General features: G+C 43.7%; 51 protein-coding genes (1 of these 51 cut by a window edge). 27 read left to right on the plus strand and 24 right to left on the minus strand.

Annotated features, from left to right (window positions below):
- The 6 genes from essC to BSI_RS04070 all read left to right on the plus strand — a co-directional run.
- Positions 1-3,518, plus strand: partial view of a type VII secretion protein EssC gene (essC, locus tag BSI_RS04095; protein WP_003241014.1) — the 3' portion only. It extends 970 nt beyond the left edge of the window; only the last 3,518 of its 4,488 coding nucleotides appear in the window; its start codon lies beyond the left edge, outside the window; its stop codon occupies positions 3,516-3,518.
- Positions 3,515-6,685 (plus strand): type VII secretion protein EsaA, encoded by a 3,171-nt coding sequence (gene esaA / locus BSI_RS04090; protein ID WP_003241016.1) that lies wholly within the window; start codon positions 3,515-3,517, stop codon positions 6,683-6,685. The genes essC and esaA overlap by 4 nt, the downstream gene beginning before the upstream one ends.
- Positions 6,686-6,716: 31 nt before the next feature.
- Complete coding sequence (essA, locus tag BSI_RS04085) at positions 6,717-7,172, plus strand: type VII secretion protein EssA (RefSeq protein ID WP_080030893.1); 456 nt, start codon at positions 6,717-6,719, stop codon at positions 7,170-7,172.
- Between the two features lie 63 nt (positions 7,173-7,235).
- Positions 7,236-7,967, plus strand: coding sequence for a (S)-benzoin forming benzil reductase (locus BSI_RS04080; RefSeq protein ID WP_003241021.1), 732 nt, complete (start codon positions 7,236-7,238; stop codon positions 7,965-7,967).
- 195 nt (positions 7,968-8,162) lie between these two features.
- Complete coding sequence (locus BSI_RS04075) at positions 8,163-8,693, plus strand: HD domain-containing protein (protein ID WP_003241024.1); 531 nt, start codon at positions 8,163-8,165, stop codon at positions 8,691-8,693.
- 186 nt (positions 8,694-8,879) lie between these two features.
- On the plus strand, positions 8,880-9,116 hold the full coding sequence (locus BSI_RS04070) for a YuzF family protein (protein WP_003241026.1): 237 nt from the start codon (positions 8,880-8,882) through the stop codon (positions 9,114-9,116).
- A gap of 40 nt (positions 9,117-9,156) precedes the next feature.
- Here the strand turns inward: BSI_RS04070 and BSI_RS04065 are convergent, their stop codons facing one another.
- Positions 9,157-9,546: a DUF2283 domain-containing protein gene (locus tag BSI_RS04065; protein WP_003241031.1), complete on the minus strand. Its 390-nt coding sequence runs from the start codon at positions 9,544-9,546 to the stop codon at positions 9,157-9,159.
- A 114-nt stretch (positions 9,547-9,660) separates the two neighbouring features.
- Here BSI_RS04065 and BSI_RS04060 point away from each other — a divergent pair, with 114 nt between their 5' ends.
- The 7 genes from BSI_RS04060 (at position 9,661) to pdeH (ending at position 15,344) form a co-directional block, all read left to right on the plus strand.
- Entirely contained in the window at positions 9,661-10,770 is a 1,110-nt protein-coding gene (locus tag BSI_RS04060) for an AI-2E family transporter (RefSeq protein ID WP_003241032.1), read from the plus strand.
- Between the two features lie 59 nt (positions 10,771-10,829).
- On the plus strand, positions 10,830-11,051 hold the full coding sequence (locus BSI_RS04055; protein ID WP_003241034.1) for a spore germination protein: 222 nt from the start codon (positions 10,830-10,832) through the stop codon (positions 11,049-11,051).
- Positions 11,052-11,123: 72 nt separating this feature from the next.
- Complete coding sequence (locus BSI_RS04050; protein WP_003241036.1) at positions 11,124-11,372, plus strand: YueH family protein; 249 nt, start codon at positions 11,124-11,126, stop codon at positions 11,370-11,372.
- Between the two features lie 71 nt (positions 11,373-11,443).
- Positions 11,444-11,842, plus strand: coding sequence for a YueI family protein (locus tag BSI_RS04045; RefSeq protein ID WP_003241038.1), 399 nt, complete (start codon positions 11,444-11,446; stop codon positions 11,840-11,842).
- Positions 11,843-11,938: 96 nt separating this feature from the next.
- Positions 11,939-12,490, plus strand: coding sequence for a cysteine hydrolase family protein (locus BSI_RS04040; protein WP_003241039.1), 552 nt, complete (start codon positions 11,939-11,941; stop codon positions 12,488-12,490).
- Positions 12,491-12,505: 15 nt separating this feature from the next.
- Positions 12,506-13,978, plus strand: coding sequence for a nicotinate phosphoribosyltransferase (locus BSI_RS04035; protein ID WP_003241040.1), 1,473 nt, complete (start codon positions 12,506-12,508; stop codon positions 13,976-13,978).
- Between the two features lie 136 nt (positions 13,979-14,114).
- Positions 14,115-15,344, plus strand: coding sequence for a cyclic di-GMP phosphodiesterase (gene pdeH, locus BSI_RS04030; protein WP_003241041.1), 1,230 nt, complete (start codon positions 14,115-14,117; stop codon positions 15,342-15,344).
- Here the strand turns inward: pdeH and BSI_RS04025 are convergent.
- Together BSI_RS04025 and BSI_RS22815 are read right to left on the minus strand one after the other, a co-directional pair.
- Positions 15,320-15,688, minus strand: coding sequence for a YuzC family spore coat inner layer protein (locus BSI_RS04025; protein ID WP_003241042.1), 369 nt, complete (start codon positions 15,686-15,688; stop codon positions 15,320-15,322). The genes pdeH and BSI_RS04025 overlap by 25 nt on opposite strands.
- Positions 15,689-15,800: 112 nt before the next feature.
- Positions 15,801-15,968 (minus strand): hypothetical protein, encoded by a 168-nt coding sequence (locus BSI_RS22815; protein ID WP_119914210.1) that lies wholly within the window; start codon positions 15,966-15,968, stop codon positions 15,801-15,803.
- Between the two features lie 179 nt (positions 15,969-16,147).
- Here BSI_RS22815 and degQ point away from each other — a divergent pair, with 179 nt between their 5' ends.
- The 6 genes from degQ to BSI_RS03995 all read left to right on the plus strand — a co-directional run bounded on the left by degQ (position 16,148) and on the right by BSI_RS03995 (position 20,938).
- Positions 16,148-16,288, plus strand: coding sequence for a degradation enzyme regulation protein DegQ (degQ, locus tag BSI_RS04020; RefSeq protein ID WP_003220708.1), 141 nt, complete (start codon positions 16,148-16,150; stop codon positions 16,286-16,288).
- A gap of 184 nt (positions 16,289-16,472) precedes the next feature.
- Positions 16,473-17,333, plus strand: coding sequence for a polyprenyl synthetase family protein (locus BSI_RS04015; protein WP_032732270.1), 861 nt, complete (start codon positions 16,473-16,475; stop codon positions 17,331-17,333).
- Positions 17,334-17,347: 14 nt separating this feature from the next.
- The gene (gene comX / locus BSI_RS04010) at positions 17,348-17,509 is read left to right on the plus strand and encodes a competence pheromone ComX (protein ID WP_003241045.1); all 162 of its coding nucleotides are present in this window, start codon (positions 17,348-17,350) and stop codon (positions 17,507-17,509) included.
- A 7-nt stretch (positions 17,510-17,516) separates the two neighbouring features.
- Complete coding sequence (locus tag BSI_RS04005) at positions 17,517-19,814, plus strand: histidine kinase (protein ID WP_032732271.1); 2,298 nt, start codon at positions 17,517-17,519, stop codon at positions 19,812-19,814.
- 80 nt (positions 19,815-19,894) lie between these two features.
- On the plus strand, positions 19,895-20,539 hold the full coding sequence (gene comA, locus BSI_RS04000) for a two-component system response regulator ComA (protein ID WP_003220716.1): 645 nt from the start codon (positions 19,895-19,897) through the stop codon (positions 20,537-20,539).
- An 18-nt stretch (positions 20,540-20,557) separates the two neighbouring features.
- Positions 20,558-20,938 carry a hotdog fold thioesterase gene (locus BSI_RS03995; protein ID WP_019259331.1) on the plus strand — a complete coding sequence of 127 codons (381 nt, stop codon included), beginning with the start codon at positions 20,558-20,560 and terminating at the stop codon, positions 20,936-20,938.
- 38 nt (positions 20,939-20,976) lie between these two features.
- Here the strand turns inward: BSI_RS03995 and mnhG are convergent, their stop codons facing one another.
- The 7 genes from mnhG to BSI_RS03960 are packed head-to-tail and all read right to left on the minus strand — an operon-like array spanning position 20,977 to position 26,745.
- Entirely contained in the window at positions 20,977-21,351 is a 375-nt protein-coding gene (gene mnhG / locus BSI_RS03990; protein WP_003241048.1) for a monovalent cation/H(+) antiporter subunit G, read from the minus strand.
- Positions 21,335-21,619, minus strand: coding sequence for a Na(+)/H(+) antiporter subunit F1 (locus BSI_RS03985; RefSeq protein WP_003241049.1), 285 nt, complete (start codon positions 21,617-21,619; stop codon positions 21,335-21,337). The genes mnhG and BSI_RS03985 overlap by 17 nt, the downstream gene beginning before the upstream one ends.
- Entirely contained in the window at positions 21,619-22,095 is a 477-nt protein-coding gene (locus BSI_RS03980) for a Na+/H+ antiporter subunit E (RefSeq protein WP_003241050.1), read from the minus strand. The genes BSI_RS03985 and BSI_RS03980 overlap by 1 nt, the downstream gene beginning before the upstream one ends.
- Before the next feature lie 5 nt (positions 22,096-22,100).
- On the minus strand, positions 22,101-23,582 hold the full coding sequence (locus BSI_RS03975) for a Na+/H+ antiporter subunit D (protein ID WP_032732272.1): 1,482 nt from the start codon (positions 23,580-23,582) through the stop codon (positions 22,101-22,103).
- On the minus strand, positions 23,575-23,916 hold the full coding sequence (locus BSI_RS03970; protein WP_003220730.1) for a Na(+)/H(+) antiporter subunit C: 342 nt from the start codon (positions 23,914-23,916) through the stop codon (positions 23,575-23,577). Before BSI_RS03970 ends, BSI_RS03975 begins: the two co-directional genes overlap by 8 nt.
- Positions 23,916-24,347 carry a Na(+)/H(+) antiporter subunit B gene (locus BSI_RS03965; protein WP_003241054.1) on the minus strand — a complete coding sequence of 144 codons (432 nt, stop codon included), beginning with the start codon at positions 24,345-24,347 and terminating at the stop codon, positions 23,916-23,918. Before BSI_RS03965 ends, BSI_RS03970 begins: the two co-directional genes overlap by 1 nt.
- Positions 24,340-26,745 (minus strand): Na+/H+ antiporter subunit A, encoded by a 2,406-nt coding sequence (locus BSI_RS03960; RefSeq protein WP_003241056.1) that lies wholly within the window; start codon positions 26,743-26,745, stop codon positions 24,340-24,342. The genes BSI_RS03965 and BSI_RS03960 overlap by 8 nt, the downstream gene beginning before the upstream one ends.
- Before the next feature lie 231 nt (positions 26,746-26,976).
- Here BSI_RS03960 and BSI_RS03955 point away from each other — a divergent pair, with 231 nt between their 5' ends.
- Positions 26,977-27,189, plus strand: a complete 213-nt coding sequence (locus BSI_RS03955; protein WP_003241057.1) for a hypothetical protein — start codon at positions 26,977-26,979, stop codon at positions 27,187-27,189.
- Between the two features lie 37 nt (positions 27,190-27,226).
- Here BSI_RS03955 and maeN read toward each other — a convergent pair whose 3' ends face one another.
- From maeN to malK, 7 genes are all read right to left on the minus strand, one after another.
- Entirely contained in the window at positions 27,227-28,573 is a 1,347-nt protein-coding gene (maeN, locus tag BSI_RS03950) for a sodium/malate symporter MaeN (protein ID WP_003241058.1), read from the minus strand.
- 154 nt (positions 28,574-28,727) lie between these two features.
- Positions 28,728-29,687 (minus strand): guanosine ABC transporter permease NupQ, encoded by a 960-nt coding sequence (gene nupQ, locus BSI_RS03945; protein ID WP_003241060.1) that lies wholly within the window; start codon positions 29,685-29,687, stop codon positions 28,728-28,730.
- Positions 29,688-30,734 (minus strand): guanosine ABC transporter permease NupP, encoded by a 1,047-nt coding sequence (nupP, locus tag BSI_RS03940; RefSeq protein ID WP_003241062.1) that lies wholly within the window; start codon positions 30,732-30,734, stop codon positions 29,688-29,690.
- Positions 30,727-32,259, minus strand: a complete 1,533-nt coding sequence (gene nupO, locus BSI_RS03935; RefSeq protein WP_003241064.1) for a guanosine ABC transporter ATP-binding protein NupO — start codon at positions 32,257-32,259, stop codon at positions 30,727-30,729. The genes nupP and nupO overlap by 8 nt, the downstream gene beginning before the upstream one ends.
- Positions 32,260-32,334: 75 nt before the next feature.
- On the minus strand, positions 32,335-33,414 hold the full coding sequence (nupN, locus tag BSI_RS03930) for a guanosine ABC transporter substrate-binding protein NupN (RefSeq protein ID WP_003241066.1): 1,080 nt from the start codon (positions 33,412-33,414) through the stop codon (positions 32,335-32,337).
- 474 nt (positions 33,415-33,888) lie between these two features.
- Positions 33,889-34,596, minus strand: a complete 708-nt coding sequence (maeM, locus tag BSI_RS03925) for a two-component system response regulator MaeM (RefSeq protein WP_003241069.1) — start codon at positions 34,594-34,596, stop codon at positions 33,889-33,891.
- On the minus strand, positions 34,589-36,190 hold the full coding sequence (malK, locus tag BSI_RS03920; RefSeq protein ID WP_003241071.1) for a malate sensor histidine kinase MalK: 1,602 nt from the start codon (positions 36,188-36,190) through the stop codon (positions 34,589-34,591). Before malK ends, maeM begins: the two co-directional genes overlap by 8 nt.
- Positions 36,191-36,367: 177 nt before the next feature.
- On the opposite strand from malK, the gene BSI_RS03915 reads away from it, so the two are divergent.
- Entirely contained in the window at positions 36,368-36,925 is a 558-nt protein-coding gene (locus tag BSI_RS03915; protein WP_003220744.1) for a YufK family protein, read from the plus strand.
- 17 nt (positions 36,926-36,942) lie between these two features.
- Here the strand turns inward: BSI_RS03915 and BSI_RS03910 are convergent, their stop codons facing one another.
- From BSI_RS03910 to BSI_RS03900, 3 genes are all read right to left on the minus strand, one after another.
- Positions 36,943-37,356 (minus strand): thiol-disulfide oxidoreductase DCC family protein, encoded by a 414-nt coding sequence (locus tag BSI_RS03910; RefSeq protein WP_003241074.1) that lies wholly within the window; start codon positions 37,354-37,356, stop codon positions 36,943-36,945.
- A 20-nt stretch (positions 37,357-37,376) separates the two neighbouring features.
- Positions 37,377-39,251 (minus strand): transglycosylase domain-containing protein, encoded by a 1,875-nt coding sequence (locus BSI_RS03905; protein ID WP_003241076.1) that lies wholly within the window; start codon positions 39,249-39,251, stop codon positions 37,377-37,379.
- A gap of 92 nt (positions 39,252-39,343) precedes the next feature.
- On the minus strand, positions 39,344-40,552 hold the full coding sequence (locus tag BSI_RS03900) for a multidrug efflux MFS transporter (RefSeq protein WP_332880198.1): 1,209 nt from the start codon (positions 40,550-40,552) through the stop codon (positions 39,344-39,346).
- Between BSI_RS03900 and BSI_RS23155 the strand changes: the two genes are divergently transcribed.
- Positions 40,455-40,658, plus strand: a complete 204-nt coding sequence (locus BSI_RS23155) for a hypothetical protein (RefSeq protein ID WP_003241080.1) — start codon at positions 40,455-40,457, stop codon at positions 40,656-40,658. The genes BSI_RS03900 and BSI_RS23155 overlap by 98 nt on opposite strands.
- Positions 40,659-40,733: 75 nt before the next feature.
- Positions 40,734-41,351 carry a 3'-5' exonuclease KapD gene (gene kapD, locus BSI_RS03890; protein WP_003241081.1) on the plus strand — a complete coding sequence of 206 codons (618 nt, stop codon included), beginning with the start codon at positions 40,734-40,736 and terminating at the stop codon, positions 41,349-41,351.
- 27 nt (positions 41,352-41,378) lie between these two features.
- On the opposite strand, the gene kapB is transcribed toward kapD, so the two are convergent.
- The 3 genes from kapB to patB all read right to left on the minus strand — a co-directional run bounded on the left by kapB (position 41,379) and on the right by patB (position 44,387).
- Positions 41,379-41,765: a kinase-associated lipoprotein KapB gene (kapB, locus tag BSI_RS03885; RefSeq protein ID WP_003241083.1), complete on the minus strand. Its 387-nt coding sequence runs from the start codon at positions 41,763-41,765 to the stop codon at positions 41,379-41,381.
- A gap of 45 nt (positions 41,766-41,810) precedes the next feature.
- Positions 41,811-43,097 carry a sporulation sensor histidine kinase KinB gene (gene kinB / locus BSI_RS03880; protein WP_003241085.1) on the minus strand — a complete coding sequence of 429 codons (1,287 nt, stop codon included), beginning with the start codon at positions 43,095-43,097 and terminating at the stop codon, positions 41,811-41,813.
- Between the two features lie 126 nt (positions 43,098-43,223).
- A complete protein-coding gene (patB, locus tag BSI_RS03875; protein ID WP_003241088.1) occupies positions 43,224-44,387 on the minus strand; it encodes a cystathionine beta-lyase PatB in 1,164 nt (387 codons plus the stop codon).
- Between the two features lie 83 nt (positions 44,388-44,470).
- On the opposite strand from patB, the gene BSI_RS03870 reads away from it, so the two are divergent.
- The gene (locus BSI_RS03870; RefSeq protein WP_003241090.1) at positions 44,471-44,731 is read left to right on the plus strand and encodes a YugE family protein; all 261 of its coding nucleotides are present in this window, start codon (positions 44,471-44,473) and stop codon (positions 44,729-44,731) included.
- 27 nt (positions 44,732-44,758) lie between these two features.
- On the opposite strand, the gene BSI_RS03865 is transcribed toward BSI_RS03870, so the two are convergent.
- Positions 44,759-45,580, minus strand: coding sequence for an alpha/beta fold hydrolase (locus tag BSI_RS03865; RefSeq protein WP_003241092.1), 822 nt, complete (start codon positions 45,578-45,580; stop codon positions 44,759-44,761).
- A 150-nt stretch (positions 45,581-45,730) separates the two neighbouring features.
- Here BSI_RS03865 and BSI_RS03860 point away from each other — a divergent pair, with 150 nt between their 5' ends.
- The 3 genes from BSI_RS03860 to yugI all read left to right on the plus strand — a co-directional run bounded on the left by BSI_RS03860 (position 45,731) and on the right by yugI (position 47,987).
- Positions 45,731-46,231, plus strand: a complete 501-nt coding sequence (locus BSI_RS03860) for an Lrp/AsnC family transcriptional regulator (RefSeq protein ID WP_003241094.1) — start codon at positions 45,731-45,733, stop codon at positions 46,229-46,231.
- Entirely contained in the window at positions 46,232-47,392 is a 1,161-nt protein-coding gene (locus tag BSI_RS03855; RefSeq protein WP_003241096.1) for an aminotransferase, read from the plus strand.
- A gap of 202 nt (positions 47,393-47,594) precedes the next feature.
- Complete coding sequence (gene yugI / locus BSI_RS03850; protein WP_003228864.1) at positions 47,595-47,987, plus strand: S1 domain-containing post-transcriptional regulator GSP13; 393 nt, start codon at positions 47,595-47,597, stop codon at positions 47,985-47,987.
- The last annotated feature ends 81 nt before the right edge of the window (positions 47,988-48,068 follow it).

The raw sequence follows: 48,068 nt of genomic DNA on the forward strand, positions 1-48,068 counted from the left end.
CTGAAAAGCAAAAGCAGGTACTTGAATTTCACTTCCCTTCATTTGAACAAATGAAATACTTAACTAGTGAAATCAGTGACCGAATTTGGGAAAAATCACTTGAAAGCAAGGATTATCTCCAGCTGCGGCTGGGGACGGGAACAGTCCCTTCAAGCTATGAAATCAATATGAGCGGCGGAGACTTGGCCAATCGTGATATTGATGACCTCATGGAAAAATCGCAGCACATGCAGCGTGTCTATAAGGACATTCGCAATGCGCCGGTTACGGTTGATTTGGCGGAAGGTCCGATGGGGCTTGTCGGTAAATCACAAATTGTGAAAAATGAGATTCACCAGCTGATCGGACAGCTGTCGTTCTTCAACAGCTATCACGATTTGCGTTTCGTTTTTATTTTTCATGAAGAAGAGTATAAAGACTGGGAGTGGATGAAGTGGCTTCCGCAATTTCAAATGCCCCATATTTATGCGAAAGGTTTTATATATAATGAGCAAACCCGAGATCAGCTCCTGTCTTCACTTTATGAATTGATCAGAGAGCGCGATCTTGAAGATGACAAAGAAAAACTGCAGTTCAAACCGCATTTTGTATTTGTCATCACGAATCAGCAGCTGATCTCAGAGCACGTCATTCTCGAATATTTAGAAGGACAGCACGAGCATCTGGGCATCTCTACAATTGTTGCCGCAGAAACAAAGGAAAGCTTGTCGGAAAACATTACGACTCTTGTCCGCTACATCAATGAGCATGAAGGCGACATTTTAATACAGAAGAAAAAAGCGGTAAGAATTCCGTTCAGCCTGGATCATCATCAGCGCGGGGACAACGAACGGTTCTCACGCACGCTGCGGACGCTGAATCACCAGGTCGGCATTACGAATTCCATTCCGGAAACGGTATCGTTCCTGGAGCTTTTTCATGCGAAGGAAGTAAAGGAAATCGGCATTCAGCAAAGATGGCTGACGAGTGAATCGGCGAAGTCACTGTCAGTGCCGATCGGCTATAAAGGAAAAGATGACATTGTGTATCTGAACCTTCACGAAAAAGCCCACGGTCCGCACGGGTTGCTTGCAGGGACAACGGGGTCAGGGAAAAGTGAATTTCTCCAGACCTACATTTTGTCACTTGCGGTGCATTTTCACCCGCATGAAGCGGCTTTCTTATTAATTGACTATAAGGGCGGAGGGATGGCACAGCCGTTTCGCAACATTCCTCATCTGCTCGGCACGATCACAAATATTGAAGGCAGCAAAAACTTCAGTATGCGTGCGCTTGCTTCCATTAAAAGTGAGCTGAAAAAAAGGCAACGCCTGTTTGACCAGTATCAAGTCAATCACATCAATGACTATACAAAGCTGTACAAGCAGGGGAAAGCAGAAGTGGCGATGCCTCACTTGTTCTTAATTTCTGATGAATTCGCCGAGCTGAAAAGCGAGGAGCCGGATTTTATCAGAGAGCTTGTCAGTGCCGCGCGTATCGGGCGAAGCCTCGGCGTTCATTTGATTTTGGCGACACAGAAGCCGGGCGGCATCATTGACGACCAGATTTGGAGCAACTCGCGCTTTAAAGTAGCGCTGAAGGTTCAGGATGCCACCGACAGTAAAGAAATTTTGAAAAACAGCGATGCCGCAAACATTACCGTGACAGGACGCGGGTATTTGCAGGTCGGCAACAATGAAGTGTATGAGCTGTTTCAATCAGCCTGGAGCGGTGCGCCTTACCTAGAGGAAGTCTACGGAACAGAGGATGAAATCGCGATCGTCACGGATACGGGTCTGATCCCGCTTTCCGAAGTTGATACCGAAGATATCGCGAAAAAAGACGTTCAAACAGAAATCGAAGCAGTAGTTGACGAAATTGAACGCATCCAAGATGAAATGGGAATCGAGAAGCTGCCAAGCCCTTGGCTGCCGCCGCTTGCGGAACGTATCCCGCGCACTCTTTTTCCTTCAGAAGAAAAAGACCATTTCCACTTCGCGTATGTCGACGAACCTGATCTGCAAAGACAGGCACCGATTGCTTATAAGATGATGGAAGACGGAAATATCGGCATATTCGGCTCTTCCGGCTACGGAAAATCGATTGCAGCTGCAACGTTCCTGATGAGCTTTGCGGACGTATACACACCAGAAGAACTTCATGTCTATATCTTTGATTTCGGAAACGGAACGCTTCTGCCATTAGCGAAGCTGCCTCATACAGCGGACTACTTCCTGATGGACCAGTCAAGAAAAATTGAAAAGTTCATGATTCGAATCAAAGAAGAAATTGACCGCCGTAAACGTCTGTTCAGGGAAAAAGAAATCAGCCACATCAAAATGTACAATGCGCTGAGCGAGGAAGAGCTTCCGTTCATTTTCATCACCATTGACAACTTTGACATCGTCAAGGATGAGATGCATGAGCTTGAATCGGAATTTGTCCAGCTTTCCAGAGACGGACAGAGCTTGGGTATCTACTTCATGCTGACAGCAACGCGTGTGAATGCAGTCCGCCAGTCATTGTTAAATAACCTGAAAACAAAGGTTGTCCATTATCTCATGGATCAATCTGAGGGATATTCCATTTACGGACGGCCGAAGTTCAATCTTGAACCGATTCCGGGACGCGTCATCATTCAAAAGGAAGAGCTTTATTTCGCACAAATGTTCCTGCCTGTTGACGCGGACGATGATATCAGCATGTTTAACGGATTGAAATCAGACGTTCAGCATCTTCAGGAGCGCTTTGCTTCAATGGAGCAGCCGGCACCGATTCCGATGCTGCCTGAGAGTCTGTCGACAAGAGAATTTTCTCTCCGCTTCAAGCTGGAACGCAAGCCTTTATCTGTACCGATCGGGCTTCATGAAGAAACAGTCAGCCCAGTCTATTTTGATTTGGGCAAGCATAAGCACTGCCTGATTTTAGGCCAGACCCAGCGCGGGAAAACAAACGTCTTAAAAGTAATGCTTGAACATCTGATTGATGATGAAACCGAAATGATCGGCCTGTTTGACTCGATTGACCGCGGCTTGTCCCAATATGCGAAGGAATCAGACGTCTCATATTTGGAAACGAAAGAAGATATTGAGCAGTGGATCGAAACAGCAGAAGATATTTTTAAAACAAGAGAAGCCATGTATGTAGAAGCCGTCCGCCAGGGAGATGCGCAAAACCTGCGATTCTCACAAGTAGTGCTGATGATTGACGGGATTACGAGATTCCAGCAGACGATTGATACGAGAATACAAGACCGTCTGGCAAACTTCATGAAATCATACGCGCATCTTGGCTTCAGCTTTATCCCGGGCGGAAACCACAGCGAATTCTCAAAAGGCTATGACTCCTTGACGACAGAGATGAAGCAAATTCGCCACGCGATTCTGCTGATGAAAAAATCTGAGCAAAATGTCATTCCTCTCCCGTACCAAAGACAGGAGCCTGAGATTCAGCCGGGCTTCGGATATGTTGTGGAAAACGGGAAGGAGCAAAAAGTTCAAATTCCTTTATGTTCTGCTGAAAGGGAGAGTGCTAGATGACAGAACAACGAAAAAGTTTGATCAAGTTAATATCCGCCGTCATCATCATTTTGCTGCTGCCGGTTTTGTTTTTCCGCTTTATCGGAGACGATCCGACGAAAAAAGCAGTCAATTCCACGCGGCAAATCGCGGTGGTGAATGAAGACACAGGCGTATTGAGTGATGAGGTGAAGTCTGATGAAGAGGACAAATCCGCCCATTTCGGCAAGGAAGTAGCGGCCGTTCTGGGTGAACGTCCCGATTATTCGTGGACGGTCGTAAACCGAAGCGCGGCCGAGACTGGTCTCGCGTCAAAGAAATACGATGCGATCGTCTACATTCCCTCAGATTTCTCAAAAAACATTTTGAGCTATGACAAAGATCATCCTCGAAAAGCAACGCTCGAATTCAGCATTCAAGATAACCTGAATGCGGTCAACAAAGAAAAAGTTCAGCGTGAGCTTGAGGATGCCCAAAAGACAATGAACAAAAAAATGTCGGCCTTATACTGGAACTTTGTTTCGCAAAAAGTGGACAACATCAGAGGAGAATTTGACAAAATCGTCAATAAAGAATCTGAATTCCAGAATGTCATGTACAACTTTTACAAACCAAGCTCTAATGATTTAGCAGGTGAAATCAAACAGCAAAAAGACTTAATCGATGAGCTGAAGAAATCAATGAATGAAGCGCAGGGCACGACAAAAGAAAAAGCTTCAACAGCGGAGGAAGCCAAAAACACGCTGAAAGATTTCATTGATACTGTTGAAAGATACAAAGAATATCAAGAAAATCAGAAAAAACTGCTTTTGGCAGCCCAGGATTCAACACAGCAGCAAATCCACACAGGTCTGGATGCCATCCAAGCTCAGCAAAAGGCGAATCAGTTCAGCGAACGCATGAGCGGACTGGCAACAGGGATCAGCCAAGGGAAAACACAGCTTGGGCTTGCTAGTCTCGCGGTAGATAATGCTAAAAAGTCAAGGCAAGATCAAGTGCCATTGCAAGAAATGGGTATGGCGAGGATTCAGAGTGATTTAATTGATAAATTCCAAGCCCAAACAAGGCTAAATACGTTAAACAAAATTTATGAACAGCTTAAAGAGAAGCGTGCATGGTTAGCTGTTCCGGACAGTCAGGGTCCTAGCAATGGCTCTAACGATGACAACCAGAACAATGATAAAGAGCCGGAGAACGTAGATCCGGAAGACCTAAAAATTGATCTTGAAAATCAGCGAGAATTAATGAAAAACATTGCAGCTGACATTCAAGACATCTCAGACAGTCTTAAGGAGCCTGAAAAAGAGGATACGACGCCAGAGGAGCCTAAGACAGAGCCGGATACAAATTCCGGAAATAATGATGGAGACGGTACGACTCCAAATGATCAAAATGATAATTCTGGAGAAGACAATAACAGCAGTGGTACCGGGAATGACGGACAAACGGACGGCAATACTCAGGATCAAGACCAGCAGCAGAACGGCGATGCCTCTAATGGTGAGTCAGACAGCGGACAAACCGACACGGGCACATCTGCCGAACAGACTGCTTCATCTGACTCTGTCCTTCAATTGATCCAGCTGGCAAATGAAGACGGAACCGACGATGGCGCGACTCAGCCTGAGGACGAAAATCAAACAGGAAACGATGAGATTTCTGATATCGCAAAAGCAAAAGAACAACTCAGCAAAGCGTCTGAGCGAATCAAGCAAATTGAAGAAGAACTCAAAGAAAAAGAAACTGCTCATAATGAAGAGCTAGAAAAGAAATTAAAAGAATTGCAAGAGAAAATAGATGGTCTAAATGATGAAATTGTTAAATTGAAGAAACAAGTAAATGATTTAGAAGATCAGTTAAAAGATATGAAAGAACAAGTGTATGATAGTGGCATTTATAAAATGATCCTTGAACTAGAAAATAAAGACCAGCTCCAATTTCAAGGAGTCATTAACACAGTGAAAATTTCTGATTTAATGGATTATTATAAATATCTATCGGTATATGACTCTGTATTGTACGGTACTATTGATTATGATGCAAAGAATACTGTTCTTACCGACCAGCAAGGCAACGTCAAATCCATCCTGGCTCTCTCACCAGCAGAATCAGCTAGCTGGGAAGATCTCAAAAACAACATGATGCAAACCGATGAAGACATTAACAGCTTCATCGACGGCATGACTAAATTTGCGGACGATTACAGCGGCTTTATCCGTGACTCTCAAGCAGGTGTTCTGGACGAGCTGACGAAAATCTCTGAAAGTGCCGCAAAAGCGTCAGAACAGCTGGTAACTGGCGCAACACAGGAATCTGCGACGTTCAGTAACGATGGGCTGTCTGGCACAATGGCGCTGAGTGTCCAAGATACGGTCGGCCAGGAAGTGCTGCAAATGTCAGACATGATGGGTTCATTATCTGACCGCCAGTCAGGCATTATCGATTACACAACTAACATGCAGCAAAGCGTCAATGATGTACAGACGAAAGCTGACACCTTAAACAACAACTGGGGGAAAAATGTCGCCTCAACGAAACTCGTGCGCAATGACGTATACGGCATATTGGGAAATACATTAGTAGACGGGCAAAACAACGGCTATGTATATGATTACTTGGCGAATCCGCTTAAGATCAGCGGAGAGGTTCCGGAAGAAAAAACTCAAACGGTGCCGCCGGTTGTCATCCTTGTCATTGTGTTGATCAGCAGTCTGTTAATCGGCTATTTCAGTTCGTATTACCAAAACGCGCCGCTTCTCGTCAAAGGAGCGCTATTCGGAATTCTGAATATCCTTGTCGGATTGATGATCAGCTTGTTCGGTTTGAATATTTATTCACTGCCGGACGATCAGACGATTAAGTGGTCGGTGTTTACGATTCTATTGCTGGTCGCAAGCTCGGCCTTCATCCGGGCCGCATTCAGATTCGGGTCGATCCCTGGATGGGTGGCTTCAGCAGCAATGATTCTATTCTACGTCGCACCGCTTATTGATTTGATTATGCCGAACTTTACATTTGAAGATCCGGTTTCGAAAGTATATATCGACATCCAGTACGGCACTGGGCATTTGTTTGCAATGGGAATATCGGTTCTGCTGATCATTACGGTGATTGCCGCGGCTCTGCCGCTTATTATCCGGCTGATGGCAGAAAAAACAGCAGAAAGCGATGAAACGTATGAAGCGTAATCGCAGCATGGAAAAGGGGATCATGATTTGTATGCTCTCCTTTTCCCTTTTCATACCCTCTGCCGCCGCTGCCGAAACCGAAGAAAATACAGATGTCGCGCCAAACCAATATGAGAAAAAAGACATTGAAATCGATACGAATTATTTGCATGAAGATACCTACTATGAAGAAAAAACAGAACTGCCTGAGGAACAGAAGGATATCACCTTTGATAAGCCGGAGGATAAGGATGCAGAGCTGTTAAAAGATTTGTTTACATCAACAAATGCCGAGGAATCCAACACGATTGCGGCTCAATCGAAACAGCTTGGGATTACCTTTGCTGAAAAACCAATCACAAAGGCATCATCCACGGAAACAGAAGAAGAACAAGAAACATCTTCTCTGCTGCTTCCGATTATCTATGTCGTGCTGATCCTGCTCGGAATAGCAGGCATTGTGTTCCTCATCCCAAAAGTCACAGCGCAGGAGAACAAAAAGGCATAGGTTCCCGTGCTTGTGTTGAGTAAAAGCGGTACGTACAATAGGAACGGAAGGAGGAGGTTTCCAATGGAACTTTATATCATTACAGGAGCGTCAAAGGGACTGGGTGAAGCCATCGCATTGCAAGCTTTAGAGAAGGGCCATGAAGTCCATGCCTTATCCAGGACAAAAGCTGATGTCTCACATGATAAACTTACGCAGCATCAAATAGACCTCATCAATCTCGAAGAAGCTGAACAGCAATTTGAATCATTGCTTTCATCCATCAATCCAGATCGTTATTCAGGTATTACCCTGATCAATAACGCTGGAATGGTAACACCGATCAAACGCGCCGGCGAAGCGTCTCTTGATGAACTGCAGCGCCATTATCAGCTGAACCTGACAGCGCCTGTACTTTTGAGTCAGCTGTTTACAAGACGGTTTGCTTCATACAGCGGCAAAAAAACGGTTGTCAACATTACGTCAGGCGCCGCCAAAAACCCATACAAGGGATGGAGCGCGTATTGCAGCTCAAAAGCAGGGCTTGACATGTTTACGAGGACTTTCGGATTTGAACAGGAGGATGAAGAACTGCCGGTGAACATGATTTCTTTCTCACCGGGTGTTATGGACACTGAGATGCAAGCCGTCATCCGTTCTTCATCGAAAAAGGATTTCCACGACATTGAACGATTCCGGAAATTAAATGAAACAGGAAGCCTTCGCAGTCCGGCCTTTATTGCCGATACGCTGCTTTCTTTATTAGAAACAGGCGCGGAAAACGGCCGCATTTATGATATAAAAGAGTTTTTGTAGAGCAGAGATTTTCTGCTCTTTTTTTTATAAAAAGGCAACAGTCCGCGCACTTTGTTGAACAGCCGCATATACTGACTGAAACTCTGCTTTTAGGGTATAACAATGATGATAAGAAGATAAAATGATGTGACATAAGAATTGAGTTTCTCTGCAAATTATGTTAGGATTCTAAAAATATCTAAAGGAGGGGTTTCCATGAGAAAGGTTACATTAATGGATGTTTTCACCCATCCAATTGCACAAAAATATATGCAGCGCTCAGGCGTAGCACATGCGATTGCTTGCGCTTATCATGCATACAGGCTGTCTGTAAAGGCTGGCATCAACCCTGATTTAGCTGCAAAAGCGGCGCTGCTGCATGACATCGGCCATTATGAATGGTATACGGACGGTGAGTGGGATTATGAGAAATACAAACGAAATGACATCCATGCCATCAAAGGGGCGGAACGGGCGCATAAGCTTCTGATTCGGCTTGGCGAGGAACCGAAAGCGGCAAAAGAAATTGCCCTTGCCATTTTGCTTCATACCGATTCCTATTTGCCTGAAGGTGAGTTAGATAAAAACACGCTGCAGCAGATTGTCAAAAAAGCGGACGAACTTGATGAAGAGCCGGGCGGCCACCATCATTACCGTCAAATTGATCCTTCAACTGCACGTCAAAAAATAGAAAAGCTGGACAAATTAATCGACCAAGCCCAGGCATCCATGATAAAGCAAGTATAAGTCCGTTTTTTACACGGAACAGCGCCAGCTTTCTACGCTGTCTCCGCTTCATCACCATTTCCTTTACACCCGCTTCCAAACATATTCTCCTAAAATCCCCGCACCCCTCGTTTTATCAGGGAAGCCTGTGTCATTATCCATAATTGCGGCATAAGCTGAGATAAAACATAAAAAGGGGATTGAAGTATGGTCAACCAAGGTAGCCCGCAACTGGTCTCTTTAGTCGATCCTTATGTCTATCAGACCATTAAAAAGCTCATCGGCTCAAGGTTCGTTATACAGACAGTACGAGATACGGTCAGAGGCAGACTGATCGATGTAAACCCTGACCATATCACAATTGAAGGAGCCCGAAAATCTGTTTGTTTGATTAGAATCCAGCACATGATTTCCGTCACGCCAGATTACAGTGAGCGGGTTTAACAGTGCTTGCGCATGAAAAATAGGCGTACATCGGGACGTCCTATTTTTCAGTTAAGCGCTGCAAAAACGCACTGTGATACATCGATTCGTCAAGGTCAAAACCGGCAAATTCCTGATAGCCGCCATCTGAAAAACAAAAAGTGACACCGTACACTGTATAGCTGGAACGGACTGAAGCCTGTTGACGAACACGAAAGTGATAGCTGTCTGCATCTTTTACATATAGCCGTGATTTCCCGGCAAACGGGGCACAGAGCAGTGCTGCCTCACCAAAACATTCGAATCCGGCGATTTTGCCGTTTTGGCCGATATCCAGCAGGATACAATCATTGACTTTAAGCTCCTCTGACCGTACATTCCTGCTCTCTTTCGGATGAAGAAGGTGGATATAAACCAGTCCGGAATCTTTATCGTATGTCACAGCCTGCATCACCAACACTCCTTTCATCATATTAAGAGTTCTGATATGAGTTCATTTTTGTTACAATGATGGGGTATAAGTCCTTTTATCTGACACATTAAGAAAAACTAGGAGGAACAAAGCTTGTTGAAATCAAAAGTCCATTTTTGGACATTGCAGATTTTATTTGTTTTGCTGATTATTTACGTAGCAACAAAAGTTTCATTTGTATTTCAGCCGTTTATTGTTTTTATCTCGACACTGTTTTTCCCGATGCTGATTGCGGGAATTTTGTATTTCATTTTTAATCCGGTCGTCCGCCTGCTTGAGAAAAAAATTCCGCGGACATTATCCATTCTATTGATCTACTTACTCTTTATCGGTTTGCTTGCCTTCGTTTCAGCGTCGGTCGGACCTGTTATTACATCGCAGGTTACCGGGCTGTTTAACAATCTTCCTGATTATATAAAACAGATTCAGGCGCTGACAAAAGATTTGTCCCATTCCCAATGGTTTACCTGGATGATGAATCAGGATTATGTATCGATATCAAAAATTGAACAGTCGTTGACAAGCTTTCTCCAAAACCTGCCGCAAAATATCACGTCCAGTTTATCTGCGGTGTTTGGCGTCGTGACAAACATCACGCTTGTTATTATCACTGTTCCATTTATCCTTTTTTATATGCTGAAAGACGGACACCGCTTTCCGAACTTGGCAGTAAAAATTCTTCCGGCTTCATATCGGACAGAAGGCTTGAAGATTTTTAAAGATTTATCCGATACGCTTGCGGCTTATTTTCAGGGGCAGCTGTTAATCTGTCTTTTTGTCGGAACAGCGTGTTTTATCGGCTACTTAATAGCCGGGCTGCCGTATGCCCTGATTCTTGGGATTGTCATGGCGATTACCAATATCATTCCTTATGTAGGGCCTTTTCTCGGTGCTGCTCCGGCTGTCATTGTCGGTTTTATGGATTCGCCGGCCAAAGCGCTGTTTGCGATTATTGTGGTTGTCGTTGTTCAGCAGCTTGACGGGAACCTGCTGTCTCCTCTTGTGATCGGAAAGCGGCTGAATACGCACCCGCTTACGATTATTTTGCTGTTGATCGGAGCCGGAAGCTTCGGCGGAATTCTCGGCATGATTTTAGCAGTGCCGGTCTACGCGGTAGTGAAGGCATTCTTCCTGAATATTGTCCGCTTAATCAAACTGCGTCAGCGGTCACGTCTTGAAGAAAACGCAAAGCCCGCTGAATAGGCGGGCACCATTTGCGCCTCTTTGCATATGATGCTGTAAGTCAATGCGGAGGTGGGGAAATGCCTGCGATTGTAGGTCCGATTTATATTATGTCCATATCAGGTGATGCAGCGGCCAGCTTTGGTGATGTGTTTGCGATTTCGCCGAAAAGCGTTGATCACACCGGAGCGGGATCGGGTGCGTTTCAATTAGGTGATTATATAAAGATCAATAATGAACACAGTAAAACCATCCTCAAAGATGCCGATATCATTGATGAAACAGTGTCGTTTAACGGGTAACAGCCTTTTCGGAGAGGCTGTTGCTTTTTTTATTGTATAATATGGTTAGTCTTTGAATAGTGAGGTTATGTTATGAAAATCAGAAAAGCGAATATCCATACGGAAACCGGAATGATCACGGACGTGTATCTGCATGAAAACAGAAAAGAACTGCGCACGCTTGTAGCGGTTCCGCAGCTGGAGTGGAGCACGATCATTTCTTATGAAGAAGATAAAGCATCTCTGCCTGAACGGCTGGAAGCTTCTTTGCGCCGGCATACAGAGGAAGGCCCGGCTGGTGAGCTGGCCAAAAAAATCATTCATTGGGTAACAGAAATGTAAACGGCCATTGAAAGTTTAGCTCCTGCCTGATCAGGTGATAATGAAGACAAACAAGACGGGAGGACGAGCTTTTGAGTGATGAAAAAATGGATCTCTATTTGCAGCAAGGAATGTATGGGCCCTTGGAGACAAAGCCAGACGAGCGCCATTTGTTTTTAGGCTCATTAAGGGAAAGAGTCCTTTTGGCACTGACAAAAGGACAGGTGCTCAGAAGCAAACCGTATGAAGAAGCGGAACACGCACTCAAAAACAGCAAAAACATCACTCTTTTGATTAATGGAGAGCTTCAGTACCAGTCTTACTCTCCCTATATCCAAATGGCGAACCGGAACGGAGTGAACTTCAAGATCGTATCTGATCTTCAGTTTCATACGCCTTTAGGCCTTGTAATTGCGGCTGATATCGCTATGAATCGTGAATTGATATATGTTCAGGACGACATTTTTAACCGGTCAGTGCTGAAACCTTAAGAGACAAACGGATCGTTTGTCTTTTTGTTCATGGCAATTCACTTACAACTGGAGATAAGATATAATGTTCTCATACTGATGGCGGGGAGGCCGGCTATGAAAAAAGCACTTATTTGTATTGATTATACGAATGATTTTGTGGCGAGTGACGGAAAATTGACCTGCGGGGAGCCCGGCAGAATGATTGAAGAGGCGATCGTCAATTTAACCGAAGAATTCATCACAAACGGTGATTACGTCGTATTAGCAGTAGATTCTCATGATGAAGGGGATCAATATCACCCTGAAACCCGTCTTTTTCCTCCGCATAATATAAAAGGCACGGAAGGAAAAGATCTGTACGGAAAGCTTTTGCCTCTATATCAGAAACATGAACATGAACCAAATGTTTACTACATGGAAAAAACGAGATATTCTGCTTTTGCGGGTACTGATTTAGAGCTCAAACTCAGAGAGCGGCAGATTGGCGAGCTGCATCTTGCCGGCGTCTGCACAGATATTTGTGTGTTGCATACAGCGGTTGACGCATACAACAAAGGTTTCCGGATTGTTGTGCACAAACAGGCTGTTGCCAGCTTTAATCAGGAGGGGCACACGTGGGCTCTTTCCCATTTTGCAAACAGCATCGGAGCGCAAGTGGCAGAGTAAGGAAGGGGAAAAACAGTGTTAGAGTACGGATTTAAAGATGACAGCCTGTCATTACATACAGACCTTTATCAAATCAACATGGCAGAAACTTACTGGAGAGACGGCATTCATGAAAAGAAAGCGATTTTTGAGCTTTTTTTCAGAAGGCTTCCGTTTGAAAATGGTTATGCGGTATTTGCGGGCTTGGAAAAAGCCATCGAATACTTGGAAAATTTCAAGTTTACGGATAGCGACCTGAGTTATTTACAGGGTGAACTCGGGTATCATGAAGATTTTATTGAATATTTGCGCGGTTTATCTTTTACAGGTTCTCTTTACTCCATGAAAGAAGGAGAGCTCGTCTTTAACAATGAGCCGATTATGAGGGTGGAGGCCCCCTTGGTAGAAGCGCAGCTGATTGAAACGGCTTTGCTCAACATTGTGAACTACCAAACATTAATCGCAACAAAGGCTGCCCGGATTAAAGGCGTCATCGGCGATGAAGTCGCACTTGAATTTGGAACAAGACGGGCGCATGAAATGGATGCAGCCATGTGGGGAGCGAGAGCAGCTTTAATCGGCGGCTTCAGCGCAACAAGCAATGTAAGAGCTGGAAAGCGCTTTAATATCCCGGTATCCGGCACGCATGCGCATGCGCTTGTGCAGGCTTACCGCGATGAATATACAGCTTTCAAAAAATACGCGGAAACGCATAAGGATTGCGTCTTCTTAGTCGACACGTATGACACGCTTCGTTCAGGCATGCCGAATGCGATTAGAGTTGCTAAGGAATTCGGAGACCGCATCAATTTCATTGGCATCCGCCTGGACAGCGGCGATTTGGCGTACCTGTCAAAAAAAGCCCGGAAAATGCTTGATGAAGCAGGGTTTACAGACGCGAAAGTCATTGCTTCAAGTGATTTGGATGAGCATACCATTATGAATTTAAAGGCTCAGGGAGCGCGCATTGATGTCTGGGGTGTCGGTACGAAGCTGATTACAGCCTATGACCAGCCGGCTCTCGGCGCGGTTTACAAGCTTGTTGCCATTGAAGAAGACGGGAAAATGGTCGACACGATTAAAATTTCGTCCAATCCTGAAAAAGTGACGACACCGGGCAGAAAGAAAGTGTACCGCATTATCAATCAGTCCAATCATCATTCTGAAGGCGACTATATTGCGCTTTATGATGAGCAGGTGAATGATCAGAAGCGGCTCAGAATGTTCCACCCGGTTCATACATTCATCAGCAAATTTGTCACGAATTTTTATGCGAAGGATCTTCATGAGCTGATTTTTGAAAAGGGTATTCTTTGCTATCAAAACCCTGAGATCTCAGACATACAGCAGTATGTGCAGGATAACCTCAGCCTGCTGTGGGAGGAATATAAGAGAATCAGCAAGCCGGAGGAATATCCGGTTGATTTAAGCGAGGACTGCTGGAGCAATAAAATGCAGCGGATCCACGAAGTGAAAAGCAGACTTGATGAAGAGCTTGAAGAAGAATAAAGAAAACTGGCCATTCGTTCGCGAAGAGGCCAGTTTTCTTTGTGTATATATTATTTTTCATGTTTAGACAATTTTCGTCAAATTATTTGATATACTTAGGGGTGAAAGCCGCGCGCATTGTAAGGGGGATAAACCAATGAGGGTGTTTGTTGCAAGACAGCCTATTTTTAATAGAAAAGAACAGGTTGTTGCTTATGAACTGCTGTATAGAGAGAGTGAAGAGAATGTGTATAGCGCTAAAGACGGCGATCAGGCAACAACAGATTTGGTGATCAACAGCTTTTTAAACATCGGTATTGAGAAGCTGACGGAAGGGAAACGCTGTTTTGTTAATTTTACGGAAAGCCTGATGTTCTCGAATCTTCCCACCTCCTTCAATCCGAAACAGCTTGTCATTGAGATCCTTGAAGATATACCGATCACGCCGGCCCTCATCTCAAGATGCAGAGAGCTGAAAAAAATGGGGTATATGCTGGCGCTCGATGATTTTTATGCCATAAATCCGCAAAATGAAGACTTACTGGAAAAGCTCATGAGCTATATTGATATATTGAAAATTGATTTTCTCAAAACAACACGAATGGAACGCAGAAAAATTTTGCAAACCTACGGCTGCAGCGGTTTGATTTTTTTAGCGGAAAAAGTAGAGACCCGAAAAGAATATAAACAGGCAGCCCAAGACGGATTTCAATTATTCCAGGGCTACTTTTTCAGCGAGCCGCGCATTATCAGCGGGCATGATCTGTCGACTCATTTCTATTCTTATTATGAACTGCTTAACGAATTGAGCAAAGAACAGCCTAACATAAAACGTGTGACAGAGTACATAGAGCGGGATTTATCACTGTCCTATCAAATCTTAAAATTTTTAAACTCATCCCACAGCAGACTGAGCCAGAAAATTGAAAGCATTCAACAGGCTATTATGCTGCTTGGCTTTAATGAAATCAAACGGTGGATATACATTCTTTCCTTTAAGGATTTAAGCAGAAAAGGGAATTCCAGCAAGCACGAAATCATTAAGATTTCTTTGATGAGAGCTAAGCTTTGTGAACTGCTGGCGAGAAAAACAGCCCGGCCGCAGCCTGCTTCTTATATGCTGATCGGAATGTTTTCTCTCATAGACACCCTGCTGCACAGAGAAATAGAGGATATTATTCAAGAATTGCCTTTAAAAGATGAAGTCGGGCAAGCGTTATTAGGCCATCAAAACGACTACTACCAAATGCTTGAGCTTGTGAAATTAATTGAAAGCAACAACTGGGACACCTGCATAGAATTAGGCAAAGAACTGGACAAAGAAGAAGCGTATGAATGTTATCTTGAGGCTCTGGAGTGGTGTCATAAGCTTATGGACGCAAAGTGATTGCGGTCTTCTGACCACCGCAAAGCAAGAATCATTCGGCTTTGCGTCCCGATGAGGCTGATGTAGATGCCGTCGGGATTAAAGACCGCATCCACTTCATGCCTGACGCCCATTTGTTTGATCAGGCGCTTTACAGTTTGTTTATCTGACTGCTCGGCTGCGGTCAGGATGCGGCGCGAGAGCTCCCGCGAGCCCGCAATGCGGCCTAAAACGAGCTGGGCATCGGCGATCAGCCCTGCGGCCTCTCTCGCTGAACGGATAAAGGTATCTGTTTGGACAGCGGGAGCAGGCGGGCGGCGAATCTCATACGGATAGGCGTAAAACCAAGGATAATGATATCTCATGGGAGCACCTCACACAAAAGGATGTTTCTATATGTATAGATCTCAAATAGCCGAATATGACAAAGCGAAAAGGCCACAACTTTAGCGTTGCGGTCTTTTCGGTGTTTGTCGGTCAGGATACGCCAAGAATCGCATATTTAATTTTGAAAATACGGTATGAAGGACTATAGTCTTGCTTAGTGAAAATGCGAAACACGTTAAAATCAAGGGAATTAAGAATCTTTCTCAATTTCAGGGGAAAGAAACGCTCCTCTGCATAGAAATATAGTCCCGTTCTCATTGTGATCCCTTTGAGCACAAGGACCTATTGATATTTGCGGTGTCACGCAGGACTTTTTTGTATACTTTTCGGTGAAAAATAAGCCAAAAGCAGATACACTATTAGTAACAGATCAAATACCTAGGACTCGTTCACCATACACAATTCATTGATCTTTCAAAAAAAGGAGTGTGGAAACGATGGAAAAGAAACTTGAAGAAGTAAAACAATTGTTATTCCGACTCGAACTTGATATTAAAGAAACAACAGATTCATTACGAAACATTAACAAAAGCATTGATCAGCTCGATAAATACAATTACGCAATGAAAATTTCGTAAAAAAGACTTGGAAACAAGTCTTTTTTTTTGTTCTATCCATACAATAAATGGATAAAGTATTATATGATTGTTAAATAACGAAAAACCTGCTGTCCTTTGGATAGCCCATTTAGTAAAATGGAAGGGGAGGGGGGAAGTCGTTATTGAGCAGATATGTTTAGATTCTGTCCGAATCAAGGAGAAAATGAAGGAGATTGTTAGCCAAAAAATAATGAATCATGACTTGGAACGATATCTTCAGAGTTTTATTGAGTCCAAGGATACTTTTGAGTTTGCTGATTTGGCTTTTCATCATTATCTAGCTTTTAACGGTCAGGACAAAAAAGCAATTGAATTGCTAGCTGCCGGAATTGAATTGCTTATACTCTCATTTGATATTTATGATGACTTAGAGGATAAAGACAATGTAAATGCTGTATGGATGAAGATTGACTCGTCTATCGCTTTAAATGCAGTAACAGCTCTTTACACCCTAAGTATACAAGTTATGTGCCAAGCTAGTCATGAACCAGAATTTTCACAAAAGATATTGACTTTTGCGTTACAATCAATTCAAGGCCAGCATGATGATATTGTGAATGCGCCGAAAACTGAAGAAGCCTGTCTTGAAATGATCAAAAATAAATCAGGAGCGCTAACAGCACTGCCCTGTGTTATGGGAGTAATGCTGGCAACCGGCAAATACGATCCCATTGTAGCTTCTTATTCTTATGAACTCGGCATTATGTCGCAGATCGATAATGATTATAAAGGTTTGTTTTACTTAAATAACGATTTTGTTCAGAAAAAAAATACATTGGCATACTTATACTTAAAAAAACAATTTAATGATGCTTCAGTTGAGCTACTAAGTTTATATCAAAAACCCGAGGAATTTGTTTCTATTAATACGAAGGCTTTGAAACAAAAATTAACAGAAGCAGGCGTTATACAATATTTGCTGGTGATGAAACATTTATCTCTCCAGAAAATAAAAAAAGAAATGTCACAATTAAAATTAGAAGATGGTAAAACTGAAAAATTATTGTCTGTTATGATTAAATAAGGAGGGGATTTATTATGCAAGAAATGGTAGGATACTTAATTAAATACCCAAATGTTTTAAGGGAAGTAATGGAAGGTAATGCTTGTTTATTGGGTGTCGATAAAGATCAATCTGAATGTATAATAAATGGTTTTAAAGGATTAGAAATTTATTCAATGATGGATTGGCACTATTGAGGGTTAAATGAAGTCTAGAACCAATAAAATTTCTGTATTGTTAGTTGTAATAAGTCTGTTATATGTTATTTATTTGACCTATATAAGCAATAATAATTTGTTAGTTGGAGCAACTGTTTCGAAAGGGAAGAACGGGGACGTTGTAATTACCAATGTAGATGAATATTCAATGGCATCATACAGCGGAATAGAAAAAGGGGATATCGTAAAGAGTATTAATAATCAAAAGATAAACACTAAAGAAATAAAAATGAATAAGCTTAAAAATGTAAGTTCAATGGTTGTTGAGAGAAATGGCAAGGATGTTGAGCTAAAGCTGACCTTATTTAATGATAAAAATTTTTCTACTTACTTAATACCGTTAATGTTTTATATTGTTTGTTTATTTTGTTGCCTATTTATATTAAAAATAAATGAATCGAAGGATTTACTATCTGCTTTAGTTTTAATTATATTTTTGTTATCTGCTTCTATTGCTTATATAAGCGCAGGAGTTTCTGTTAAAGGCGATATACTATGCAGATGTATTATGGTGGTAACATTAATATCTGTACCGCTAAACTACCTTCTCTTTCTTTATCATTATTTTAGAGAGTTAGGCACTACCTTATTTGATAAAAAAGTTTTCATTTTATATTTAGTACCGATCATAAATGTAGTGTGTGAAATGTTTCGTTCACATCTTTTCTTTCGTGATTATGTGCCTAAATTAAGTTTACTATCTTTTTTCTTTTTATTTATCATAGTAGTGATTTATTTCTGTATCATTTTAATTAAAAATAAAGATACTGAACAAGCGCATATTATTAAGGTCCTCACTGTTATTAATATCTTTTCTTTTGCACCTTTTTTGTGTTTATATTTGATACCTTATGTGTTTCTAAATGCGCACTATGTTTCTTCCTTTTTAGCAGCTTCATTTATGATGTTAATACCTTTCTCCTTGGTATTTCAATTTATGACAAATAAAATCTATAATGTGGATTTTATTTTAAGCAGATTAAGATATTATGGCTTTTTAGCTTTAACGCCAACAATTATTCTAATCTCTACAATTGAATTAATTAGTAGTCCTGAGAGTGATTTTTATAGTGTTAAACTAACATTTTTAATTTATATTATCATGTTGGCGGTCTTTTATTATAAAGAAGTACTTGATTTCAGGTTTAGATTAAAAAGGGTCTCGGAAAAATTCAATTATCAAGATAGTATATATAAATTTACGCAGCTGATTAGAGACTCAACATTCCTGACTCAAGTATTTGAAGAACTGAAAAATACTATACTTGAGGTCTCTCTAGTTAGCCGAGCATATGTATATGAAGTTTCAGCAGACGGAAGTATTAAGCTATATGATGATGAGACCGTAAATTCATTCGAAAAAGTCTATCAAAAAGAATTTAGAAAAGTAACATCCGAAATAGGAAAAATCGTTGAATTTAATAAAGGCTTTGTCATGAAGATAGGTGAACGCGGTGGTAAATCATTTGTGATTCTTTGTTTATCTAAAATGAATACGCCCCGTCTCACACTTGAAGAACTTTCTTGGCTGAAAACCTTGGCTTTTTATACAAACGTATCGATCGAAAACGTCATGAAAATTGAAGAGCTGATGAGTCATTTAGAAGAAATAAAACAACAAGAATCAAATCCAGTGTGGCTTAAGAAACTCATGTACACGATTGAAGAAAAACAACGTTCTGATCTTGCCCGCGATCTCCACGATTCCGTTCTTCAGGATTTGATTTCTTTAAAACGACAGTGTGAGCTGTTTTTGGCTGATTTTAAGAAGGATGATAATCCATGCCGGGAAGATGTGCAGGACAAGCTTGTACAGATGAATGAGCAGATGTCTGATGTGATTTCGATGACGAGGGAGACGTGTCATGAGCTGCGGCCGCAGCTTCTGTATGATCTTGGGCTGGTGAAGGCGCTGTCGAAGCTTGTGGCGCAGCAGCAGGAGCGGGTGCCGTTTCATATCCGTTTAAATACGGGCAGATTTACGGCTTCGCTTGATCTGGATTCGCAGCTGAATTTGTACCGGATCATTCAAGAGTTTCTGTCTAATGCGGTCAAGCACTCTCAGGCGACGGATGTGCTGATTATGCTCATCAGTATTCAAAACAAAATTGTTCTTCATTATGAGGACAATGGCGTAGGGTTTGATCAAGAAAAAAATAATGAGCATTCCATGAGCATGGGGCTTTCTGGCATTAAGGAGAGAGTCAGGGCTTTAGATGGACGCCTTCGGATTGAAACAAGTGAAGGAAAGGGCTTTAAGGCTGATATTGAAATCGAATTGTAATGGTTTTATAACGGAAACGACTTGGCACAGGCCAAGTCTTTTTTATAAAATGGAAATGAGTGAGTAAAAGGGAGGAAAACGTGAAAAAGATACTAGTGATTGATGACCATCCGGCTGTCATGGAAGGCACCAAGACAATTTTGGAAACGGATTCGAATCTGTCTGTTGATTGTCTCAGTCCTGAACCGAGCGAACAGTTTATCAAGCAGCATGATTTCTCGTCATATGATCTCATTTTAATGGATCTGAATTTAGGCGGCGAGGTCAATGGGATGGAGCTTTCTAAACAGATTTTACAAGAGAATCCTCATTGTAAAATTATCGTGTATACCGGTTATGAGGTCGAGGATTATTTCGAGGAAGCGATTCGTGCGGGTCTGCACGGTGCCATCAGCAAAACCGAATCGAAAGAAAAGATCACCCAATACATATACCACGTACTCAACGGAGAAATTTTAGTCGATTTTGCTTATTTTAAACAGCTGATGACTCAGCAAAAAACAAAGCCGGCTCCTTCCTCTCAAAAAGAACAAGATGTGCTCACACCTAGAGAATGCCTGATTCTTCAAGAAGTTGAAAAGGGATTTACAAATCAAGAAATCGCAGATGCGCTTCATTTAAGCAAGCGGTCCATTGAATACAGCCTGACATCGATTTTCAATAAGCTGAATGTCGGTTCCCGGACGGAAGCGGTTTTGATTGCGAAATCAGACGGTGTACTTTAAATAAGGGAGTTGTATATGATGGATATGAAACACACATTGCTTGAAGCGCTTGGAATCGAGATTGTTGAAAGCACGGCGGAACGATGCGTTGCGGTCATGCCGGTGGATCATCGGACGGTGCAGCCGTTCGGATATTTGCATGGAGGCGCTTCAGTTGCTCTGGCGGAGACCGCGGCGAGCGCAGGTGCGCAAAATCTGATTGATCACACAACACAAGCTTGTGTCGGTTTGGAGATTAACGCCAATCATTTGAAATCCGTAAAGGAAGGAACGGTAAAGGCAGTAGCCGAGCCTGTTCATAAAGGCAGAACGACCATTGTCTATCAAATACACATCTATGACGAGCAAGAGAGGCTGATCTGTATATCCAGATGCACGCTGGCTGTCATCAAGAAATAAAAAAACAGCCGGAACTCTGCCTGTCCGGCTGCTTATTTTTATAAGTAAGAATCCTCTTTTCGTTTAATCACAAAGTTTCTGATCCCGTTATAGTCATCCTGTACACTTCTCTCATCAAGCTTGACGCCGGAGTTGTACGCAGCACGGCAGATCAAGTGCCCTCCGACAGGCGACGTAATAAAGATAAACAAAATCCCGAGCAGGATTTTAGCCGATATTTCCCCGGTTATAAACCACAAAAAGAAGAAGACACCGAGCAGAACCATATTGACGCCTAATGTTGAGCCTTTAGAAGCAGCGTGTGAGCGTGTATACATATCAGGAAGACGAAGCGTCCCAAATGAAGCGGCAAGGCATACAAGAGAGCCGAGCAGAATGAATACAGCCACGACGACTTTAGCGATTTCGATCATTTTCGATAATCTCTCCTTTCTCCAGGAACTTAGAAAATGCAATTGTTCCGATAAACGATAAGATCCCCAGCAGCAAAATAATATCCAGAAACGCACTTGTTTTCAGCAAAATGGAGACAAGCGCCGTGATCGCGATCAGATTGATGCCGATTGCATCCAGAGCCACAACCCGGTCAGGCACAGTCGGCCCTTTAATGACACGAATGACATACAAAAGGGTAGACACTGCCATAATGCCGAGCGCGATTTGCAGAATCAGCGTAAACATCAGCGGCTCACCTCCTGTATGGCTTTCTCAAATGACTCCCGAATATCAAAAATGGCTTTTTCCGCATCCTCAATATCCATTGCGTGAATATAAAGAATCGTCCTGTCATCGGAAATATCCATCACCAAGGTTCCCGGCGTTAACGTAATGAGCAGTGACAGCAGGGTGATTTCCCAATCCTTCGTGAGCTCTGTTTTAAAAGCGAAAATGCCCGGTCTGATATTCAGTTTCGGCGATAGGACTGATTTCATCACACTGACATTGGCAAGGTACAGTTCCTTTAAAAAAATCAAAAAGAGTTTGATAATAGAAAACATTTTCCATAGATAAAACTGGCGGGTAAAAAAGCGCCGGAAGAAAAAGAGAGAGAGCATTCCCAGAGCATAGCCTGTGATAAATCCTGCGGCGCTTGGATCATTGCTCAAGAACATCCAGCAAAATGCGAGAAACACATTTAATAAAATTTGAAATGCCATGCGATCTACTCCTTCAAAACAGCTTCAATATATTTTTCCGGATTCAGCAGCGTCTCGGCCGCTTGATCAACGTAAGGGGACACCCATTCTGTGCCCAAACCGAAGAGCAGAGACAGTAAGAGAAAAATAGCTGCCGGATAAAGAAGTCCTTTAGCTGTTCTATAATTTGGTTTTGGTGTTTCTTTTTCTTCGCCCCAAAACGCATGTATAAAGATCCTCAGCACAGAGTATAGTACGAGCAGACTCGAAAGCAGAATCAGCATGGAAATCGTAAATTCACCTTCCGCGAAGCCGCCCTCCGCAATTTTAAATTTGCCGACAAATCCGCTGAGAGGCGGGATGCCCGCAAGAGAAATAGCTGAAATGAAAAACATCCATCCAAGAACAGGGTAGCGTTTGATCAGCCCGCCCATTTTATGCAGGCTCGCTGTTCCAGTCAGTGCGATCAGCGTGCCCGCCAGCATAAATAAAGCGCCTTTAATCAGCATATCGTGAATCAGGTAGTAAACTGCGCCTTGAATGGATGCAGGGGTATGAACTGCCACACCGAACAAAATCACGCCGACAGCGGTGATAATGTTGTAGATCACAATTTTCATGACATCCGCATAAGCGAGTGAACCGATAACACCGAAAATCACAGTCAGTGCCGCCAGCCAAATCATCAGCTGATGGGTAAAGGCTGTATCGTGAATAAAAATCAATGTGAAAACCCTCGTGATCGCATATAAACCGACTTTTGTCAGCAATGCGCCGAACAACGCGGAGATTGCCGCCGGAGGCGCGTAATAAGAGCCCGGAAGCCAAAAGTAGAGGGGGAAGATTCCGCCCTTCATACCGAATACAATCAGCAGCAGGACACCGATGACAGTAATCAGGCCTGTTTGCCCGGATTCACTGATTTTGGCGCTTAAGTCCGCCATGTTCAACGTACCGGTTACAGCGTATAAAAAGCCGACACCGATGACAAACATGGCCGACGACACGATATTAAACACAATATATTTAATGGACTCCCGCAGCTGAATTTTTGTGCCGCCTAATACAATCAGCATATAGGAAGCAATAAGCAGAAGCTCAAAAAATACGTACATATTAAATAAATCGCCTGTTAAAAACGCTCCGCTGACTCCTGCAAGCAAGAACTGCACGCCGGAGTAATAAAAGGAACGCTCCCGTTTTTCACCGACGGAACGGAAGGAATAAAGCCCAACCAATAAACCGATTACCGCTGTTGTGAGAACGAGCAGGCTGGCGAATTGGTCTGCGACGAGCACAATACCGTACGGCGCTTTCCAGCCGCCCAGACTGAGTGTCTGGATACCTTTTGTAAAGACAGTCTGTACGAGTATGCCGCTGATTACAATCCCGATTGCCGATGCCGCAGTGCTGAAGATTCGCATGAGCATCAGATTCTTCGTCATGAAAATCAGCAGAATGGCCGACAGGAGCGGGATCAGGATTGGCAAAATAACAAAATTATTCATGTTGATCATTTCCCCTCATTTGATCCATATCGTCCGATTTCAATTCCTGATAAGCCCTAAAGGCCATGACGAGGATGAATGATGTAACGCCAAATGAAATGACAATTGCCGTCAAAATCAGGGCTTGTGGAAGCGGATCGACAAATGATTTGGCATGCTCGCTCAAAATCGGAGCGGCGCCTTTCTTTAATCCTCCCATAGTCAAAAGCATTAAATGAACGCCATGGCTTAACAGTGCTGTCCCGATAATGACGCGGAGCAGGCTTTTAGACAGCAGCAAATACGTAGCTGCCATAAAAATAATACCGGCTAAAACAGCCATTAAGATTTCCATTATTCTTCCTCTCCAATCGTTTGAATAATGGTCATCGTAATGCCTACGACAACTAGATAAACGCCTAAATCAAATATCGTCGCCGTGGCAAGCTCCGTTTTCCCAAGGATCGGCAGCTGAAAATATCCGAATGTATGGGTTAAAAAAGGAGCTCCGAAGACAAAGGAGCCAACGCCGGTTAATACAGCGAGCAGAAGTCCGGCTCCCGCGACATAAATGAAATTAACCGGCAAAATCGAACGCACGGTTTTTAAATCATATGCCAGCAGCAATAGAACGATGGAAGAGGACGTGATCAGCCCGCCGACAAAGCCTCCTCCAGGCGCGTTATGCCCTGATAAAAATAAATAGAAAGAGAAAAGCAAAATGATAAAGGATACAAGCTTTGTCACGGTTTGAAGAATTAAGTCATTTGTTTTTTGTTCATTCACCGCTTTTCCCCTCCTCTTTTACTTTTGTTTTAATCATGCTGTAAATGCCAAGAGCGGCAATCGTCAGCACCGTTATTTCAAACATCGTATCAAAGCCCCTGAAATCAACGAGGATGACATTGACGACATTATCCCCTCCGCCGAGATCGTGGCTGTGTTTTGTGAAGAAGGATGCGATGCTGTCTTTTGTACGCTGGCTTGAAGATGCGATGCCGAGCAGAGTGACGATAATCCCGACGCCTAAAGAAATGATGAAATTCGTCATCCGGAATGTTCTCGTTTTCTTTTTCAGCCGCAGCTTCGGCAGATGGTAGAAACAAAGCAGAAACAGTGCGACAGAAATCGTTTCAATGACAAGCTGGGTCAATGCCAAGTCCGGCGCTCTGAAAATCACAAAAAACAATGCGAGCGTATAACCGACAACACCGAGTGAAATAATCGCCGTCAGTCTTGATCTGGCAAAAACAGTCGCCGCTGTGCCGCTGATCATGACAAGCGTCAGAATAATTTCGTATACGCCGATTTTAGCCATGCCTTCCGTTGTAAAGGAAAATCCGCCTTTGATGACAAAAGCTCCGCCCATCAGAATGATGAAACCAGCGAAGATGTACAGCAAATAATCCCTTAAAAAGCCGGTCATATATTGTTTGGTGACTCGGTAAGACCCTTTTTCCATCAGAGTCACAAGCTTGTCGTATAACCGATTGAGTGTGAGCTTCGAAGGAAATAGCTTATAGATTCCCTTCCACTTATTCATCGTCAAATATCCAATGGTGCCGATAACAATAATTCCTGCAGTCATCAGCACTTCCGTATTCAGCCCATGCCATTGCGAAATGTGAACATGGAATTTCTCATGGCTGTCCAGCAGTGTCGGATAGATCGAGTTCATCGCCGGCTCAATCAAGCTGTAGGACAGGATATTCGGGAAAAAGAAGAGACTGACAGCGAACGCGACCAGAATGACAGGAGATACGAGCATGCCAGCCGGCGCTTCGTGAGCCTGTTTTTCAAGCTGCTCAGGCTGGTAATTTCCCCTGAACGTTTTAAACAGCAATTTCATGCTGTAGATAAATGTAAATACGCTTCCGATCCAGGCGAGAACAGGAAATAAAGCGCCCCATGTCTGCACGTTGAACAGATCGAAATGTGTTACGCGAAGCATGCTTGTGAAAAACATTTCCTTACTCAAAAATCCGTTAAACGGCGGAAGTCCGGCCATTGAAAATGTCCCGATTAAGGAAATGGTAAATGTAATCGGCATAATCGCCATCAGGCCGCCGAGCTTCCGGATGTCCCGAGTGCCTGTTTCGTGATCGATAATCCCGACTGCCATGAACAAGCTTCCTTTAAAGGTAGCGTGGTTGATTAAATGGAAAATGGCAGCCATGGCGGCAACTGTATAATATTCTGTATGGCCGTAATGAAGAGCTGCGGCACTGACCCCAAGCATGGAGATGACCATACCGAGCTGGCTGACGGTTGAAAACGCCAAAATCGATTTTAAATCAGTTTGTTTCACGGCATGGAATGAACCCCATACCATCGTAAAGAGCCCAACGAGGGAAACGATCCAAAACCACTGAGCTGAAAAGGCGAAAATAGGACTGAATCTCGCAATTACATAAATGCCGGCTTTCACCATAGTAGCTGAATGGAGATATGCGCTGACAGGCGTTGGAGCTTCCATCGCATCAGGCAGCCAGATATAAAAAGGGAATTGCGCGGACTTTGTAAATGCCCCTAATAAAATGAGAATCATAGCTGGGATAAACAAGTCGTGTCCGGCAATTAATTGAACCTGATGAATCATCTCTCTAATACTGAAGGAATCTGTTATCAGATAAAGGAGAATAAATCCGCCGAGCATACACAGCCCGCCGCTGACCGTAATCAAAAGTGATTTGGCAGCGCCGTAGCGCGACTTTTCACGCTTATACCAATATCCGATCAGCAAGAAGGATGAAAGGCTTGTCAGTTCCCAAAACATATAGAGGACCATGACATTGTCTACAAGAACGACACCGAGCATCGCACCCATGAACATCAATAAATAGACATAAAAGGGCCCGAGCTGTTCTTTTTCTTTCGATAAATAAAAAATGCTGTAAAGAGTGACCAAAGAGCCGATGCCTGTGATCAGCAAGGCGAATAACAATCCGAGACCGTCTATATAAACGGTAAAGTTAATGCCAAGTGAAGGAATCCACTCCAATACCGACCGCAGTGTTTCTCCCGATTGTGTCATCCTGATCATTGGGAGAAAGTATATAAACAGCAAGACGGGCAGGATCAACACAAACCAGCCCGTGTGCACTCTTTTTGCGTATTTTGCCAAGAAGGGAATGATAATGGCAAATAAAAAAGGCGATAAAATAGCAAAATGTAAGAGCTGCAAAGATAAGACCTCCTTTTTCTCGTTCTCAATTAAAAAATGCGCTATGTATCAAATATACGGTCAAACGACCCAGTCCAAATTATATCGCACTTTTTTGGAAGCCGCCATGCTTCGAACTGCTGCAATAGGTTTTTATGAGTTCCTTTGACCTCAAAATAAGTCTAACAAAAATGATGTTATTTGTATATTTAAAATCAATCCTGATCAAGCTGAATGTAAGGAGCTGATCATGTGAAGAGCAAGGTTCTGATGTGCTCAGGTTTATTCTGCTCAGTATTCACAGGGGCATTCATTTTGAATCAATATGACGGACGCAGCAGTGCGGCTATTGATGAGTGGGAGCTGTATTTATTGGAGCACCACCTTTCAGCCAGAATGAGTGAAATGGAATCAAAGGATCTGCCGTTCGGTCCCCGAGAGTATATTCGAATTGTGAACAGATAAAAAAAGAGTTCCGCATATGACGGAACTCTTTTTCTGTTTATGAAGTGAAGAAACGAAGCAGAATTGTCGCGCAAATGACTGTACCTGCACCGCCGAGACGGGTGGAAATTTGGGCGAATGGCATAAGGCCCATTCTTCCTGACGCTGATAAAATCGCAACATCACCTGTTCCGCCTAGACCGCTGTGGCAGCAGGTAACAATGGCGGATTCAACCGGGTACATGTTCATCAGCTTGCCTACAAAATATCCAGAAGCAATCATCGCGACAACAACGGAAATACAAATGATGACAAACGGAATAGAAATCACAGACGCCACGTCATCCAATGGAATAAAGAGGATGCCGAGACCAACCATCAGCGGCCAAGTAAAGCTGGAAGAAATAAACTTATAAAGCTGGTAAGCGCCATCTTCCATTTTTTTCGGAAGAACATTCGCATACTTGACAGCCGCCGCTGAAATAATCATTAAGATCGCGCCCGGGATGAAGATGAATTTCTCCAATAACCCGCCGAAGATAAAGAATGTACACGCGAGCAGAACACCGGCTCCCATCAGTTTAAAATCAATTTTGGCTTCGGCTTCTTTTTGATTGAAAATCTCATTTGCTTTTTTAGATTTGACGAGACGGCCGTTTCCATTTAGGTCTGGACGTTTATCGCCAAGCTTTTTCATTAAGGCTGCACAGATGATAGCAAAAACGTTTCCGATAATAGCAGCAGGGACCAGCTGAGACACATACACATCAGCGGATGAACCGAGTATTTGTGAATAGGCGATCGAGAGCGGCAAAATTCCTTCGCCTATGCCCCCGGCAATAATCGGAACAACGACAAAGAAAAAGGAATCGTAGGCACTGTAGCCAAAAATAAATCCGACGAGTATGCCGGCCGCAACTGCTGCGATCGTTCCTGCAACCAGTGGAACAAACATTCTGATAAAACCCTGTATTAAAACAGTTCTGTTCATTCCGAGGATACTTCCCACAACAAGACAAGCGATATAGAAATAAAGGAAGTTAGATGTTTTCATCAGATTGGTTACAGCGTCTAAAGATGTTGAATTCAGCACATTGTAAAAGACTAAAAATGAAGGAACAAACAAAGATAAAATGGCAGGGCCGCCAATATCCTTCAATATCGGAATGCGCTGGCCAATGTCTCCAAGAAACACACCCAAAATCATAATGATGGCAAACCCGCCAAGCATATTTGCGGGCAGCTCATTGTAATAGGCTGCAAGAATAATAATAATAGCTAATACTGTGTATAATGGCAGAGGAATCACACCGATTTCCCAGGACCATATTTTTTGAAACAGGTTTTTCTCCTGTGTGACTTTTTGCTCAGGTGAAATTGTCCCCGTTTTTGGAATTGCTCCCATGTTATACACCCCCATGTATTGTTTGTTACAGTCTACAAGAAAGCGTTAACACTTCATATTTTTTTAAGTTAAAAAAGTGATAAACAACTAAATTAAGAGGGTCTTTTGGATTAGAAAAAATCCCCTGAGAAGCGTCTTCCCAAGGGAGAATGGTTTATCGTTTTCCTTTAATATAAGGCACACCATTGGCTTTTGGCGCATCAGCCCGCCCGATAAAGCCGGTTAAAGCGATAATCGTTAATACATAAGGCGCCATCAGCATATACACATTTGGTATGTCTTTAAAAAGAGGGAGCAGTGAGCCGATAATGCTTAAGCTTTGGGCGAATCCGAAAAACAGGGCGGCGCCCAGTGCTCCAATCGGATGCCATTTTCCGAATACAAGCGCTGCCAGGGCGATAAAGCCTTGCCCGGAGATGGTAGAGTGCGTGAAATCAAGCGCAATCGTGGAAGCATATACGCCGCCCCCGAGCCCGCCGAACAATCCGCTGATCATCACGCCGATGTAGCGCATTTTATATACGTTGATTCCCATCGTATCCGCCGCCATCGGATGCTCTCCGACAGAACGGATGCGAAGGCCAAACGGTGTTTTGAACAAGAGAAACCAAGAAATAAAGGCCAGTGCAATGGCGAGAATAGACGTATAATAGACATCCGAAAAGAAGATCTTTCCCAATACGGGAATGTCGCTCAAGCCGGGAATATTCGTTTTATAAAAAGGCTCAGGGATTTTATCTGTCTGCGCTTTGCCGTAGATCAGTTTTATGATAAATAAAGTTGCCCCAAGCGCCAGCATGTTAATGGCGACGCCGCTGACTGTCTGATCGGCGCGAAACGAAATCGCCGCTGCCGCGTGAATCAGTGAGAACAGCGCGCCTGCTGCCATCGCGGCAAGAAGCGAAAGCCAAGGCGCGGCGGCACCCAATTCCGGACCTAGAAATAAATTAAATAACACGCTGGTGAACGCCCCGATAATCATGAGGCCTTCAAGGCCGATATTCACAACACCTGATCTCTCAGAAAACACGCCGCCGAGAGCAGTTAAAATAAGCGGGGCCGCATAGACGAGTGTGGCTGGGACAATAATGGATAAAATCTGCACAAAGTCCACTTAGTTCGCCCCCTTTTTCTTCAATTTGTCCATGACAAAACGAATCGCGTAGCTTGAAGCCACAAACAGAATGATAATGGCAATCACAATATCGACGACCTCTGATGGAACGCCGGATTCAATCGGCATATTTAAAGCGCCGATTTTCAGGCCGCCAAGCAGGCATGCCGCCAGCACAACTCCGACAGCTGTGTTCCCCCCGAGAAGAGCGACAGCGATACCGTCAAAGCCTACGCCGGTAAATGCGCCTTTCACGGCTGCGTATTCGAATGTCCCAAGACCCTCCATGGCGCCGGCAAGCCCTGCAAAGGCACCTGAGATGAGCATGGAGGTCATGATATTCTTCCGTACGCTCATGCCCGCATATTGGGAAGCGTGCTGGTTGAATCCGACCGCCCGAAGTTCAAATCCCTTTGTTGTTTTGTTGATGATAAACCACATGACAACTGCTGCGAGAAGGGCGACGATGATCCCCCAATGCAGCCGTGAGTAATCGGTGATCTGTTCAAGAAACGGCGAGCGGAGGGAGGCGGATTCGTGAATTTTCTCCGTTTTATCCTGACGATCTGTCAAGACGTTTGAAATGATGTAATTGGTCATATGAAGCGCGATATAATTCATCATAATGGTGACAATGACCTCATGAACGTAGAAGCGCGCCTTCAAAACGCCGGGAATAAAACCCCATAATCCTCCGGCAGCTGCCGCTGTAATCAGTGCAAGCGGCATATGAATATAAGCCGGTCCGTCAAATGCCGTCCCGACCCAAACCGCTGCTGTCCAGCCAACGAGCAGCTGCCCCTCGACGCCGATATTAAAGAGCCCGGTTCGGAATGCAAAGGCAACAGCCAATCCGGATAAAATATAAGGCGTAATTTGCCGGATGGTTTCTCCGACATAATAGATTTCTCCGAATATCCCATTCCACAAAGCCGAATAGCCGCTGATCACACTGTATCCGCTCGCAAGCATAATCAGCGCGCCGGCCGCAAGACCGAGGATGATTGCAATGAGCGGCACGAGTAAATGAGAGAGTCGTTTAACCATTTGCTTTCCCCGCCTCCTTTTGCGTACTTCCTGCCATCAAGAGACCGAGCTCCTGCTCAGTTGTGTCCTGCGGATCGACGCTGGCTATAATGTGTCCTTCAAAAATAACGGCGATTCTGTCACTGAGATTCATAATTTCATCAAGCTCAAACGAGAGGAGAAGAACGGCTTTTCCGGCATCACGCTGCTCAATAAGCTTTTTATGGACAAATTCAATCGCTCCGACATCAAGACCGCGGGTCGGCTGGGCAGCGATTAATAAATCAGGGTTCCGGTCTATTTCCCGCCCGATAATCGCTTTTTGCTGGTTTCCGCCTGACAATGCCCGGGCGTGTGTATATTCATCCGGCGTTCTGACGTCGTACTCGCTGATCAGGCTGCGTGCTTTTTTATACATGTCGCCTTTATGTAACAAGCCAAATGCTGAATACGGCTTTTTGTAATAGCTTTGCAGCACCATATTTTCTCCGATTGGAAAATCGAGGACGAGACCGTGTTTATGGCGGTCCTGGGGAATATGCCCGATGCCGGATTCAGTGACTTTTCTGGGCGGCAGGTTTTGGATCTGTTTGCCATTTAAGGTGATTGTTCCTGAATCTGTTTTGCGGAGTCCTGTTATCGCTTCAATCAGCTCCGACTGCCCGTTTCCGTCGACACCGGCTATGCCGACGATTTCTCCAGCTTTAACAGAAAGTGACAAATTCCTGACTGCCTCTACTCCGCGGGTATCCTTTACGGTCATTCCGTCAATCGCAAGCACTTCCGCTCCCGGCTGAGCAGCCTTCTTTTCAGTTTTGAACGTGACTTCGCGGCCGACCATAAGACTGGCGAGCTCATCTTGGTTTGTATCACGGACATCAAGTGTTTTAATGCCTTTTCCTTTGCGGATAATGGTCACGCGGTCACAAACCTCCATAATCTCTTTCAGTTTATGGGTGATTAAGATGATTGATTTCCCTTCAATGACCAGATTCTTCATAATTTGCATCAGTTCTTTGATTTCATGAGGCGTCAATACAGCCGTCGGTTCGTCAAAAATCAGAATGTCAGCCCCGCGGTAGAGGGTTTTTAATATTTCTGCGCGCTGCTGCATGCCGACTGATATGTCAGCAATTTTTGCTTTAGGATTAATCTGAAGGCCGTATCGATCGGAAATGTCCTGCACCTCTTGGGCAGCCCGCTTCCGGTCAATTCTGCAAAACTTTTTTGGCTCTTTCCCGAGAATAATATTTTCAGCAACTGTAAAGGTGTCAACAAGCATAAAGTGCTGATGCACCATTCCGATTCCAAGGTCATTCGCTTTGTTTGGGCTGTTGATGTGCACCTTCTCGCCGCGCACCCGAATTTCACCCCGCTCCGGCTGATACAGCCCGAAAAGCACATTCATCAACGTTGATTTCCCCGCTCCGTTTTCACCGAGCAGCGCGTGTATTTCGCCTTTTTTGACCTGAAGATTGATATTGTCATTGGCGACGATACCTGGAAACTCCTTGCGGATATTGAGCATTTCAATGACATATTCCACTGATTTGACCGCTCCTTTATTCAATATAAAAGAAAAACAAGGGATAAGGGCTCGACCTCCTTATCCCTGCGATTCTTATTCAGCTTTGAAGGTTTTCAGCTCTTTCTCAGTTGCCGGCACTTCCAATCCGTCGATGATTTTTTTCTTCCATTTATCAACCGCTTTGATCACATCATCCGATAGATTTTGTTTAGATGGGGAAATGCCGACCCCGTCTTGATCAAGGCCGTAGGTGAGCGTCTCGCCGCCCGGAAACTTTCCTTCGCTTGCTTTTTTCGTTAAATCTTCAACCGCTGTATCTACTTTTTTGACCATGGAAGTGAGGGTGACGTTATCATCTGTTCCTTCTACCTGGCCTTCTGCGTATTGGTCTTTATCGACACCGATGACCCAGACATCGCGTTTCGGATCTTCTTTTTTCAGGTTTTTCGCTTCTGTAAAGACACCTGTGCCAGTGGCGCCTGCGGAGTGATAAATCACATCTACGCCTGATTTATACATGCTTTCAGCAGTGGCTTTGCCGACATCGGCTTTATCGAAACCGCCCGCATATTTTACTTGGACAACGGCTTTAGGGTTTACGGCCTGCACGCCGGCACGGAAGCCGACCTCGAATTTTTTGATTAACTCAGATTCCATGCCGCCTACAAATCCGATTTTTTGTGATTTGCTTGATAAGGCTGCGGCCACTCCGACGAGAAATGAGCCTTCCTGCTCTTTAAACGTAACACTTGCGACGTTGTCTTTATCGACAACAGCATCTATGATCGCAAAGTTCGTATTTTTGCGCTGGTCAGCAATTTCGCTGATTGAGTCCTCCATTAAGTAGCCGACGCCGTAAATCAAGTCGAAATTCTCACGTGCTAATTTATTTAAGTTTGTTGTGTAGTCAGCATCTGATTTTGATTGAAGGTAATCGTAACCGTTTTTGCCTTTTTCCAGCCCGTTCTCTTTCCCGAAGGCTTGAATGCCTTCCCAGGCTGATTGGTTGAAGGATTTGTCATCCACTCCGCCTACGTCAGTAACCATTGCCACACTGAATTTGTTTTTGTCAGTGTTTGTGCCGCTGCTTTTATCGCTGGTTCCGCATGCTCCTAAAATGGTGCCTGCTGCGATCACAAGTAACATCGCCAATCCGATTTTTCGTTTATTCAAGATATAACCCCCCAGAAAAATTTGGTTCAAAGCTGATCCGGTCAGTCATATGATGGGCTGTCCTGAACAATTTCTTAGAATAGATAAAATTTTCTGATAATAATAAATGGAATGCGCTGAGACAGTTCTGATCTTCCCTGAATAAGCGTGGTGTGAGTGTTTCCTTCGAAAGGCGGGGAAGAGAAGGATGCGGAAGGCATTCCGGGCGGAAAACCGTGACATCTTTTTCTGAAGTGAGACTTATGACTTAGTTTTTGGGATCAACTAACCAATCATAATTTATCATTTTACTTACAAGAAATAAATAGAATTCCGCATAATTTTTTAAAAAATATCTATTTTTAGAATTGTTTGATCAAAAGTGTAAAAAAGTCCTTTATTATTCTTGTATAACTTATCATCAATAGAATCAAGGACCTTGGCAAGAGATATGACAGAAAAAACCGCACTGCTCAGAGTGAACAGTGCGGTTTTTTATAGAAATTGCTTAATTGCGTTAAGGTTTCCTGTGTTGACGTTGTACTGAAACACAGGTCTTCCGATTGTTCCGTACGCCATTTCTACATTCAGAACCTGTATATCTTCAAGAAACTTTAAGTATTTTCGTATGGATACTTGAGAGATTTCTGTGTGCTTTGCCAGGTCTTCTGTCGTAAATGATTCATTTTCAAATGACTGGATACTGGACCAAATCAGCTTCAGCGTGCTTTTTGTCAGGCCTTTAGGAAGCTGCACTTTTTCTGTTGCTTCTTTCTTTTGAAAAAGCTCGGCGTCCAGTTCTTTTTGGCTCATGTTGCGATGGGTTGAATATACCTTTTGTTTTCGTCTGTAATCAGACAGGGCAGTTTGGAAACGTTCAAATTCAAACGGTTTGATTAAATAATCGACAGCTCCGTAACGAAGTGTTTTCTTGATAACGTCAAGCTCACTGGCCGCTGAGATGACAATGACGTCAACCGCTTCATTTTGGGCTCTCAGTTCCGTCAGCAGTTCAAGCCCGTTTTTACCCGGCATATAAATATCGAGCAAAATGAGGTCGATATGATGCTCTCCTAAAATATGCAGAGCGCTTTGAAAGGAAGAGGCGATGCCTTTCAGCTGAAAGCCTTCTATCTGGCTTAAGTATCGTTTATTTAATTCACCCACCATGGGGTCATCTTCAACTATTAGTACATTAATCATGATTTTCCTCCTTCGGTTCGTACGGGATGCGAAGACTGAATGTCGTTCCTTCATTCTCTTCGCTTGTGAGGATCATTTGGCCCTTTAAATTTTCGATGCTTTGCTGTGTAAAATAAAGGCCAAATCCTCGGTTTTTGCCCTTTGTTGAATAGCCTTGTTCAAATACTTTGGCTTGATCTTCTTCAGACATGCCTGCTCCTGTATCGGTAATTTCAATGTCTAGTATGCTGTTATGAAAACGCATGGACATGGTAATTTGTTTTTTCGGCATATTGGCAACGGCGTCCAAGGCATTGTTGATGAGATTTCCGATGATTGTAATAAGTTCATGAATGACTGAAGGATCTGCCGCGTTCGGGATGACACCGCTGCATTCAATATCAAGATTTGCGCCCTGCTCCCGTATGAAGCTTTGTTTTCCGAGCAGAAAACCAGCCAGCACGGAGCTTTTGACATCATTTATAATTTCGCTTGTTTCTGATTTTTGCTGAATCGCAATATCTTTAATATAATCTCCAAGATCGTCATACTCTTTCAGCTGGACGAGACCTAATATCACATGCAGTTTGTTCATAAATTCATGAGACTGCGCTCTCAGTGCGTTTGCATACATTTTAACACCGGAAAGCTGTTCAGCTAAATGTTTTACCTCGGTTTTGTCGCGGAATGTGGCAATCGCTCCGACGGTTTGTCCTTTCAGCTGGATGGGAACTTCATTAAATACAAGCTCTAATCCGTTAATGCGGACGTCTCTGTCTTGAAGAGGTTTCTTTGTCTCAATGACCTTTTTCAAGCGGCTTTTCGGCAAGATGTCATTTACATCCTGATCAACGGGATTTGTATTAATACCCATTTTCACGAATAGGCGCTTTGCTTCCGCATTGGCAAGTTTGATTTTGCCGTTTTCATCGACAGCAAGTATTCCTTCCTTCGTCGATTCCAGCATCGCGCTCCGTTCTTCAAGAAGAGTCGCAATTTCATAAGGTTCAAGTCCGTACATAATATTTTTCACCGTACGGGCGACGATAACAGCTCCCATCACACCAACGAAAATGCTGACGCAGATAATAAAGTAGAGCGGCCGTAAGCTGTGGCTGATCACTTCATCAATTTCATTTACAGTGATCCCGACCGCAACTGCACCGACCTGTTTTCCATTCTCGGCGTAGACAGGGACGAATGCTCTCTGTGATTTCCCGAGCGTGCCAGAGGCTGTGCTGATGTGGACATGTCCTTTTAGTACTTCGGCTTCATCACCGCCCATGAATTTTTTTCCGATTTTGCTTGGGTCAGGATGGGTTTTGCGAATGCCGTTCATATCCATGACAACGACAAATTCCGTGCCGGTGATTTTCTGAACCCGCTTTGTGTAGCTTTGCAGTTCCTTCTGGTTTTTTCCGCTCTCTAAAGCAGAGGCTGTGATCGGCGCTTCGGCTACCATTTCAGCGGTCTGCATCGCTGTGGCTTTTTCCTGATCTCTAATCCGTTTGGTGGTTTGGGCACCGACTGTAAAAAACGTAATGAGCAGTGCGATCAACACAACGATACAAACAAATATGGTGAGTCTGGTTTGCAGTTTCAATGTTTTTTTCATAGTAAACTTCCTTACGTTTTATGATTCCTGCGTACTACTTTACTCTCTAAAAGCTGCTTTGTGAAGATTTGGGATCGTAATTCGTAAAAAGGAGAAAAAATGGAATAATTTATCTTGTCAATGTGTTTTAAGTCCTCCATAATAAATGAGGTAGATTATAGAAAGGGACTTTTTTATATGAAAAATACTTATTTGACGGGATACTTTCCGCTGATTGCGATCCTGCTTTTTAGTTCGTCTTTATCCATTTCAACTTCACTTTATGCGTTGAAGATGCTGTCTTCATTTGGAATGTATGATGGAATGCTCGACTATTTTTCAGAGAAAGGGATCAGGCTTGCGTTATTTGCTGCCTTTGCACTTTTATACTTTATGGTTCTGTCCGCTCTGAAATTAATTGCGAATACCGTGACTGAGCTGTCATTGCTGTTTTTTGCTAACGATCCGGAAGGGAACAATCTGAAAAAAATCAGAATGGGTTCCATGATTTATTTAGGAGGCGGGATTTTATCCTTTGTGCTCTTGCAAAATGTCATCTGGATTGTGATTTGGTTTGCGGTCGTCACGCTCGCTTACTTTGTGTTTATCGTATACCGGATTTATTCAACGCTTTCTCTCATGTCATTAGTCGGATTCATTCTATTGGAACTGCTGTTTTGGTTTACCTTTGTTATCGGTATTCTGTTCATATTTATCAAGCTTTATAATAGCATAATGGCTAGCTTACCTGTGTAAGCTAGCCATTTTTTCGTTTACGGTAAAAATCTTTTTTTAATAGAAGGGGAGGGGAGCATACATTCATTTTTTTTGCCAAACCACTTATAGCGGTTTTTGGCAATGAAAGAATAGACCATATCTCTGACAGGCTTCGGCACTGCGAAAAACAGGACGAAGAGCCGCCATGGGCCCCGCAGATGCCTGAAAACCTTTATGGCTGCAGTTGACTTTGTGTAAACTCGGCCGTCTTCAATAAAGACAAAGCTGTCAAACTGATCAGTCGGGAGCCCGCTCTTTTTCAGCAGGCTCTGACCTGTTTCCGACTGCAGCGATGTAAAAGAAATCAATCCGTCCGGATCACGCTTAATGATAAATTGCACGGCGCCGTTGCATAAATTGCACACGCCGTCAAACAGCAAAACGCGATTTGGAATTTGTTCTGATTGCACGCCAGATCCCCTCCGATTCTTTAATAAGCCGTTTGCAGCGTTCCTTTCCAGATGGAAAGCTGAGGGCTGATGCTGTGAAGATACTCAACGCTGCTCGGTGTATCTTTTCCGACCCAAACACCCATTGTATACGTATCTGTCAGGCCGACGAACCACATATCGTGATAATCATTTGATGTTCCTGTTTTACCGCCGATGTAAGGCGCTTTAAAATATGCTTTTTTCCCTGTCCCGCTTTTCACAACGGAAGACATTAGTTTTTTCAGCTGCATGTTCGTGCGGACGCTGAATATTTGAGTCGACTTATCATTCCATTTATAAAGTGTTTTACCCTTTAAATCTGTCACCTTTGTAATCGCATGGCTCGGCGTATAGCTTCCGCTGTTGCCGAATGTCGTATATGCCTTTGTCATCTCAAGAGGCGTCATGCCGTTTGTAAATCCGCCAAGCGCCGCCGGGAGAAGATAGTCGCTGTCGACAAGTTTGGAAAAATGATATGGCTCAATATAACTGAATGCTCTTTGGATTCCCACACGGTCCAGCATTCTGATGGCCGGTGTATTATATGAATTTTTAAACGCTGTATCGAGCGTCACTGTGCCGTACGTGCGGTTATTGTAGTTTTGCGGACAGTAATCTCTGCTGCAAAACTTGCTGGCATCAATGGAGCTGCTTGCTGTCGCGCCGGTCTGTTCAATATAAGGGCCGTAATCAAGAAGCGGCTTAATGGATGAACCCGGCTGTCTGTATGCCTGGTAGGCGCGGTTAAAATCATATTTTTGATAGTTTTTCCCGCCGGATAGAGCGATGATTTGATGCGTCTGATGATTAATCACAGCCGCTCCGCCCTGTACGTCCGCATACGGGAGTTTGGAATTCATTTGTGCCACAACTTGATTTTGCATGTACGGATCAAGTGCGGTATAAATTTTTACGCCGTCTTTCATCAGAGTGCTGACTCTTGCGGACAGCTCGTTTTCGATCTTTTCTTTTTGTTTTCCTGACGCTTTTTGAAGACGTTTATCAAAGCCTTCTGATTCAGACACCAGCTGAGTGAATTCATCATTGACATAGGAAACATAGTCCGGATATTTATCTTCTCTTTTTTCAACATCCAGTTTGATTTTTTGTTTTACGGCTTTTTTCAGCTCTTTATCCGTAATGACACCGGCATTTTTTAACCCTTTAAGCAAACGTTCTTGACGGCTTTTCGTGTAGTCAAAATGCTTGAGAGGATCATATAATGTAGGGTTATTAGGTATAGCGCAAATAAAAGCCATTTCTCCCACTGTGAGAGATTTGAGCGGTTTGCTGAAATAGAATTCAGCCGCTGAACCGACGCCGTAAACGCCATTGTTGAAATAAATGGTATTTAAGTAAGCTTCAAGAATTTCATTTTTCGTATACTTTTTCTCTAGCTGATAAGAATACGCGAGCTCAGTCAGCTTGCGGCTGAAGGAGCGTTCGTGGCTTAAATACAAGTTTCTTGAAAGCTGCTGTGTGATGGTGCTGGCGCCCTGATCAATTTTTTTGTCTTTTACGTTAGAAGCAGTTGCCCGCACCATTCCCATAAAGTCAAAGCCTTTATGCTCGTAAAAATGTTTGTCCTCAGACGTTAAGAAAATCTGTTTGACTTCCTCGGGAATCTTGTCAAATGGAACGAGCACGCGGTTTTCGTGATCGCTGACGATTTCCGAAACAAGGGAGCCGTCCCTGTCATACATGTAGCTGTTCTGAACAAGGCTGATATCTTTCAGATTAATATTTTTATCAAGCACCTGATCCAGGGACTTCATTTGTTTTACTTCTTTTCCGGAAGCGATAACTGTAAATGCAAACAATGGGATTATGCAAAGGAGCAAAATCCATCCGATTATTTTTCGTAACATGGTCACTCTCTTTTCTCCTAAATTCTAGCCATATCGTACCATTCTTTTGAGTTTACGAGAAGGTTAAATTTAGAAGATTCCTTAGTTTTTTCTGAGAATCAGCTTGCTTTGGCATAAGAATCTTTCCGGAATTTCTGCATGATCCAAAGCAGGCAGGCGCCGGCGAAAAAGAGAAACGCTGTGACATAAAAGGCGGCCGAAATTGTAAAATGGCTCGATATGATTCCGCCGAGAAGAGGCCCAAGCACATTTCCTAAAAAGCGAAAGCTGACGTTGTAGCCGAGAACTTCTCCTTGGATGCTGCCAGGAGCCTGTACGCGGATCGCTGCCGTGATGCATGGCAGCAAGCCGCCCATCGCCATTCCAAATAAAAATCTGAAAACAAGGAGCACGCTGAGCGAGGACGCGAGCGCCTGCGGAATAAAAAAGATAGAGGCGGCGAGTAAAAGTCCGATTAAAATGCGGCGGTGGCCGTAGCGGTCGCCCAGGTCTCCCCATTTTCTAGCCAGCAGCAAACTTCCGAGTCCCGTTGCTGAAAATGCCATGCCGGAGAAAAAGGCAAGATTGACAGGTCCGTGCAGCTCATTTACATATAAAGCGAGCAGCGGCTGGATACTGAAATTTCCTGTTTGAATCAGCATGGTTAACAGCATCATGACCCAAAGCGCCGGCTGGTGAAAAATATAGGAGAGCACTTCTTTTCTCGAGTAAGACGTACGTTTGGCTGCCTTTTCTGCAAGAGGCTGTTCTTTGACACCGAATAACACGAGAAGAACAGATAAGAAAATCACAAAGGATGTGATAAAAAAGGTATACGTAAAGCCGAAACGATCAGCAAGCATGCCTCCCAAAAGCGGGCCGAACAAGCTCCCGGACACTTGCCCCATTTGCAGCGTGCCGAGGGTTTTACCGGCTGAGCTCTTCGGAGTCTGTGCCGAAATCATCGCAAGAGATGTCGGGATGAATCCGGTTACAAGCCCCATTGCCATACGCAGAAAAAACAATTGGTACACCGATGTAACAAAGCCCATGAATAAAATACTGAGGGCAATGCCCGTTCCGGTTGCCATGAGGATTTTCTTGTATCCGCGTTTGTCTCCGAACCGCCCCCAAAACGGGGATACCAAAAACGCCATGAGAAATGTAATGCCGAACACATAGCCGCTCCACCTTTGCACAAAGCCGTTTGAAAAAGTGCTGAGCGTCTCAATGTATAAGGAGAGAAAAGGAACGATCATCGTTGTGCTGGCTGATACAAAGAAATTCGCCAGCCACACAATGACAAAGTTTTTCTTACGGATAGAAATAACATCACCTTCTTATTATTTCGGGTTCCTTACTAATTATAAAGAAACGATTCACGATTTAAAAGAAACAAAGCGGCTGGGGAAATTCATTATTTTTAGAAAATGAAGAAAGGTCGAGAAGGGGAATTGATATACTATAAAGATAGCATTTTCTGATCGGAGGAAAGGCAGGTGTAAAAAGGTGACGACAAACAGCTTACTCATTATTGATTTCGAATTTACGATGCCTGATGGAAAGTACAGCCCGCAAAATTTCTTCCCGGAAATCATTGAAGCCGGAATTGTAAAGTCGGTTGATGATGAAGTAGTTGAGACGTTTTCGAGCTATATCAGACCGAAAAAATTCCCGAAGCTGACAAAACGCTGCAAATCGTTTTTAAAAATAACCCAAAAGCAGGTAGACGAGGGGATGAGGTTCGAGGATTTCATCCGCAAACTAAACGAGCTTGATCCTGAGAAGAACAGCACGATAATTACGTGGGGAAACATGGACATGAAAGTGCTGAAGCAAAACTGTATGTTTAACCATATTCCTTTCCCGTTTAAGGGGGAAATGAGAGATTTATCGCTTGAATACAAAAACTTTTTTGGAGACCGGACACTGACGGGTTTATGGAAAGCTGCCGAGGAGTATGGAGATACCGGAACCGGCACCCATCATAAAGCGCTTGATGACGCCCTCACAGCATATAAGCTTTTTAAGCTTGTTGAGCAGGATAAGCAGTATCTCGAAAAGCCAAAACCGCCGACAATCGGCGAAAGAATCGATTTATCCGAACTGTTTAAACGCGCAACTTAAAAAAACCCAATCTTTTGTCAGACTGGGTTATGGCCGGTTAAAATATTCTTTTTCTAAAACGTCCAGATTATTCAGGGAGCGCTTTGCCCACTCCGAACCATCCTCATTCAATTTGGCTCTCAGCTGTGCTGCCGCCTCTCGCAGAGACTCGGTATAATCCGGCACTTCGCCATCATAAGGCTTCACCATATGATGGGGGATATTGGTCTGTTCACCGTATGCGAGCGCTCTTCTCTCATGGAAAAACGGCACATCCGCCTGTTTTGGATGATGAAGGTCCCCTTGAGCGGGATGGGTGAGAACCGCTTTGACTTTCACTAAATAATGCTGCGGCCTGCAAGCAGTGATTTCTCCTATGTATACACCTGTTTTATAAAATCCTTTAACGATAGAGCCTGTCTCAAACGTGCTCATCTGTCATCACCTCGCATTTATTCTATTAAAGTTCCAATCGATTTGCTAGTGAGGAAGGTCGGCGGGAAGCTTAATCGTCACCGTGGTGCCTCTTTGGAAGCTGCTGTTAAACGAAATGGTCCCGTGATGATGCTCAATAATGGAAAAGGTCACGGTGAGCCCGAGTCCCGTTCCGTTCGTTTTTAATGAATAATAAGGTTCGCCGAGTTTTTGCATTTGATGGTCTGTCATGCCGACTCCATTATCTGAGATGTTAATCATGATCGTATGGCCGCTTCTTTTGGCTGATATGTGGATCATTCCCTTCCCGTGGGGAACTGCTTCAATGCTGTTTTTCATCAGGTTGATGACAGCCTGCTTCAGCTTTGTTGCGTCTCCGTATACTGAAAGGCCCGGCTCTGCTTCGGCCTCAACGGTTACAGACTTGTAATTAGCATACGACACCATAAGGGAGCTTGTCTCTTTGATAAGAGCTGATAAATCAAAAACCTCTTTTTCGTACAATTGCTGTTTGGCCATATCGAGATAGTTTGTAATAATGCCTTGCGCCCGGTCAAGCTCTGACAGTACAAGCTTTTTGTAATCTGTACTCGATTTGTTTTGAAGGGTTTCGTCATTAAAAAGCAGCTGGACAAACCCGCGGACAACTGTCAGCGGATTTCTGACTTCATGAGCGACGCTCGCTGCCAGTTCACTCACAATCGTCATTTTTTCTGAATGGATCAGCTGTGAACGCAGGGCGATATTTTCGGCGATGCTTTCAATAATATAGATGCTTAAAAGAAGAACGCTGGAGCGGAACAGCCCAGAGACAGCCGCCTCATAAAGTAAAATTCCTGATTTTTGAAAATTTAAAATATTCAAGGCGGAAAAAATCCAACTGGAGGCGAAAAATAAGAAGATCTCCAAGCAGCCGATCAATAAAGACAGCAGCAGTTTTCTCGCTTTGGACATGAATGGCCATTTTTTCTGAAATAATATTGGGATGATAGTAAGAAAAGGCAGCAAAGTGAAAACAAACATTGCGGAAGGTTCATAAAACAGCAGTTCAAAACATAAGACAGATGCGGCGACTGTAAGCCCGGAAGCAGTACTAACGTAAAATAAACAAATGATAACGGGAATCATCTGAAGGCCGTATTGTATGTAGTTCATTTCATGAATAGGGAATATAATGCATAAAATGGAGGCGCCGCAGGCGAATAACGTGACCAAACCGCTGTTTATTTTTGGCACAAGGATCGCCGGCTTTCCAAGCCAAAATACTTGGTAGAGAAGAATAGGAAACAAAATAAAGCAAATATGCAGGAGATAGTCTTTTAGAATTTCCATTCGTGTGAAATCCTTTCGTATAAAATATGAATCTATTATAACACTAAATATTAGAAGTAAAATATAAAATTCCTTTATAAAGAACGCCTTTACGAATGAAGACGTAAAGGCGTTTAACAGCTATATTTACGCTAATGCGGCTTTGATGCGGCGCAGGCCGTCCTGTAAGGTTGCGAGAGGGCATCCCGCGTTCAGGCGCATAAAGCCTTCTCCGCCAGGCCCGTATTTCGTCCCGGGCTCTAAAATAATTTTCCCCTTTTTCAGCATCCTTTGCTGAAGCTCCGCGTCGGACAAGCCGTAAGCGCTGAAGTCGAGCCAGAGCAGGTAAGATGCATCCGGCTTCATCATTTTGACTTTTGGGAGCTCGGTGCTCAAAAAGGCTTCAGCTTCGTTCATGTTTTTCTCAAGATAAGAGATCAATTCATCGAGCCACGGTCCGCCTTTTGAGTAAGCAGCTTCGATCGCCGTAACTGCAAATGCGTTCAGCCCGCCTAAACCATTGCGCTGTAGACTTGCGGAAAACTTGGCGCGCTTCAGCCGGTCCGGAATAATGATGGCCGACGCCTGCAATCCGGCGATATTAAATGTTTTGCTTGGCGCAGCACATGTCACGGATATCTCAGCGAAATCGTCAGAGAGAGAAGCAAACGGCGTGTGTTTGTTTCCGTACAGCATCAAGTCGGAATGGATTTCATCTGATACAACTGTAACGCCGTGCTCAAGGCACAATTCGCCGAGCTTCAGTAAATCCTCCCGGCTCCACGAACGCCCTGAAGGGTTTTGAGGATTGCATAAAATAAACATTTTAACGCTTGGATCACTGAGCTTCGCCCCCAAGTCCTCAAAATCCATTGCATATGTGCCATCTTTTTCTAGCAGCGGATTATGTAAAACGCGCCGGCCGTTTTTCTCAATCATATGGTAAAAAGGTGTATAAACAGGAGGCTGGACAACCACTTGGTCTTCAGGTTCCGTGAAAGCTTGTACCGCCATGCTCAAAGCTGTGACAACGCCCGGGCTGAATGTGATGCTTTCGGGGTTCACCTTCCAGCCGTGCCTGTTTTGCATCCATCCGCACACAGCATCCTTCGTTTTTTGATCTGGGTCCGTATAACCGAAAATCCCGTGGTCAAGGCGCTCTTTTAATGCTTCATTTATCGCTTCCGGCGCGCGGAAATCCATATCAGCCACCCACATCGGGAGTGCGTCTGTCACGCCGAATAATTCGCCTGTTTTGTCCCATTTGACCGATTGAGTACCTAGGCGTTCTTCTCGTTTATCAAAGTTCATTCTGTTACCCCCTCATGGTTTCTTCTTCTTAACGTAACTATGATAAAATAGAACTGCAAATCTTATTATAAGCGGTGATGATTATGGAAGAAAGTCAAGCGGTCAGGGAAATGATCAAGATCATTGCCAAATGGGACCCGTTTAAATATGGAGAAGAATTTTACGAAACGGAAGCTGTTGATGTCGTGCAGGCTGTCTATGATGAAGACGATCCCGACGTGTTGGCGAAAAGCATTCAGCATATATTTGAAGTTTCTTTTGAACAAACGCTGCCGATCGACAGCTGCCGGGAAGTGGCTGGCCAGCTTTTATTCATTAAAGACAGCAGCTCCTGCACGCCTTAAAAAACCGGTTCTACATCGGTTTTTTTGTTATTTAATAAACTCTGCAATATGTTCGGAAACGAATTCAGGCCGTTCCTCAGGCACCAGGTGTCCAGTCTGGCCAAGTGAGTACAGCACGGAATCAGGCAAATCTTCGTGCAGCCGTTTACCGATCTCCACAGGAACGATTCGGTCTTCCTCGCCCCAAATCAATAAAGCAGGCTTGTTCATTTTCTTTAATTGTTCGGGTTCTAAATCTCCTTCTCTATGGCGGATAAACCTTGTCATGGCTTTGAAAATCTGCCCGTCTTGAAACGGTCTGCCATAGCCGTCAATCATCTCTTCATCAATCAGCGATTTGTCATGCACAACATTTAATAAATTTTTCATCACGCCTTCTTTCGAGAGCCAGCGCTTGATATAAAGATGAAAATACGGGAGGTGGGTCCCGAAAGTGATTGTCGGGTGCGAACGTTTTAAATACCCTGAACTGCAAAGCAGCACAACCTTTGAAAAAAGCTCCGGCTTTTGCAGAACAGCAGACAGCGATATCTGTCCGCCCATAGAATGGCCGACAAGCGCAGCCTGTTTGACTTGCAAGTGTTCCAAAATCCCAATGACAAGCTTCGCGAGGTTTTGATAAGTATAGATAAATGTTTTCGATTTTTCGGATTGGCCGAAAGGAGGCAAATCAAGCGCAATGATGTCGTACTTGTCCCGGAGAAGTGGGATTATTTTTCTGAAGCTGAAAGCAGACGATAAAAAACCGTGTACGCAGACAAGCGTTTGCCTGCCCGGATTTTGATAATGTTCATAGTATACATTGACACCATCGACCGTAAGCCGCCTTATTGGTGAAACCCCCTCCATTCTGTGTCACTCCCTTTTATAAGATGTCTGTATTGTGCCCTTAAATTGACAATTCTAGCGGAAGTTTCTCCTTGTTTTTTTCTTAGCATTCGTCAAAAAACGTGATATAATGTCATGAAGATTTCTTGACATTGCAAAGGTGTGAATCGAATGAAATTGACAGAGAAAGAAACAGAAATATTAGAAATTTTAGACGAAAACAGCCGCGCCGATTTAGAAACAATTGCAAAGATGGCGGAGATCCCTGTAAATGAAGTAAAAACAATTATTGACAAACTGGAAAAAGAAAAGGTTATTATCGATTATTCCGCTATGATTGACTGGCGAAAAGTCGACGGGCATGAAGGCGTAACAGCCATGATTGACGTCAAAGTAACGCCGAAGCGGGGAGTCGGTTTTGATGAAGTGGCGGAACGGATATACCGGTTCCAGGAGGTTGAATCAGTTTACCTGATGTCAGGCGTGTACGATTTGTCTGTCGTGATTCGGGGCAATTCGATGTCTGACGTAGCGCGTTTTGTTTCAGATAAACTGTCCACACTTGATTCAGTTGTATCTACGACAACTCATTTTATCCTGAAAAAATACAAGCATGACGGCAAAGTGTTTGAAACAGGAGACGACGACAAAAGAATCGTGGTGTCCCCGTAAATGACTTCGTATTTATCTGACTATGTACAACAAATAAAGCCGTCCGGCATCCGCAAATTCTTTGATTTGGCGGCAACGATGGAAGGCGTCATTTCTTTAGGCGTCGGCGAACCTGATTTTGTTACCGCATGGAATGTCCGTGAAGCAAGCATTCTCTCGCTTGAACAAGGCTATACATCATACACAGCCAATGCCGGTTTATACTCACTGCGTGAGGAAATCAGCCGTTATTTGAGCAGCAGGTTTGACCTTCGCTACTCGCCAGACAATGAGCTGATTGTGACAGTAGGGGCAAGTCAGGCTTTGGATATTGCAATTCGCGCTATTGTGAATCCAGGTGAGGAAGTCATCATTCCTGAGCCGTGTTTTGTGGCGTACGATGCGCTTGTTTCTTTGGCGGGCGGCATTCCGGTTCATGTCCACACAACGGCAGACAAAGGATTTAAAGCAACGGCTGCGGATTTTGAAGCGGCAGTCACTGAAAAAACGAAAGCCATTCTTATCTGCTCGCCATCGAATCCGACAGGTTCGGTTTATTCGAAGGAAGAGCTGAATGAAATTGCTGAGTTTGCCAAAAAACATGATGTAATCGTCTTGGCTGACGAAATCTACGCTGAGCTGACATATGATGAGGAATTTACAAGCATAGCGGCATTACCGGGAATGAAGGAACGGACGGTTGTCATCTCAGGCTTTTCAAAAGCGTTTGCGATGACGGGCTGGAGACTCGGCTTTGCCGCAGCACCATCCGTTCTTCGGGATGCAATGCTTAAAATTCACCAGTATGCGATGATGTGCGCGCCGGCAATGGCGCAGTTTGCCGCTTTGGAAGGTCTGAAGAACGGCATGGAAGATGTAGAAAAAATGAAAAAAAGCTACCGAAGAAGACGGAATTTGTTTGTAGAAACGCTCAATGAAATCGGCCTTAGCTGTCATCATCCAGGCGGCGCTTTCTATGCTTTTCCATCGATCAAAAGCACGGGAATGAGTTCGGAGCAGTTTGCCGAGGAGCTTCTGACGCAGGAAAAAGTGGCTGTTGTTCCGGGAAGTGTGTTTGGTCCGAGCGGTGAAGGTTATATCCGCTGTTCATACGCAACCTCGATCGAGCAGCTTCAAGAAGCATTAGTCAGAATAAAACGCTTCCTGCACAAAACAACATAAAAAAAGATACGAACCTTTTGTTCGCATCCAATAAAAGGGGGGAATACTAGAAAGCCTTTGGTATTTTCAGTTTACCCCCTTTTTGCTGTGCATAAACCTGATTTTTTATAAAAAAAGTTTTCTTTGCGGAAATAAGACATGTGTGATATAATTTTAAATTGCGTATAAACAGATATTTAATTTAACTTAGGAGTTGTTATGAATGGCAGCAAAATTTGAAGTGGGCAGTGTTTACACTGGTAAAGTTACAGGATTACAAGCGTATGGTGCGTTTGTTGCATTAGATGAAGAAACTCAAGGTTTAGTACACATTTCTGAAGTGACTCACGGTTTCGTAAAAGATATCAACGAGCACCTTTCAGTTGGCGACGAAGTACAAGTAAAAGTACTTGCTGTTGATGAAGAAAAAGGAAAAATCAGCCTTTCAATTCGTGCGACACAAGCTGCGCCTGAGAAAAAAGAAAGCAAACCAAGAAAACCTAAAGCTGCGCAAGTAAGCGAAGAAGCTTCTACACCACAAGGTTTCAACACATTAAAAGATAAGCTTGAAGAGTGGATCGAAATGTCCAACCGCAAAGATCTTATCAAAAAATAAGCATGAAAAAAGCACCGGACAGGGGACTGACCCCCGTTTTTGAGACAGGGGTCAAAACACTTTTTAAACAGCCAATTGCCG

Origin of the sequence: Bacillus inaquosorum KCTC 13429, from assembly GCF_000332645.1 — a bacterium.
Lineage (GTDB): Bacteria > Bacillota > Bacilli > Bacillales > Bacillaceae > Bacillus > Bacillus inaquosorum.

Excerpts from the sequence above, each read along its gene's own strand:
- esaA (WP_003241016.1), top strand. The coding sequence starts at position 3,515 with ATGACAGAACAACGAAAAAGTTTGATCAAGTTAATATCCGCCGTCATC.
- essA (WP_080030893.1), top strand. The coding sequence starts at position 6,717 with ATGCTCTCCTTTTCCCTTTTCATACCCTCTGCCGCCGCTGCCGAAACC.
- BSI_RS04080 (WP_003241021.1), top strand. The coding sequence starts at position 7,236 with ATGGAACTTTATATCATTACAGGAGCGTCAAAGGGACTGGGTGAAGCC.
- BSI_RS04075 (WP_003241024.1), top strand. The coding sequence starts at position 8,163 with ATGAGAAAGGTTACATTAATGGATGTTTTCACCCATCCAATTGCACAA.
- BSI_RS04070 (WP_003241026.1), top strand. The coding sequence starts at position 8,880 with ATGGTCAACCAAGGTAGCCCGCAACTGGTCTCTTTAGTCGATCCTTAT.
- BSI_RS04065 (WP_003241031.1), bottom strand. The coding sequence starts at position 9,546 with ATGCAGGCTGTGACATACGATAAAGATTCCGGACTGGTTTATATCCAC.
- BSI_RS04055 (WP_003241034.1), top strand. The coding sequence starts at position 10,830 with ATGCCTGCGATTGTAGGTCCGATTTATATTATGTCCATATCAGGTGAT.
- BSI_RS04050 (WP_003241036.1), top strand. The coding sequence starts at position 11,124 with ATGAAAATCAGAAAAGCGAATATCCATACGGAAACCGGAATGATCACG.
- BSI_RS04040 (WP_003241039.1), top strand. The coding sequence starts at position 11,939 with ATGAAAAAAGCACTTATTTGTATTGATTATACGAATGATTTTGTGGCG.
- pdeH (WP_003241041.1), top strand. The coding sequence starts at position 14,115 with ATGAGGGTGTTTGTTGCAAGACAGCCTATTTTTAATAGAAAAGAACAG.
- BSI_RS04025 (WP_003241042.1), bottom strand. The coding sequence starts at position 15,688 with ATGAGATATCATTATCCTTGGTTTTACGCCTATCCGTATGAGATTCGC.
- BSI_RS22815 (WP_119914210.1), bottom strand. The coding sequence starts at position 15,968 with ATGAGAACGGGACTATATTTCTATGCAGAGGAGCGTTTCTTTCCCCTG.
- degQ (WP_003220708.1), top strand. The coding sequence starts at position 16,148 with ATGGAAAAGAAACTTGAAGAAGTAAAACAATTGTTATTCCGACTCGAA.
- BSI_RS04015 (WP_032732270.1), top strand. The coding sequence starts at position 16,473 with ATGAAGGAGATTGTTAGCCAAAAAATAATGAATCATGACTTGGAACGA.
- comX (WP_003241045.1), top strand. The coding sequence starts at position 17,348 with ATGCAAGAAATGGTAGGATACTTAATTAAATACCCAAATGTTTTAAGG.
- BSI_RS04005 (WP_032732271.1), top strand. The coding sequence starts at position 17,517 with ATGAAGTCTAGAACCAATAAAATTTCTGTATTGTTAGTTGTAATAAGT.
- BSI_RS03995 (WP_019259331.1), top strand. The coding sequence starts at position 20,558 with ATGGATATGAAACACACATTGCTTGAAGCGCTTGGAATCGAGATTGTT.
- mnhG (WP_003241048.1), bottom strand. The coding sequence starts at position 21,351 with ATGATCGAAATCGCTAAAGTCGTCGTGGCTGTATTCATTCTGCTCGGC.
- BSI_RS03985 (WP_003241049.1), bottom strand. The coding sequence starts at position 21,619 with ATGTTTACGCTGATTCTGCAAATCGCGCTCGGCATTATGGCAGTGTCT.
- BSI_RS03980 (WP_003241050.1), bottom strand. The coding sequence starts at position 22,095 with ATGGCATTTCAAATTTTATTAAATGTGTTTCTCGCATTTTGCTGGATG.
- BSI_RS03975 (WP_032732272.1), bottom strand. The coding sequence starts at position 23,582 with ATGAATAATTTTGTTATTTTGCCAATCCTGATCCCGCTCCTGTCGGCC.
- BSI_RS03970 (WP_003220730.1), bottom strand. The coding sequence starts at position 23,916 with ATGGAAATCTTAATGGCTGTTTTAGCCGGTATTATTTTTATGGCAGCT.
- maeN (WP_003241058.1), bottom strand. The coding sequence starts at position 28,573 with ATGGGAGCAATTCCAAAAACGGGGACAATTTCACCTGAGCAAAAAGTC.
- nupP (WP_003241062.1), bottom strand. The coding sequence starts at position 30,734 with ATGGTTAAACGACTCTCTCATTTACTCGTGCCGCTCATTGCAATCATC.
- maeM (WP_003241069.1), bottom strand. The coding sequence starts at position 34,596 with ATGATTAATGTACTAATAGTTGAAGATGACCCCATGGTGGGTGAATTA.
- malK (WP_003241071.1), bottom strand. The coding sequence starts at position 36,190 with ATGAAAAAAACATTGAAACTGCAAACCAGACTCACCATATTTGTTTGT.
- BSI_RS03915 (WP_003220744.1), top strand. The coding sequence starts at position 36,368 with ATGAAAAATACTTATTTGACGGGATACTTTCCGCTGATTGCGATCCTG.
- BSI_RS23155 (WP_003241080.1), top strand. The coding sequence starts at position 40,455 with ATGTATAAGGAGAGAAAAGGAACGATCATCGTTGTGCTGGCTGATACA.
- kapB (WP_003241083.1), bottom strand. The coding sequence starts at position 41,765 with ATGAGCACGTTTGAGACAGGCTCTATCGTTAAAGGATTTTATAAAACA.
- kinB (WP_003241085.1), bottom strand. The coding sequence starts at position 43,097 with ATGGAAATTCTAAAAGACTATCTCCTGCATATTTGCTTTATTTTGTTT.
- patB (WP_003241088.1), bottom strand. The coding sequence starts at position 44,387 with ATGAACTTTGATAAACGAGAAGAACGCCTAGGTACTCAATCGGTCAAA.
- BSI_RS03870 (WP_003241090.1), top strand. The coding sequence starts at position 44,471 with ATGGAAGAAAGTCAAGCGGTCAGGGAAATGATCAAGATCATTGCCAAA.
- BSI_RS03865 (WP_003241092.1), bottom strand. The coding sequence starts at position 45,580 with ATGGAGGGGGTTTCACCAATAAGGCGGCTTACGGTCGATGGTGTCAAT.
- BSI_RS03860 (WP_003241094.1), top strand. The coding sequence starts at position 45,731 with ATGAAATTGACAGAGAAAGAAACAGAAATATTAGAAATTTTAGACGAA.
- BSI_RS03855 (WP_003241096.1), top strand. The coding sequence starts at position 46,232 with ATGACTTCGTATTTATCTGACTATGTACAACAAATAAAGCCGTCCGGC.
- yugI (WP_003228864.1), top strand. The coding sequence starts at position 47,595 with ATGGCAGCAAAATTTGAAGTGGGCAGTGTTTACACTGGTAAAGTTACA.